This is a genomic window from Streptomyces sp. NPDC058576 (assembly GCF_042718715.1).
Classification (GTDB): Bacteria; Actinomycetota; Actinomycetes; order Streptomycetales; family Streptomycetaceae; genus Streptomyces.
This window is the reverse complement of record NZ_JBHXPF010000009.1, coordinates 115,222-170,045: the sequence shown is the minus strand read 5'-3', so window position 1 is coordinate 170,045 and position 54,824 is coordinate 115,222. Positions and strand designations below refer to the sequence as shown.

General features: G+C 73.0%; 51 protein-coding genes and 1 pseudogene. 21 read left to right on the top strand and 31 right to left on the bottom strand.

The window, feature by feature from the left end:
* Positions 1-79 precede the first annotated feature (79 nt).
* The 3 genes from ACFWRV_RS10595 to ACFWRV_RS10585 form a co-directional block, all read right to left on the bottom strand.
* The gene (locus ACFWRV_RS10595; protein WP_384331336.1) at positions 80-853 is read right to left on the bottom strand and encodes a YqjF family protein; all 774 of its coding nucleotides are present in this window, start codon (positions 851-853) and stop codon (positions 80-82) included.
* A 74-nt stretch (positions 854-927) separates the two neighbouring features.
* Complete coding sequence (locus ACFWRV_RS10590) at positions 928-1,053, bottom strand: hypothetical protein (RefSeq protein WP_384331333.1); 126 nt, start codon at positions 1,051-1,053, stop codon at positions 928-930.
* A gap of 128 nt (positions 1,054-1,181) precedes the next feature.
* Positions 1,182-3,662 carry a helicase C-terminal domain-containing protein gene (locus ACFWRV_RS10585; RefSeq protein ID WP_384331330.1) on the bottom strand — a complete coding sequence of 827 codons (2,481 nt, stop codon included), beginning with the start codon at positions 3,660-3,662 and terminating at the stop codon, positions 1,182-1,184.
* A gap of 54 nt (positions 3,663-3,716) precedes the next feature.
* On the opposite strand from ACFWRV_RS10585, the gene ACFWRV_RS10580 reads away from it, so the two are divergent.
* Positions 3,717-5,024 carry a hypothetical protein gene (locus ACFWRV_RS10580; protein ID WP_384331327.1) on the top strand — a complete coding sequence of 436 codons (1,308 nt, stop codon included), beginning with the start codon at positions 3,717-3,719 and terminating at the stop codon, positions 5,022-5,024.
* Positions 5,025-5,040: 16 nt separating this feature from the next.
* Here ACFWRV_RS10580 and ACFWRV_RS10575 read toward each other — a convergent pair whose 3' ends face one another.
* The 4 genes from ACFWRV_RS10575 to ACFWRV_RS10560 are packed head-to-tail and all read right to left on the bottom strand — an operon-like array spanning position 5,041 to position 9,117.
* Positions 5,041-6,018 (bottom strand): ABC transporter substrate-binding protein, encoded by a 978-nt coding sequence (locus tag ACFWRV_RS10575; protein ID WP_384331324.1) that lies wholly within the window; start codon positions 6,016-6,018, stop codon positions 5,041-5,043.
* A 2-nt stretch (positions 6,019-6,020) separates the two neighbouring features.
* Complete coding sequence (locus tag ACFWRV_RS10570; protein WP_384331321.1) at positions 6,021-6,983, bottom strand: ABC transporter ATP-binding protein; 963 nt, start codon at positions 6,981-6,983, stop codon at positions 6,021-6,023.
* Complete coding sequence (locus ACFWRV_RS10565; protein ID WP_384331318.1) at positions 6,980-8,071, bottom strand: FecCD family ABC transporter permease; 1,092 nt, start codon at positions 8,069-8,071, stop codon at positions 6,980-6,982. Before ACFWRV_RS10565 ends, ACFWRV_RS10570 begins: the two co-directional genes overlap by 4 nt.
* Positions 8,068-9,117, bottom strand: coding sequence for a FecCD family ABC transporter permease (locus ACFWRV_RS10560; RefSeq protein ID WP_384331315.1), 1,050 nt, complete (start codon positions 9,115-9,117; stop codon positions 8,068-8,070). The genes ACFWRV_RS10565 and ACFWRV_RS10560 overlap by 4 nt, the downstream gene beginning before the upstream one ends.
* Positions 9,118-9,297: 180 nt before the next feature.
* Between ACFWRV_RS10560 and ACFWRV_RS10555 the strand changes: the two genes are divergently transcribed.
* Positions 9,298-9,957, top strand: coding sequence for an HAD family hydrolase (locus ACFWRV_RS10555; protein ID WP_384331312.1), 660 nt, complete (start codon positions 9,298-9,300; stop codon positions 9,955-9,957).
* A 132-nt stretch (positions 9,958-10,089) separates the two neighbouring features.
* Here ACFWRV_RS10555 and ACFWRV_RS10550 read toward each other — a convergent pair whose 3' ends face one another.
* Positions 10,090-10,407 carry a hypothetical protein gene (locus ACFWRV_RS10550; RefSeq protein WP_384331309.1) on the bottom strand — a complete coding sequence of 106 codons (318 nt, stop codon included), beginning with the start codon at positions 10,405-10,407 and terminating at the stop codon, positions 10,090-10,092.
* 23 nt (positions 10,408-10,430) lie between these two features.
* A complete protein-coding gene (locus ACFWRV_RS10545) occupies positions 10,431-10,667 on the bottom strand; it encodes a hypothetical protein (RefSeq protein WP_384331306.1) in 237 nt (78 codons plus the stop codon).
* Between the two features lie 185 nt (positions 10,668-10,852).
* Here ACFWRV_RS10545 and ACFWRV_RS10540 point away from each other — a divergent pair.
* Positions 10,853-11,224: pseudogene (locus ACFWRV_RS10540) on the top strand (cold-shock protein); the annotation flags it as partial.
* Here ACFWRV_RS10540 and ACFWRV_RS10535 read toward each other — a convergent pair.
* Genes ACFWRV_RS10535 through ACFWRV_RS10520 form a run of 4 tightly spaced genes read right to left on the bottom strand, consistent with a single transcriptional unit; the run spans position 11,195 to position 14,763 of the window.
* A complete protein-coding gene (locus tag ACFWRV_RS10535; RefSeq protein ID WP_384331303.1) occupies positions 11,195-12,073 on the bottom strand; it encodes a 1,4-dihydroxy-6-naphthoate synthase in 879 nt (292 codons plus the stop codon). The pseudogene ACFWRV_RS10540 and the gene ACFWRV_RS10535 sit on opposite strands and share 30 nt — an antisense overlap.
* Positions 12,051-12,752 carry a futalosine hydrolase gene (locus ACFWRV_RS10530; RefSeq protein WP_384331300.1) on the bottom strand — a complete coding sequence of 234 codons (702 nt, stop codon included), beginning with the start codon at positions 12,750-12,752 and terminating at the stop codon, positions 12,051-12,053. The genes ACFWRV_RS10535 and ACFWRV_RS10530 overlap by 23 nt, the downstream gene beginning before the upstream one ends.
* A 52-nt stretch (positions 12,753-12,804) precedes the next feature.
* On the bottom strand, positions 12,805-13,284 hold the full coding sequence (locus ACFWRV_RS10525; protein WP_384331298.1) for a DUF2771 domain-containing protein: 480 nt from the start codon (positions 13,282-13,284) through the stop codon (positions 12,805-12,807).
* 27 nt (positions 13,285-13,311) lie between these two features.
* Complete coding sequence (locus tag ACFWRV_RS10520; protein ID WP_384331296.1) at positions 13,312-14,763, bottom strand: MFS transporter; 1,452 nt, start codon at positions 14,761-14,763, stop codon at positions 13,312-13,314.
* A gap of 473 nt (positions 14,764-15,236) precedes the next feature.
* Here ACFWRV_RS10520 and ACFWRV_RS10515 point away from each other — a divergent pair, with 473 nt between their 5' ends.
* The 4 genes from ACFWRV_RS10515 to ACFWRV_RS10500 all read left to right on the top strand — a co-directional run bounded on the left by ACFWRV_RS10515 (position 15,237) and on the right by ACFWRV_RS10500 (position 21,918).
* Complete coding sequence (locus ACFWRV_RS10515) at positions 15,237-16,169, top strand: DUF3027 domain-containing protein (protein WP_384331293.1); 933 nt, start codon at positions 15,237-15,239, stop codon at positions 16,167-16,169.
* A 568-nt stretch (positions 16,170-16,737) separates the two neighbouring features.
* Complete coding sequence (locus tag ACFWRV_RS10510; RefSeq protein ID WP_384331290.1) at positions 16,738-19,944, top strand: sacsin N-terminal ATP-binding-like domain-containing protein; 3,207 nt, start codon at positions 16,738-16,740, stop codon at positions 19,942-19,944.
* Between the two features lie 154 nt (positions 19,945-20,098).
* Positions 20,099-20,848 carry a calcium-binding protein gene (locus tag ACFWRV_RS10505; RefSeq protein ID WP_384331287.1) on the top strand — a complete coding sequence of 250 codons (750 nt, stop codon included), beginning with the start codon at positions 20,099-20,101 and terminating at the stop codon, positions 20,846-20,848.
* Between the two features lie 191 nt (positions 20,849-21,039).
* The gene (locus ACFWRV_RS10500) at positions 21,040-21,918 is read left to right on the top strand and encodes a calcium-binding protein (protein ID WP_384331284.1); all 879 of its coding nucleotides are present in this window, start codon (positions 21,040-21,042) and stop codon (positions 21,916-21,918) included.
* A 61-nt stretch (positions 21,919-21,979) separates the two neighbouring features.
* On the opposite strand, the gene ACFWRV_RS10495 is transcribed toward ACFWRV_RS10500, so the two are convergent.
* Together ACFWRV_RS10495 and ACFWRV_RS10490 are read right to left on the bottom strand one after the other, a co-directional pair.
* On the bottom strand, positions 21,980-24,472 hold the full coding sequence (locus ACFWRV_RS10495; RefSeq protein WP_384331281.1) for an HAD-IC family P-type ATPase: 2,493 nt from the start codon (positions 24,470-24,472) through the stop codon (positions 21,980-21,982).
* A gap of 178 nt (positions 24,473-24,650) precedes the next feature.
* Positions 24,651-24,986, bottom strand: coding sequence for a DUF2530 domain-containing protein (locus ACFWRV_RS10490; protein WP_384331278.1), 336 nt, complete (start codon positions 24,984-24,986; stop codon positions 24,651-24,653).
* Positions 24,987-25,197: 211 nt separating this feature from the next.
* On the opposite strand from ACFWRV_RS10490, the gene ACFWRV_RS10485 reads away from it, so the two are divergent.
* Positions 25,198-26,652, top strand: a complete 1,455-nt coding sequence (locus ACFWRV_RS10485; protein WP_384331275.1) for an NCS2 family permease — start codon at positions 25,198-25,200, stop codon at positions 26,650-26,652.
* On the opposite strand, the gene ACFWRV_RS10480 is transcribed toward ACFWRV_RS10485, so the two are convergent.
* A complete protein-coding gene (locus tag ACFWRV_RS10480) occupies positions 26,645-26,884 on the bottom strand; it encodes a hypothetical protein (protein ID WP_384331272.1) in 240 nt (79 codons plus the stop codon). The two genes, ACFWRV_RS10485 and ACFWRV_RS10480, sit on opposite strands and share 8 nt — an antisense overlap.
* A 134-nt stretch (positions 26,885-27,018) precedes the next feature.
* Here ACFWRV_RS10480 and ACFWRV_RS10475 point away from each other — a divergent pair, with 134 nt between their 5' ends.
* The 4 genes from ACFWRV_RS10475 (at position 27,019) to ACFWRV_RS10460 (ending at position 30,917) form a co-directional block, all read left to right on the top strand.
* Positions 27,019-27,459: a MarR family winged helix-turn-helix transcriptional regulator gene (locus tag ACFWRV_RS10475; RefSeq protein WP_006126571.1), complete on the top strand. Its 441-nt coding sequence runs from the start codon at positions 27,019-27,021 to the stop codon at positions 27,457-27,459.
* A gap of 136 nt (positions 27,460-27,595) precedes the next feature.
* The gene (locus ACFWRV_RS10470) at positions 27,596-28,930 is read left to right on the top strand and encodes an MFS transporter (RefSeq protein ID WP_384331269.1); all 1,335 of its coding nucleotides are present in this window, start codon (positions 27,596-27,598) and stop codon (positions 28,928-28,930) included.
* A 141-nt stretch (positions 28,931-29,071) separates the two neighbouring features.
* A complete protein-coding gene (gene thpR / locus ACFWRV_RS10465; RefSeq protein ID WP_384331266.1) occupies positions 29,072-29,668 on the top strand; it encodes an RNA 2',3'-cyclic phosphodiesterase in 597 nt (198 codons plus the stop codon).
* Positions 29,669-29,927: 259 nt separating this feature from the next.
* Positions 29,928-30,917: an aldo/keto reductase gene (locus ACFWRV_RS10460; protein ID WP_384331263.1), complete on the top strand. Its 990-nt coding sequence runs from the start codon at positions 29,928-29,930 to the stop codon at positions 30,915-30,917.
* 87 nt (positions 30,918-31,004) lie between these two features.
* Here ACFWRV_RS10460 and ACFWRV_RS10455 read toward each other — a convergent pair whose 3' ends face one another.
* A complete protein-coding gene (locus ACFWRV_RS10455) occupies positions 31,005-31,247 on the bottom strand; it encodes a DUF6411 family protein (RefSeq protein WP_384331260.1) in 243 nt (80 codons plus the stop codon).
* Between the two features lie 265 nt (positions 31,248-31,512).
* Between ACFWRV_RS10455 and ACFWRV_RS10450 the strand changes: the two genes are divergently transcribed.
* The gene (locus ACFWRV_RS10450; RefSeq protein ID WP_384331258.1) at positions 31,513-32,031 is read left to right on the top strand and encodes a hypothetical protein; all 519 of its coding nucleotides are present in this window, start codon (positions 31,513-31,515) and stop codon (positions 32,029-32,031) included.
* On the opposite strand, the gene ACFWRV_RS10445 is transcribed toward ACFWRV_RS10450, so the two are convergent.
* From ACFWRV_RS10445 to ACFWRV_RS10435, 3 genes are read right to left on the bottom strand one after another with little or no spacing between them, the layout of a single operon-like run.
* A complete protein-coding gene (locus tag ACFWRV_RS10445) occupies positions 32,025-32,861 on the bottom strand; it encodes a phosphatase PAP2 family protein (protein ID WP_384331255.1) in 837 nt (278 codons plus the stop codon). The two genes, ACFWRV_RS10450 and ACFWRV_RS10445, sit on opposite strands and share 7 nt — an antisense overlap.
* 1 nt (position 32,862) lies before the next feature.
* The gene (locus ACFWRV_RS10440) at positions 32,863-33,816 is read right to left on the bottom strand and encodes a YihY/virulence factor BrkB family protein (protein ID WP_384331252.1); all 954 of its coding nucleotides are present in this window, start codon (positions 33,814-33,816) and stop codon (positions 32,863-32,865) included.
* Entirely contained in the window at positions 33,816-35,555 is a 1,740-nt protein-coding gene (locus ACFWRV_RS10435) for a diacylglycerol kinase family protein (RefSeq protein ID WP_384331249.1), read from the bottom strand. The genes ACFWRV_RS10440 and ACFWRV_RS10435 overlap by 1 nt, the downstream gene beginning before the upstream one ends.
* 207 nt (positions 35,556-35,762) lie before the next feature.
* On the opposite strand from ACFWRV_RS10435, the gene ACFWRV_RS10430 reads away from it, so the two are divergent.
* Positions 35,763-35,936 carry a CsbD family protein gene (locus tag ACFWRV_RS10430; protein ID WP_384331246.1) on the top strand — a complete coding sequence of 58 codons (174 nt, stop codon included), beginning with the start codon at positions 35,763-35,765 and terminating at the stop codon, positions 35,934-35,936.
* Between the two features lie 137 nt (positions 35,937-36,073).
* On the opposite strand, the gene pip is transcribed toward ACFWRV_RS10430, so the two are convergent.
* The 3 genes from pip to ACFWRV_RS10415 all read right to left on the bottom strand — a co-directional run bounded on the left by pip (position 36,074) and on the right by ACFWRV_RS10415 (position 40,189).
* Positions 36,074-37,051, bottom strand: coding sequence for a prolyl aminopeptidase (gene pip / locus ACFWRV_RS10425; protein WP_384331243.1), 978 nt, complete (start codon positions 37,049-37,051; stop codon positions 36,074-36,076).
* A gap of 209 nt (positions 37,052-37,260) precedes the next feature.
* A complete protein-coding gene (locus ACFWRV_RS10420) occupies positions 37,261-39,264 on the bottom strand; it encodes a serine/threonine-protein kinase (RefSeq protein WP_384331240.1) in 2,004 nt (667 codons plus the stop codon).
* A 124-nt stretch (positions 39,265-39,388) separates the two neighbouring features.
* A complete protein-coding gene (locus ACFWRV_RS10415) occupies positions 39,389-40,189 on the bottom strand; it encodes an SDR family oxidoreductase (RefSeq protein ID WP_384331237.1) in 801 nt (266 codons plus the stop codon).
* Positions 40,190-40,473: 284 nt separating this feature from the next.
* On the opposite strand from ACFWRV_RS10415, the gene ACFWRV_RS10410 reads away from it, so the two are divergent.
* On the top strand, positions 40,474-40,803 hold the full coding sequence (locus tag ACFWRV_RS10410) for a nuclear transport factor 2 family protein (protein WP_384331234.1): 330 nt from the start codon (positions 40,474-40,476) through the stop codon (positions 40,801-40,803).
* 25 nt (positions 40,804-40,828) lie between these two features.
* On the opposite strand, the gene ACFWRV_RS10405 is transcribed toward ACFWRV_RS10410, so the two are convergent.
* The 3 genes from ACFWRV_RS10405 to ACFWRV_RS10395 form a co-directional block, all read right to left on the bottom strand.
* Positions 40,829-42,319, bottom strand: coding sequence for a helix-turn-helix domain-containing protein (locus tag ACFWRV_RS10405; RefSeq protein WP_384331231.1), 1,491 nt, complete (start codon positions 42,317-42,319; stop codon positions 40,829-40,831).
* Positions 42,320-42,569: 250 nt separating this feature from the next.
* A complete protein-coding gene (locus ACFWRV_RS10400) occupies positions 42,570-43,376 on the bottom strand; it encodes an SAM-dependent methyltransferase (RefSeq protein ID WP_384331228.1) in 807 nt (268 codons plus the stop codon).
* The gene (locus tag ACFWRV_RS10395; protein WP_384331225.1) at positions 43,351-44,220 is read right to left on the bottom strand and encodes a helix-turn-helix domain-containing protein; all 870 of its coding nucleotides are present in this window, start codon (positions 44,218-44,220) and stop codon (positions 43,351-43,353) included. Before ACFWRV_RS10395 ends, ACFWRV_RS10400 begins: the two co-directional genes overlap by 26 nt.
* Positions 44,221-44,472: 252 nt before the next feature.
* Here ACFWRV_RS10395 and ACFWRV_RS10390 point away from each other — a divergent pair, with 252 nt between their 5' ends.
* The 3 genes from ACFWRV_RS10390 (at position 44,473) to ACFWRV_RS10380 (ending at position 46,587) form a co-directional block, all read left to right on the top strand.
* The gene (locus ACFWRV_RS10390; RefSeq protein ID WP_384331222.1) at positions 44,473-44,907 is read left to right on the top strand and encodes a hypothetical protein; all 435 of its coding nucleotides are present in this window, start codon (positions 44,473-44,475) and stop codon (positions 44,905-44,907) included.
* Positions 44,908-44,956: 49 nt separating this feature from the next.
* Complete coding sequence (locus ACFWRV_RS10385) at positions 44,957-45,796, top strand: class I SAM-dependent methyltransferase (protein ID WP_384331219.1); 840 nt, start codon at positions 44,957-44,959, stop codon at positions 45,794-45,796.
* Between the two features lie 173 nt (positions 45,797-45,969).
* Positions 45,970-46,587 carry a DUF1707 domain-containing protein gene (locus ACFWRV_RS10380; protein WP_384331216.1) on the top strand — a complete coding sequence of 206 codons (618 nt, stop codon included), beginning with the start codon at positions 45,970-45,972 and terminating at the stop codon, positions 46,585-46,587.
* Positions 46,588-46,632: 45 nt separating this feature from the next.
* Here ACFWRV_RS10380 and ACFWRV_RS10375 read toward each other — a convergent pair whose 3' ends face one another.
* The gene (locus ACFWRV_RS10375; protein ID WP_384331213.1) at positions 46,633-46,872 is read right to left on the bottom strand and encodes a DUF397 domain-containing protein; all 240 of its coding nucleotides are present in this window, start codon (positions 46,870-46,872) and stop codon (positions 46,633-46,635) included.
* Positions 46,869-47,696, bottom strand: a complete 828-nt coding sequence (locus tag ACFWRV_RS10370) for a helix-turn-helix domain-containing protein (protein ID WP_384331210.1) — start codon at positions 47,694-47,696, stop codon at positions 46,869-46,871. Before ACFWRV_RS10370 ends, ACFWRV_RS10375 begins: the two co-directional genes overlap by 4 nt.
* 82 nt (positions 47,697-47,778) lie before the next feature.
* Here ACFWRV_RS10370 and ACFWRV_RS10365 point away from each other — a divergent pair, with 82 nt between their 5' ends.
* The 3 genes from ACFWRV_RS10365 (at position 47,779) to ACFWRV_RS10355 (ending at position 50,237) form a co-directional block, all read left to right on the top strand.
* Complete coding sequence (locus ACFWRV_RS10365) at positions 47,779-48,213, top strand: hypothetical protein (protein WP_384331207.1); 435 nt, start codon at positions 47,779-47,781, stop codon at positions 48,211-48,213.
* A 46-nt stretch (positions 48,214-48,259) separates the two neighbouring features.
* Positions 48,260-48,919, top strand: coding sequence for an MSMEG_1061 family FMN-dependent PPOX-type flavoprotein (locus ACFWRV_RS10360; RefSeq protein WP_384331205.1), 660 nt, complete (start codon positions 48,260-48,262; stop codon positions 48,917-48,919).
* Between the two features lie 175 nt (positions 48,920-49,094).
* The gene (locus tag ACFWRV_RS10355) at positions 49,095-50,237 is read left to right on the top strand and encodes a hypothetical protein (protein ID WP_384331202.1); all 1,143 of its coding nucleotides are present in this window, start codon (positions 49,095-49,097) and stop codon (positions 50,235-50,237) included.
* Here the strand turns inward: ACFWRV_RS10355 and ACFWRV_RS10350 are convergent.
* The 3 genes from ACFWRV_RS10350 to ACFWRV_RS10340 are packed head-to-tail and all read right to left on the bottom strand — an operon-like array spanning position 50,192 to position 54,628.
* A complete protein-coding gene (locus ACFWRV_RS10350) occupies positions 50,192-50,977 on the bottom strand; it encodes an SAM-dependent methyltransferase (RefSeq protein WP_384331199.1) in 786 nt (261 codons plus the stop codon). The two genes, ACFWRV_RS10355 and ACFWRV_RS10350, sit on opposite strands and share 46 nt — an antisense overlap.
* A gap of 58 nt (positions 50,978-51,035) precedes the next feature.
* Positions 51,036-52,841 (bottom strand): ATP-binding cassette domain-containing protein, encoded by a 1,806-nt coding sequence (locus ACFWRV_RS10345; protein WP_384331195.1) that lies wholly within the window; start codon positions 52,839-52,841, stop codon positions 51,036-51,038.
* Positions 52,838-54,628: an ABC transporter ATP-binding protein gene (locus ACFWRV_RS10340; RefSeq protein WP_384331191.1), complete on the bottom strand. Its 1,791-nt coding sequence runs from the start codon at positions 54,626-54,628 to the stop codon at positions 52,838-52,840. Before ACFWRV_RS10340 ends, ACFWRV_RS10345 begins: the two co-directional genes overlap by 4 nt.
* Positions 54,629-54,824 lie beyond the last annotated feature (196 nt).

The following is a 54,824-nucleotide window of genomic DNA, read 5'->3' as shown; positions in this document are numbered from 1 at the left end:
CTTTCTGCGGGGTGCGGCCACGGATGCGGCCAAACGTCCAGTGTGCCGCATCGGGCGGCGAGGTGGGGTGGGCGTGCGTTCACCCTCCGGGGCGGCGCCTCCGCTGCGGCCCGAAGCGGACCCGGACGCCGGGGGAGTAGAGCACGCTCACCGGCTCCCCGACCGGCGCGGGCAGCCCGGCCGCCGCCACCAGGTCCTCGTCGCACTCGACCAGCTCCGCGCGGTGCAGCGGCCAGCGCGGATGGGCGTTGGGCAGATACAGGGTCCGCCCGAGGAACGACGTGTGCAGGGCCCACCGGGCGGTCAGGAAGTGCTCCAGAGGCGTCGGCTCCTCGACCGCCTCCCCGGCCCGCAGCACGATCCTGCTCCGCGCACCGCGCGGTCCGGGCCGGCGGCGGCTCGTGTACGTGAGGAGGTCGCCGGACCGTTCGACGCCCATCCGGGACCACACGTACGGCAACCGGAACGAGGCCCGTGCCACGAGGACCGGGATGAGCCGCGAGGCGTCGAGCGAGCGGAAGACGACCGCGCGCCGACCGTGTTCGTCCACGGAGTACAGCCGGACGTTGGTCTCGGGGAAGCTCCCGAGATACGGGAATCCCGGCAGCCCGAGCACCCCCACCCGGTACATCCGGAACGCCACCAGACCCACGTACGTCGTCGTCCCGTCGAAGGTGTCCGGCACGGTTCCCGGCGGCAGCAGCGGAGCGACGTCCGCCGGGTCGACGGCCCAGTGCAGGAACGCCAGGTCCAGCCAGGACTGCGTGAGCAGCGGCGGCATCGGCGCGGCGGGCGGGTCGGGCGACACGGGCTCGGGGGACACCGGACCGGGGGCGGGGTGGGCTGATGCCATGTCCGCAGCATCGCAGACCGCGCGACGCGGCCACCGCCCGACGGCGGAACCGACAGGGGGAAGCCGCGGTGGGCCTACTCGCCCTCGCCCGGCCGGCCGGTGCGCCTGGCCCGCTTGACGCCGAACACGGCGAGGCCGAGGACAGCCACCGCCACGAACGCCATCAGGATCTGCTCACCGGCGGTCAGGGTTCCGATCATCTGCATCTCCTCGGGCGAATCCGCTGCGTGTGCACGGCGAACGTGTCACGCGGGGTGGCCCGCGACAAGCCTGAACGTGATCTTCAGAGCTTCCCTTGAGAGTCCGCGCATGGCGGTCCGCACAGCCCCTACCCCTTCCCGTCCTCCGCCAGCTCCGCCACCCCCGTGATCCGGTGCAGCGGGTACGTGCGGACCTCGTCGGCCGTGTGGTCGAAGGCCGTGACGAAGCCGCCCTCCACGCGGACCGGGGCGATCACGCGCTGGCTGGCAGCGCCGTCCGCGTTGACGTAGCCGATCCAGACCGCGGAGCCCGTCATCGCGGCCGCCTGGACCGTGGCCAGGGTCTCGGCGGGGGTGGTGCGGGGGAGGGAGTCGGCGGGGGTGGGGGCCGTGGTGCCCGCTCCCTCCGAGGGCTCCTTGCGGACGACCGTGGCGGCCGTGTCACCGGCGCGGATGGCCCGTACCGCCGCGCCGAGCAAGGTGTCGTCCGGGGTCGGAGGGCCTTCGGGGACCGGGACGGGAGGCGTGCGGGGCGGGGTGCGGCGGGCGCCGGCCCGGGTGATCAGGACGTCGCCCTCGGCGGATTCCGCTGCCGGTGCGTAGCCCATGTCGCGCAGGGCTTCGAGGAGTGAGCCGGGGTCCGACTGGGAGGCCAGGACCGTGGGGGCCAGGCGGCGGAGCCGGAGCCCGGTGGAGCGGCGGTCGGCCAGGATCTCGTTGAGGACCGCCTCGTCGTCGCAGCGTACGTACGCGGACGCCGCCCCGATCCGCAGATGGCCGTGGCGGCGGGCCACGTCGTCGATGAGGTAGCTCAGCGGCTGCGGTACCGGCGTACGGCTGTGCGCGGCCAGGAACGCGTGCAGGTCGGCCGCCGCCTGCCCGGCGTCCAGGGCGCGGCGCACCGAGCCGGGCGTGAAGCGGTACACCGTCGCCCCGCCCTTGGACTCCACGTCGGCCAGGACGGAGAGTGTCGCCGCCAGCGGGCGTTCCAACGGACCCGGCGCCACCGCCGTCAGGTCGGCCTGGAGCAGGACGTGGTCCAGGGGGTCGGGGATCAGCGGGGCGAGCAGGGCCGCCGCCGCGTCCTCGCCCTCCGCCAGCAGCGCGCGGGCCTGTGCGGAGAGCGCGCCCCGGCCCGTGATGCCCAGCAGCTCCGCCTCGTTGAGCGTCCACAGGGCGAGGCGGGAGCGGAGGTCCGTCCCCTCGGTCGGGCCGGTGGACGTGGACGTTCCGCCGCGCAACGGGCGTTCCCAGCGCAGCCGTCGCAGCAGCGTCTCGGCATCCGGCGCGGTGCCCGGGGGGAGTTCGGCGAACAGGGCCAGCACCCGGAGGCGTACGTCGGGGGCGGCCGAGCGGTCCAGCTCCGGGCCGAGCGCGGACAGGGCCCGGCCCTTGGCGTCCTGACCGCCGACCAGACCCGGGGTCCGGGTGCCGGCGAGCCAGGCGGTGGCCAGGTGCGTCCAGCGTTCCCCGGCGGATAGGTCGAGCCACTCGTCGGACGCGGGCGTCGGCGCGTACCGCTCGTCGGGCTCCCCGTCGGAGGCCAACAGGCCAGCACCGTAGGCCAGTTCGATCCAGAACGCGGCGATCGGCTCGGTCACGTCCAGCGCCGTCGCGGCGCGCTTCAGCTCCCGTACGCTCAGGCCGCCCGCGCGCAGGATCGCCGGCCCGCCGCCGTTCCAGAGCTTCAGCAGCTCCTCGACGGTCGACAGCGCGGTGAACGCCTGGCCCGCCGCCGCCCTGTCCACAGCCTGTGGATCGCGTTCGGCGGCCGCCGCGACGGCCGGGGGGACCGGTTCCGGCACGCGGTGCGCCCGCCCGGCGCGCAGATGGAGCGCCGCCTCGCGCGGCAGCACCACGGTGCGGGTGGACACCGGCAGCAGCAGGCCCCGGTCGCGCAGCCACTTCACGGGGGGAGTGGGGTTGGGCGTCACCTCCCCGTACGGCGGCCCCCACACCAGCCGGTCCAGCACCGACAGCGCCTCCACCGGGGCGGTGTCCAGCAGTTCCGCCATCCGCGTCCGGTCCGTGAACAGGGCCGAGAGCGCCGCCACCGCAGAGACCGGGTCGTGCGTGGCGGACAGGCCCGTCGCCGTCAGGATCTCCTGGAGGCGGCCCGGCGACATCCCGGCCGTCGCCTCGGTGACCGTGGGGCCCAGGCCCGTGGGGGAGTGGTGCTGCGGGGAGGGGGCGAGCAGTTCGCGGGCGGTGCGCACCAGCCTCAGCCGGTCGTCCTCGCCCCAGATCAGGGCCTGTTCGCGCAGGGTCGCCAGGGCCGTCGGCAGTGCGGCGGTGATCGCCGCGCCCGCGTCGTCGCGCTGTTCGCCGTCGTCGAGCCCGTCGCCGGTCAGGAGGGAGAGGAGCGTGTCGTACGGGGCCGGGTCCGGGGCCACCGCCAGCGCCTCGGCGGTCTGCAGCGCGAACCGGTCCAGGTGCTCCAGCGCGCGGACGACGGACGCCCGGGTGCCGGCCCGCGTGGCGAGCTGGGTGATGTCGTTCGGCACCGGGTTGAGGAGGTCGGGGCGGGCACGCAGCAGCCCGGCCAGCGATTCGTCGCCCCGGGCGCGCAGGGCTTCGGCGAGCGTGCGCGGTGGTGTGGTCGTCCCCATCCGTCCCACGGTAGCCGCTGAAACGCTACCGTCGGGGCAGGGCCGGTAGAGGGGATGCACCGCGTGGGGATCGAGAGCGACCAGCTCGTCTACGACTACCTGAGCCGGGTCGGCGACCTGGCCCAGCAGCAACAGCTGTCGTCGGGCGCCCGGATGCGGCTCGTCTCGACGCTGCGGGGCGAGATCGACCGGCGCCGGGCCACGGAGGGCGCGGACTCCCCGGCGACCGTGCGACGCATCATCGGCAGGCTGGGCAGCCCGGACGAACTGGTCGCCGCGGCGGCGCGGTCCGCCGACGGCACGGTCCCGCTGCCGTCCGCCCCGGCCGGCGCGGGGAGCGGCGAGCCGCAGCGGCGTTCCCTGCCCCGGCCCCGGAGCGGGCTGCTGCGCAAGGAGCCGAGAGAGCCCGGGGAGTCCGCGTCCCGGGCGGGCGAGGGCCGGGCGGCCAAGGCTCTCAGGAAGCCGAAAGCCGGTTTCGGGCGGGGCGCGTCGCGCCGCGGCCCCGAGGACGCGCCGGAGAGCGGTACGGACGCGGCCGGTTCCGCCGGTGCGGCTGGTGCGGGCGGTGCCGCTGGTGCCGCCGCGGTGCCCCGCCCCGGGCCCGCCCCCGATGACCGCGCCCCCGGCCCCGACGACGTTCCCGTCCACTCCTGGCCCGATCCCTCCGCCCCGCACATGCTCGGCCAGGACCAGCAGGGCGACGCGGACGGCGCGGCCGACTGGTGGCGCCTGGAGCCGGGCCCCTTCGACGAGGGGACCGCCGTCCCCGGGTTCTTCGGCGGCATCGAGGCCCCGGAGCTGCTCGGGAGGCGGCCGAGGCCTGTCGGGAAGGGCGAAGGGGAGGAGCGGGACGCGGAGGGCGCCAAGGGCGCGAAGGCAGTCGAGGCGGCGGAGGACGAGGCGGGAGAGGGGGCCGCCGGGAGCGCCCGGCGCCGCCGCGCCCTGCGCCTCGTGAAGCTCCGGCGCCGCAAGGCGCTCCCCGTCGTCGCCGAGCCCGCCGTCGCCGCCCCCGGCCGCCGCGGCGGCTTCGCCCACCCGCTGCTGCTCCTGGCCGCCGTCTTGCTCGTCGCCGGTGTGGTCACCGGTTCCTGGCTGCCGCTGGCGGGCGGCTGGCTGATCGCGTACAGCTCGCGCACCCTCTCCCGTACGGAGGCGAAGTGGGCGGCCCTCGGCCTGCCGGGCGTGGTGGCGGCCGGGGCTCTCGTGTGGGTGTGGGGGCGGATGGAGGGGCGCTGGGGCGAGCCGATCCGCGAGGGCGCGATGCGGGACGTCCTGGTGGAGGCCTGGCCGGTGGTCGTCCGGGTCGCCGCCGTCGCCTCCGCGCTCTACCTGGTGTGGCGGGCGCGGAGGCGTACGGGGTGAGGGCCGGGCGCGCCGGCTACTTGCTCAGGCTCTTGTGGAGCTCGCCGAGGATCTTGTCGGCCGCCGTGTAGCCGATGCCCTGGATCCACAGCTGGTCGTCGACCGGGAAGACCTTGTCGTTCTTCACCGCGGCCATGTTCTTCCACAGGCCGCTGCCGGTGGTCTGCGTCTCCTTGGCCTTCTTCGGGTCGCCGTACGTCGAGTGGAAGACCACGTCCGCGTCCGCGAGGTCGATCTTCTCGGGGCTGACGTCGTAGGAGAAGCCGTCCTTGGCCTTGTCGGTGATCGCGGGGCGGCCCAGACCCACGTCGGCCAGGATCGTGGCGATGTAGTTCTGCTTGCCGTAGATGCGGATGTCCGCGCCCTCGACGAAGCGGACCATGTTGACCTCGGTCGCGGCGACCTTCTCCTTGCCGCCGAGGGCCTTCGTCACGTCCGCGACGTGGTTCGCGTAGTCGTCGGCGACCATCCTCGCCTCGCTCTGCTTGCCGAGGGCCTCCGCGTGGACCTGGAAGTTCTCCTTCCAGGGGTAGCCGGTGTTCTCCGTCATCACGGTCGGCGCGATCTTGGACAGCTCGGCGTACTTGTCGCCGTGCCGGATCTTGCTGGTGAGGATGAGGTCGGGCTTCAGGGCGGCGATGGCCTCCAGGTTCGGGGTCATCATCTGGCCGACGTCCTCGATGCCCGCGACCTGGTCCTTCGGCAGGTAGTTCAGGAAGCCCGACGTCACGTCCGCGTGGGTCGCGCCGACCGGCTTCACGCCGAGGGTGAGGGCCGAGTCCAGTTCGGCGGTGTCCAGGACGACGACCCGCTCGGGAGCCTCCTTGACCTTCACGTCGCCCATCGCCGTCTTCACCGTGCGGGCGGAGCCGGAAGGGGGAGCGGAGTCGGAGCCGGAGTCGTCGGACGAGCCGCAGGCGGCCAGGGTCAGGGCGGCGACCGTGGACAGGGACACGGCGGCCAGGGCGCGGGGGCGGAGGCTGCGCAGGGTCATGGTCAGAGGACCTTTCCGGGAATCGGGTCGGACGCGGAATCAGAAACGGACGCGTCATCAGAAACGGGAGCGGAAGCGGAGGTCGGGGCGGTCGTGGGGGTCGTGGCGGCCCACGGCGCGCCCGGGACGACGAGCGGTGAACCCGTCACCGGGTCCGGGACGATCACCGCCTCCAGGCCGAACACCTCACGCACCAGCCCGGCGGTGACGACGTCCCCCGGCCGGCCCTCGGCGACGATCCGGCCCTCCTTCATGGCGACCAGGTGGTCCGCGTACCGGGCGGCCTGGTTGAGGTCGTGCAGCACCGTGACGACCGTACGGCCCCGGCTGCCGTCCGCAGCCGGCGACGCCAACTGGCGTACCAGGTCGAGGACTTCCACCTGGTGCGCGATGTCCAGATACGTCGTCGGCTCGTCGAGCAGCAGCAGATCCGTCTCCTGGGCGAGCGCCATCGCGATCCACACCCGCTGGCGCTGACCGCCCGAAAGCTCGTCCACCGGCCGGTCGGCCAGCGCCGTCACATCCGTACGGGACATGGCGTCGGTCACCGCCCGCTCGTCCGCGTCCGACCACTGCTGCCACCAGCTCTGGTGCGGCTGGCGGCCGCGCGCGACCAGGTCGGAGACGGTGATCGCCTCGGGCGCCACCGGGGTCTGCGGGAGCAGCCCGATGGACCGGGCGATCTGCTTCGTCGGTATCCGCGCCAGCTCCGTGCCGTCCAGCAGGACCGCCCCGCCGCGCGGCTTCAGCAGCCGGCCGAGGGCCCGCAGGGTGGTGGACTTGCCGCAGGCGTTCGGGCCGACGATGACGGTGACCTGCCCGTCGGGCACCGTGAGGTCCAGCTCGTGGACCACGGTGCGGTCCTCGTAGGCGAGGGTCAGGGAGCGGGCGGCCAGCCGGGAGGCCGCCCGCGGCGCGTCGGTCGTGGTGCTGGTGCTGGTGCTGGGCCTTTGGCTCGGGCTCATGCGGTCCCTCCACTGCGGCCGCGGTGACCGCGGATGATCAGCCAGATCAGGTACGGGGCGCCGACCGCCGCGGTGAGGACGCCCACCGGCAGTTCGGTGGGCGAGAACAGCCTGCGGGCGAGCAGGTCGCCGAGGACGACGATCACCGCGCCCAGCAGCGCCGAGGACAGCAGGGGGATCTGCGCGGTCCGGGTCATCCGGCGGGCGATCTGCGGGGCGAGCAGCGCCACGAAGTCCACCGGGCCCGCCGTGCCCGTCGCCACGGACGCCAGGACCACGCCGAGCGCCACGAGTCCGAGCCGTACGCGCCCCAGGCGTACGCCCAGCGCGGTCGCCGTGTCGTCGTCCATCGTCACGGTGCGCTGCGCGCGGGCCGCCCAGGCGATGGCGGGCAGCAGGATCAGCAGCGTCCAGCCGATCGGGGCGGCCTCCGACCAGCCGCGCCCGTTCAGCGAACCGGTCATCCAGATCTGCGCCTGCTGGGCGACCAGGTAGTCGCCCTTGGTCAGGAACAGCGTGGTCACCGACCGCAGCGCGACGGCGAAGCCGATGCCGATGAGGACGAAGCGGGTGGCGTGCAGCCCGCCGCGCCAGGCGAAGACGTAGACCAGGGCGGCCGCCGCGATGCCGCCGACGACGGAGAGGTAGGGCAGGACGGTGTACGAGGTGATGCCGAAGGTCATCGCCCCGACCGTGAGCGCGCTCGCGCCCTGGCTGATGCCGATGATGTCGGGGCTGGCCAGCGGGTTGCGGGCCACCGTCTGGATCAGCGCCCCGGCGATCCCGAAGGCCGCGCCCACCAGCAGTCCGACGACCATGCGCGGCAGCCGCAGCGTGCCCACGACCAGTTCGGCCGACGACGGCTGCCCGAAGACCACCTTCACGACCTCGCCGGGCGCGACGAAGCTCTCCCCGACGCAGAGGTAGGCGACGCAGACGGCGGCGAGCAGCACGACGAGGGCGGCAGCGACGACGGAGGCCCGCCGGTGCAGCAGGAACCGGCCACGGGGGCCGGCCTTCACGACGGAGTACCCGGCGGGCCGGACCCGTACCGTCACGCCCTTCTCCGGTGCACGGGTGACGCTCACGCGGGCACCGCCTTCCGGCGTACGAGGGCGACCAGGAACGGCACCCCGATCAGGGCCGTCATCACGCCCGCCGGGACCTCGCTCGGCGGGAACACGATCCGGCCGACGACGTCCGAGACGAGCAGCATCACGGGCCCGATCAGCGCGGCCATGGGCAGCACCCAGCGGTGGTCGTTGCCGACGACCGCGCGGGCGATGTGCGGGACGGCGAGCCCGATGAACGCGATCGGCCCGGCCGCGGCGACCCCGACCCCGGTCAGCACGGTGGCCCCGATACCGCCGGTGATCCGGACCGCCGCGACGTTCTGCCCGAGCCCCTTCGCCACGTCCTCGCCGAGCGCGAGGGCGTCCAGGCCGCGGGCGACACAGAGCACGAGGACGACGCCGATCAGGAGGAACGGCCACACCTGCTGCACGACGTCCGTCTCCCGCCCGGCGATCGAGCCGACCTGCCAGAAGCGGAACTCGTCCAGCGCGGACGCCTTCGTCGTGAGGATCCCCATCGTCACCGACACCAGCAGCGCGTTGATCGCCGCACCGCCGAGCGCGAGCTTCACCGGGGTCGCCCCGCCGCGCCCCCGGGAGGCGATGGCGTACACCGCGACCGAGGCGACGGCCGCGCCCGCGAAGGCGAACCACACGTACCCGGTCAGCGTGTGGATCCCCGCGAACGCGATGGCCATCACCACCGCCACCGACGCGCCCTGGCTGATGCCGAGGATGCCGGGGTCGGCGATGGGGTTACGGGTGATGCCCTGGAGGACCGTGCCCGCGAGGGCCAGCGCGGCGCCGACCATCAGACCGATGAGCGTGCGCGGCACCCGCATCGTGCGGATCACCTCGGCGGCGTCCGAGTTCCCGCCGTGCAGCAGGGCGTCGAACACCTCGCCCGGCGGGAGGGAACGCGCCCCGACGGCGAGGCTCAGCAGGACCGCCAGCAGCAGGGCGACGACGGCCGAGGCCGTCGCGGCCGCGCGTCGGGAGAGGCGGGGTGCGCGGGGCGCACCGGGTGGCGCGGCGGCCCGCACGGGCGCTGACGCTGACATGGGAACCAATCGGGCCGGACACGGAACCTGGGGAACGCTGGGCACGGTGCCGGGCCGGTAAGGCTTGGCTAAGTGCGCGCATCAGTCTAGGCGGCGGGTTTTCGGCCCCGACGGTGGTCCCGACGGTGGTCCCGACGGGGGCTTCAGGGCCGCCTCCGGCCGGTCGGCACAATGGCAGTCATGGCTTCCACCGCTCAGCACACCGTCCAGCACCCGCACCAGCACCCCCTGACGGTCGGCTTCGACCTCGACCTGACGCTCGTCGACTCCCGCCCCGGCATCGCCGCCGCCTACCGGGCCCTCGCCGCCGAGACCGGGGCGTTCATCGACGTCGACCTGGTCGTGAGCCGGATCGGCCCGCCGCTGGAGACGGAACTGGCGCACTGGTTCCCGGCCGAGGAGGTCCCGGCCGTCGCCGACCGCTACCGGGAGATCTACCCGGACCACGCGATAGCCCCGAGCCCGGCGCTCGTCGGGGCGCGGGACGCGGTCGCGGCGGTCCGGGCGCTCGGCGGCCGGGCGATCGTCGTCACGGCGAAGCACGAGCCCAACGCGAAGCTGCACCTGGCCCACCTCGGCATCGAGCCGGACGCGGTGATCGGCTGGCTGTGGGCGGAGGCCAAGGGCGAGGCCCTGCGTGAGCACGGTGCGCAGGTGTATGTCGGCGACCACACCGGCGACGTGCGCGGGGCGCGGGCGGCCGGAGCGCTGTCGGTCGCGGTGACGACGGGCCCGTGCGACGCGGCGGAGCTGCGGGCTGCGGGCGCGGACGTGGTCCTGGCGGACCTGACGGGCTTCCCGGCCTGGCTGACGGCCTTCGAGGCGGACCGGGCGGCGTAGCGGCCGAGCCGGGCTCAGGGCGCGTCCGGCGGAACGTGGCCGGGTCCGCGCCCGGCCCGCCGGACCCCCCTGGGGCCTCTCGTTTGGATCATGTCGGGCTCGCGGGGTCCGACCTGATCCAACCGAAAGGCCCTAGACCGCGGCCCGTTCCCGGGTCCGGTCGAGGACCCACTCCAGGCCGTTCGGTCCCGGGGCGTAGGCGGGGGCCTCGCGCCAGATCCCGGTGAAGACCTCGACCAGTGCCGCGGGCGCGTCGTCGGCGGTGGCCGGCCGGGTGCGCAGCAGCGCCAGCAGTATCGGGGCGAGCAGGTCGTAGAGCCGGCCGAGGGCGTCCTCGCTGCCGTACGCGACCTGCACCAGGAGATCGTCGATGTGCTCCGCGGTCCTGCCGGGGACGGCGCAGCCGGGGCCCGGGGGCGGGGTGCGCGGGGTGCGTCCTGCGTGGTTCACGGGACCGAGCCTAGGCACGCCGGCTACAGGTTCGCGGCGCGTTTCGGCGAGTTCACCCAAGCCGAGCGGACGACGCCCGCCCCGGCGATCAGGAACCCGACGCCCATCAGCATGCAGACGGCGTAAGCGACCGGCGGGAACGGATCCGTACCGAGGAACAGGGGGGCGACGGTGACCAGTGTGGCCAGTGCGCCGACGAAAAAGACGATCGCGCCGACCTGAACGAGCCGGTCGCCTGCGCCTGAAGGAGTAGTACTCACGCCACCAGGGTAGTTCCCAGCCCGGGGGAACTCTCCGGCGACGTCTTGTCACCGGCCGTAGGGCCATTAGCCTGGGACCCGGCGGGTCACGGTGACCCGCTGTACTGCTATCCGGAGCCGTTGTCCTCGTCCTTCCCGAGGACCGGCTCTCCCGCACACCGACGAGTACGAGGACGAGGACAGACGTGCCCACCGGCAAGGTCAAGTGGTTCAACAGCGAGAAGGGCTTCGGCTTTCTCTCCCGCGACGACGGCGGCGACGTCTTCGTCCACTCGTCGGTACTCCCTGCCGGAGTCGACGCACTCAAGCCCGGCCAGCGCGTGGAATTCGGCGTGGTCGCGGGCCAGCGCGGCGACCAGGCCCTCTCCGTGGTGGTCCTCGACCCCACCCCGTCCGTCGCGGCCGCCACGCGCCGCAAGCCGGACGAGCTGGCGTCGATCGTGCAGGACCTGACGACGGTCCTGGAGAACATCACGCCGCAGCTGGAGCGGGGCCGCTACCCGGACAAGGCCGCCGGCGCTCGTCGCTCAGGGAAACGCCAGCGCGTCCGGGCCCAGCGGCGGGACCAGTCCCTCGGCCGCCGCGCGGGTCAGCAGGCCGCGGATCGCCGCGTAGCCGTCCTCGCCGAGGTCGGCGGTGAACTCGTTCACGTACAGCCCGATGTGCTGGTCCGCGACGGCCGGGTCCATCTCCTGGGCGTGCTCCTGGACGTAGGGCCGGGAGACCTCCGGGTGGTCCCAGGCCAGCCGGACCGAGCTGCGGATCGTGTCGGCCAGGTGGCGCAGGGTCTGCGCGCCGAGTGAACGCTTGGCGATGATCGCGCCGAGGGGGATCGGGAGGCCGGTGGTGTCCTCCCAATGCCGGCCCATGTCGGCGAGGTTGTGCAGGCCGAAGTTCCGGTACGTGAAGCGGGCCTCGTGGATGACCAGGCCGGCGTCCACCTTGCCGTCCCGTACGGCGGGCATGATCTCGTCGAACGGCATCACGACGACCTCGCCGACGCCGCCCGGGACCATCTCCGCCGCCCAGAGCCGGAACAGCAGGTACGCCGTCGAGCGCTCGCTCGGCACGGCGACGGTCCGGCCGGTCAGGTCGAGGCCCAGCTCCTTGGTGAGGACCAGCGGACCGCAGCCCCGGCCCAGCGCCCCGCCGCACGGCAGCAGCGCGTACTCGTCCAGGACCCACGGCAGGACCGCGTACGACACCTTCAGGACGTCCAGCTCGCCGCGTTCGGCCATGCCGTTGGTGATGTCGATGTCGGCGAAGGTCACCTCCGGCGCGGGCGCGCCGGGGATACGGCCGTGCGCCCAGGCGTCGAAGACGAAGGTGTCGTTGGGGCAGGGCGAGAACGCGATCCGGATCGCGTCCCCGGCCGGGCTTCCGCTAGCCGCGGTGTCGGTCGTCATGCCGGTTCCAACCTTCCAGTACGGGTGCCGTCTTCCCGAACGCGTCCCCGAGCGCCGCCAGCGCGTCGCCGATGCGCCAGGCGTCCCGGTCCCGGGGGCCGACGGCGTTCGAGACGGCCCGCAGCTCCAGTACGGGCACCTCGGACCGGGCGGCGGCCTCCGCGACCCCGAAGCCCTCCATCGCCTCGGCCAGCGCCCCCGGGTGCGCGGCGAGCAGGGCGGCGGCGCGTTCGGCGGTGCCGGTCACTGTGGAGACGGTGAGCACGGGGCCGGCGGTCGCGCCGGTGGCGGCCGCCACCTCCCGTACCAGGGCGGGCGGCGGGGCGAAGCGGTCCCGGCCGAAGCCGAGCGCGGTGACGGGAAGGAAGCCGTCGGGGGTGTCGGCGCCCAGGTCGGCGGCGACGATGTCGCTCGCCACGACCAGCGAGCCGAGCGGGGTGAGGGGGGTGAACGCCCCGCCGATCCCGGCGGAGACGACGAGTCCGTACGGAGCCGACGCCAGGGCGAACGCGGTGGCCGCCGCCGCGGCGGCCGGTCCCGCACCGCCCGCCAGGACGTCGAACGCACCGCTGCGGTGCAGCTCGCCGCCCGGCAGTGCCACGGACTCCGGCGCACCCCCGAACGCACGCGTGACCGCGTCCCGTTCCACCGGGACAGCGGTCACGACCAGCACACGCACGGAAACAGCCTCAGGGTCGAGGACGGGGGAGAGCGTTCTTGGTGTCGCGGGGTCAGCTCTTGTTCTTGAACTCGAACTGCCAGACGCCCGTGAGCTTCTTGCCCTTGGTCTCCACGATGGAGACGTTCGTCTTCTCGGCGGTCTGGCCCGTCTGGCTGGCGAGGAACGCGCTGCCGGGGATCGTCCGGTAGGTGTTCTTGTTCGGCTCCTGCTCGGCCTGCTGGCCGTTGATGAAGAGCGTCCAGCCGTTGTCGGCGATCTCGGGGTCGACGCCGAAGCGGACCTTGTCGTCCATGGAGATCTCGACCGTCTTGTCGGCCTTCTTGTTCAGGCAGCCCTGGATCAGGGACTCCTTGATCGCATCGCCGTCGTTGTAGCAGGCCGCCTCGGAGTTCACCGAGGTCGTGCCGACCGTCACGGTGGCGAGCGGCGTCGGCTTGTCGCAGGCGGACAGGACAAGGAGTCCCGCGGACACGGCACCAAGAGCGACGCCGATTCGACGGCCCTTACCGGAGAAGAACGCAACGGTCATGGGCCGAAGGCTATCGGTCGCCTCGGCTCACGCCACGCGGGGGTGCGGCGTGCCGCGCCGCGCGGCCCCCAGGAGGCCCCGTACGGACGTGGCCGCGCCGAGCGCGAGGATGCCCGCGGCGACGGACATGCCGAGGACCGCGTTGAGCGGCAGGGCGATGCCGATACCGCCGCCGACGACCCACGCCATCTGGAGCAACGTCTCGGACCGGGCGAACGCGGACGTGCGGACCTCCTCGGGCACGTCCCGCTGGATCATCGCGTCGAGCGACAGTTTGGACAGGGCCTGGGTGAAGCCGGCGACCGCGCCGAGCGCGGCGACCAGCAGGGTGGAGAAGAACACCGCGGCGAGGACCGCCACGCTCAGGGCCAGGCCCAGCACGGTGGCGATGATCACCTCGGGGCCGCGTGCCCGCAGCCAGGAGCCCACCGCCGTACCGCAGGCGTTGCCGACCCCCGCCGCCACGCCGACGATGCCGAGCGAGACCGCCGCGCTCTGCCCGGCCAGCGGGTGCTCGCGCAGCAGGAACGCCAGGAAGAAGATGAGGAAGCCGGAGAGGGCCCGGTGCGCGGCGTTGGCCTGGAGCCCGTGCAGGACGGACCCGCCGACGGACCGCAGGCCCGGCGGCCGCTCCCTGGCCGGTTTCTCCCCGTTGCCGCGCCTGCGCAGCCCGGCCCGGGTGCTGCCCGTCCGCCCCGACGCCTTGCCGGGGGCGGGCCGCGGCACGGTCTCCTCGTGGTGCGGGACGATCAGCCGCGCCCGGCGCTCGCCCTTCGCGGAGTCGACCTTGTGCGGCAGGGTGAAGGCGAGGAAGGTGCCCGCGACGAAGATCGCGCAGGCGCCGTAGAGCGGCCAGGCGGAGCCGATGGCCTGGAGGCCGGCCCCGATCGGGGCCGCCACCCCGGTGGCCAGCAGCCCGGCCAGGGTGACCCGGGAGTTGGCCTTCACCAGGGAGAACTTCGGTGGCAGCAGCCGTGGCACCACCGCGCTGCGCACCACGCCGTACGCCTTCGACGAGACCAGGACGCCCAGCGCGGCCGGATACAGCTCCAGACCGCCCGTGGCGACCGCCCCCGACATGGTGATCGCGAGCAGCGCACGGGCCAGCATCGCCCCCGCCATCGCGGCGCGGCGGCCGTGCGGCAGCCGGTCCAGCAGTGGTCCGATCACCGGGGCGAGGAGGGTGAAGGGGGCCATGGTGATGGCGAGGTAGAGCGCCACCCGGCCGCGCGCCTCGTCCGTGGGCACGGAGAAGAAGACCGTGGAGGCGAGCGCGACCGTGATCATGACGTCGCCCGCGCCGTTCACCGCGTGCAGCTCGATCAGCTTGCCGAGACCGGATTCCCCCGCGCCGTGGGCGTGCGTCGCCTTGCGGATGGAGCGCGCCGTGCCGGTGAACGGGGCACGCAGGGCATGGCCGGTCGCCCGTCCCGCCCTGCGGAGCGGGCCGGGACCGTCGTGCGACCTGGCGGCAGTCACCCCGTCATAGTGCCCCAACCCTGGCCGGTATGAACGGTGATCGGCCGCGGACTCGCGTGGCACACCGTGGGTGACGCCCTGTCGGACGAGCGGCGTCGCGCCGTCCGCGGAGGCGCCCGGCGTCGTCCGTGGAGGCGTCCTGCGCTGTTCGTGGCCGTGCCCGGCGCCATGCCCTCACCGGCGTCTGCGGGAACCCGTCGGGAACGGATACGGCACGTTTGGGACGGGCAGGTGGGCGCAGAGCGGCGGAGAGGGTAGCGTGCGTAACGCGCCACCGGCGGTTGTTCTTGGCCGCGCGCCTCTCGGCGATCCCGCAGAATGGGTGGCAGAAGGCGCGCCCGAGGCAGGCACAACGGGTGTGGACGTCGACGCGGCCCCCAGGTCCGCTCCGCCCGCACTTGTCTGGCCGAAACGGCAATCGTGCAGCAGCTGGCGCGCTCGTGAGACTGGCGTATGGAGAGAAGCGAAGACCTGTGAGTGCTGCGACGACGACGCGAAGCCGTACGGCCCGTACCCCCGTTCCCGACCGCCTGTGCGCCGAGGCGGTGGACCTCGCGCGCGCGGCCGCCGAGGAGGCCGCCGCGCCCGGTGTGGTCGGTGAGCATGTCGGCGTGGTCTCCGAGGGGGACCGGGTCGTCACGCACTACTTCGAGGCGAAGGAGCCCGGCTACCGGGGCTGGCGCTGGGCGGTGACGGTGGCGCGGGCCTCCCGCGCGAAGAACGTCACCCTGGACGAAACGGTGCTGCTGCCGGGGACGGACGCGCTCCTGGCGCCGGAGTGGGTGCCGTGGAGCGAGCGGCTGCGCCCCGGCGACATGGGCCCGGGCGACCTGCTGCCCACCGAGGCGGAGGACCTGCGCCTGGAGCCCGGCTGGACCGGCGAGGACGAGCCGCCGCCGAACTCCGTGGTCTCCGACGAGCTGGCGGAGCTGGTCGACTCCGAGGACGCCGAGCTGACGGACCGGCCGGTGGCCGCCACCAGCCGTGGGTCCATCGCCGCGGTCGCGGACGAGCTGGGTACGCGCCGGGCGCGGGTGCTGTCCCGGTACGGGCTGTACGCGGCGGCCGACCGGTGGGACGAGGCGTTCGGCCCGAAGACTCCGATGGCCCAGGCGGCCCCGGCGACCTGCGTCAGCTGCGCGTTCCTGATCCCGATGGCGGGTTCGCTGAAGCAGGCCTTCGGCGTGTGCGCGAACGAGTTCGGCCCGGCGGACGGCCATGTGGTGTCGCTGGCGTACGGGTGCGGTGGGCACTCGGAGGCCGCCGTGATGCCGACGCCGCCGAAGCCGGCGCCGCATGCGCTGGACACGGTGCGGGTGGATGCGTATTCGCTGCGGGCGGAGCGGGGCGAGGGCTCGGTCCCGGCCGAGGCGGACGGTGCGTCGGAGGACCTGGGCCACTCCTGACGCTCCCGCCCGCTGAGGGGCCCGGGCTTGCGGTGCCCGGGAATCGCGGCACACCTCCGGCCGGTCCGGCCCCACCCCAGCCTGTCCGGCCCCACTCCAGCCTGTCCGGCGTTTGAGGACGGAATCCTTGTCCGGGTGGGCGGTCATTGGAACTGGTGCCTGGTGTGCAGGGTCTTGTGGCGGCATCCGGCACCATGTCGACGGTTCCGTCCTCAAGCGCCGGACGGGCTGGTTTTGGGTCCGGTGTTCCTTGCAGCCGGTCCGGCATCACCCCAGCCGGCCCGGCCCCACTCCAGCCTGTCCGGCGTTTGAGGACGGAACCCTTGTCCGGGTGGGCGGTCATCGGAGCTGGTGCCTGGTGTGCAGGGTCCTGTGGTGGTACCCGGCACCATGTCGACGGTTCCGTCCTCAAGCGCCGGACGGGCCTGGAAAGGCGCCGGATCGGGCGGGAGGGGCCCCGGGCGTCCCCAGGGTTGGGGGCGTGCCCCGCGCGCGCGGTACCTTCGGGCGCACACTGGGCGGCAGGCAGAGGCACGCCACCCCCACCACGGCGGACGGAGTCGACAGCGTGAGCATCAAGGCGACCGAGGGGGCCGATCCGTTCGGGACGGCACGGCTGAGGCGCGGCGTGCTTGACGCGTGGGGCGCCGGGCCCGCCCGGTTCCGGGAGGACGCCAACGCCGAGGAGGACCTCGCGCTCGGCGGCTACCGCGACCGCCTCGTCGTCGAGCTGGCCCAGAACGCCGCCGACGCCGCCGCCCGCGCGGGCACGCCCGGCCGGCTCCGCCTCACGCTGCACCCCGCCGCCTCCGGCGACCCGGACGCCCGCTGCGTGCTGGCCGCCGCCAACACCGGCGCGCCGCTCGACGCCACCGGCGTGGAGTCCCTGAGCACCCTGCGGGCCTCCGCCAAGCGCGAGGGCCACGAGTCCGCGGTGGGCCGCTTCGGCGTCGGGTTCGCCGCCGTCCTCGCGGTCAGCGACGAACCCGCGGTGCTCGGCCGGCACGGCGGGGTGCGCTGGTCGCTGGCCGAGGCCCGCGAGATGGCCCGCCAGGCGGCCGTCGGCTCCCCCGGCCTCGGGGACGAGCTGCGCCGCCGCGACGGACACGTACCGCTGCTGCGCCTGCCGCTCCCCGCCGAGGGCTCCGCGCCCGAGGCGTACGACACCGTCGTCGTGCTGCCACTGCGCGACGGCACCGCCGAGGACCTGGTGGCCCGGCTGCTGGCCGCCGTGGACGACGCCCTGCTCCTCACCCTGCCGGGCCTGGCCGAGGTCGTCATCGAGACCCCGGACGGGACCCGGACCCTGAGCCGCTCGGTGCACGGCCCGTACACGCACATCGACGACTCGGCGCACGGCCCGGGTCGCTGGCGCACCGTGTCCCACCACGGGCCCGTCGAGCCCGGCCTGCTCGCCGACCGGCCGGTCGAGGAGCGGCTGCGCCCGCACTGGTCGGTGACCTGGGCGGTGCCGGTCGACGAGTCCGGGGCCCCGCTCCACCCCCGCACGGCATCGGTCGTGCACGCCCCGACCCCCACCGACGAGCCCCTGGGCGTCCCCGCGCTGCTCATCGCCTCGCTCCCGCTCGACACCGCCCGCAGGCACCCCGCGCCGGGGCCGCTGACCGACTTCCTGGTGGAGCGGGCGGCCGACGCGTACGCGGAGCTGCTGGGCGACTGGCGGCCCGTGTCGACCGGGACCATCGACCTGGTGCCCGGCCAGCTCGGCAAGGGCGCGCTCGACGGCGCCCTGCGCGGTGCGATCCTCGCCCGGCTGCCCCGGGTCGCGTTCCTGGAGCCCGCCGCCCCCCGCGACCCGGAGGCGGAGCAGGGCTGGGCGGACGACTGGGACCGTACGGAGACCGCCCCCGACACCTCCGCCCTGCGGCCCGTCGAGGCCGAGGTCGTCGAGGGCGTCGGCGCGGAGACCGTGAAGGTGCTCGCCGAGGTGCTGCCCTGTCTGCTGCCCGCCGGCCTTGAGCGCCGCCCCGAGCTGCGCACGCTCGGCGTCGCCCGGGTCCCCCTCACGGAGGCCATCGACCGCCTCGCCGGTCTGGAGCGCGACCCCGCCTGGTGGCACCGGCTCTACGACAGCCTCGCGGGCATCGACCCCGACCGGCTCACCGGTCTCCCGGTCCCGCTCGCGGGCGACCCGGAGGACGAGTCGGCGGGCCGTCCGCCGCGCACCACGATCGGGCCGCGCCAGATCCTGCTGCCTCTCCCGGACGCGCTGACCGGTCCCGTCCTCGCCCGCCTCTCCCGGCTCGGGCTGAAGGTCGCCCACCCGGACGCCGCCCACCCGCTGCTGGAGAAGCTCGGAGCCCTGCCCGCCACGCCCCGCGCTGTGCTGACGACCCCTCAGGTGCGGGCCGCCGTCGCCGGATCGCTGGACGCGGGGGAGATCTGGGACGAGGACGCACTCGACGGCGACGAGCTGGCCGAGACGGTCCTCACGCTCGTGCGCGACGCCGAGCTGGCCCCCGGCGACGAGCCGTGGCTCGGTGCGCTCGCCCTCCCCGACGAGGAGGGTGAGCCCGCCCCCGCCGGCGAACTGGTCCTTCCCGGGAGCGCGTTCGCGCAGATCATGCGCGAGGGGGAACTCGCACTCACCGATCAGGAGTTGGCCGAGCGCTGGGGCGAGGGGCCGCTCACCGCCTGCGGGGTGCTCGCCACCTTCGCCCTCGTACGGGCCACCGACGTCGTCCTGGACCCCGACGAACTGGAGCCCCGCGACAGCGACTTCGCCGAGCCCGACGACGCCGGGCTGCTGGATGCCGTGGACGTGTGGTGCGAGGACCTGCTCGACCAGCTGCCCGAGACCCCGGTGCCGCCGGTCGCCACCGAGATCGTCGCCGTACGGGATCTGGACCTGGTGGACGACGACGCCTGGCCGCAGGCGCTCGCGCTGCTGGCGCAGCCGCCGTTGCGCGACGCGCTGACACAGCCGGTGCGGGTGCTGCTCCCGGACGGTACGACGCAGTCCGTGCGCCCGTACACCGCCTGGTGGCTGCGCGACCACCCCGTACTGGACGGCCGCCGTCCCGCCGGACTCCGCGCGGCCGGTGGTGACCCGCGCCTGGCCGGGCTGTACGACGCGGTGGACGCGACCGGCTTCGACGACGCCGAGGTGCTGCGGGCCCTCGGCGTGCGGACCTCGGTCGCCGCGCTCCTGGACGAGCCGGGCGGTGCGGCCGAGCTGCTGGGCCGGCTCGCCGACGAGGACCGCCCCGTCACCCCCGTACAGCTGCACGCGCTCTACACGGCCCTCGCCGAACTCGACCCGGACCAGGTGACGTTGCCGGACGAGCTGCGGGCGGTGGTCGACGGGGAGGTGGCGGTGGTCGACGCGGCGGACGCCGTGATCGCGGACGCCCCGGACGTGCTGCCCCTGACGGCGGGCCTGCCCCTGCTCCCCGTAGCCCCGTCGCGCGCGGCCGAGCTGGCCGATCTCCTCCAGGTGCGACGCCTGGGCGAGGCGATCGAGGCGGACGTCACCAGCGCGGGCGAGGAGCACCGGGTACCGGAGTCGGTGCGCACGCTGCTCGGTGCCGCCACCCCCGACACGTACATCGAGTACCCCGAACTGCGGGCGGGCGGCGTCGAACTGGACTGGCGCCGCACCCCGGACGGGGCCGTGCACGCCTCGACCCTGGAGGGCGTCGCGGCGGGGCTGGCGTGGGCGGCCGGGCAGTGGCCCCGCCGCTTCGAGGTCGCGGCCCTGCTGGAGGACCCGTCGCGTACGGATGAGCTGGCGCGGGACCGCTGGTTCGACTGAGCAGGCACGGGGGAGCGGATGCGTCTCCATCATTTCTCCGCAAGCGTGTACAACCCTTCACATCGGTCACGTGTCTGTTCTGTCGGATCGCCAATCGGCCGACCGGCCCGGCTCGTTGAGCACGGGGACCGGTCCCGTACTTCTCGGGGAACACATGCGCATACGCACCACCGCCGCGACGGCCGCTGTCGTCGGCGCCCTGGCCCTGTCCGCCGTCGCCGTGCCCTCGGCCCAGGCCGACGGCCGCTACGGGGACATCGCCATCACCAAGGTGACGGTCAACGGCGGCGAGAACGTGATTGTCGGCACCTCCGCCGTGGAGAAGTTCTCCGTCACCGTCAAGGCCGCGGACGACTCGGGCATCGAGGCCGCCGACATCAATCTCCGTGGCCCCGCCTTCGGATACCTGTCGACGAGCGACACCCAGTGCTCGGGCAGCACCTGCACGGCGAAGTTCGTCGTCGACCCGAAGGTCGACCTCCTCTACAGCAACGACACCGCCGGGACCTGGTACGTCGACGCGTGGGTGGACGCCTACGACGGGGACTTCGTCTGGACCGAGAAGGCCAAGTCGTTCAAGCTCCAGCGCGCGTCCAAGATCACGGCGAATGCGTCGCCGGAGCCGGTGAAGAAGGGCAAGACCATCACCGTCACGGGCAAGCTGACCCGCGCCAACTGGGACACGTTCAAGTACCACGGCTACTCCAACCAGTCGGTGAAGCTCCAGTTCAAGAAGAAGGGGGCCAAGAGCTACACGACGGTGAAGACCGTCAAGACCAGCTCCACCGGTGCCCTGAAGACCACCGTCAAGGCCTCGGCCGACGGTCACTGGCGCTACAGCTTCGCGGGTACCTCCACCACCCCGGCCGTCTCGGCCGGCGGCGACTATCTCGACGTGAAGTAGCGGTTTTCGCCGTGAAGTAGTGGTCGCGCGGCCACCTCGCGGGGTCTTCACGAAAAAGTCACAGACCGTACAACCGTCCGAGTGATTCGCATGTCTGTTCCTGTGAGCCAAACAGGTTCACAGGAACAGACGGGTCCCGCCGGGCCGGTGACGCAAGCGCGCCCCGGGGCCCCTTCTCCACTTGGGGACACATGCGTATCCGTGCCACCGTGGCCGCCGTTTCCGGCGCCCTGGCCCTTTCCGCTCTTGCCGTACCGGCCGTTCAGGCCGACGAGAGGCCCGACGCGGGCCTGAGCCTGCCGTCCGGCGCCGATGTCTTCGCCGCCGAGTCCGGCGCGTCCACCGCCAAGGCCCGCGCCCCCCGTGCCGCGGAAGTGCCCGTCATCAAGAAGGTCGTCGTCAACGGCGGCAAGGACATCGTGGTGGGCACGAAGTCCAAGCAGAAGTTCACCATCGCGATCACGGCCTCGTCGCCGTCCGGCATCGACGACGCGTTCGCCTACCTGTGGCACGGTCACATCGACGAGGTCGACGGCCTCCTCGCTCCCACCCAGCAGGTCGGCAGCTGCAAGGTCTCGGCCGACCCGACCACCTCCACCTGCACCGTCTCGATCACGGTCGACCCGCGGTCCGACGACCTCTACACGAGCAGCCTCGCCGGCACCTGGAACGTCGCCGCCGGAGCGCTCGCGGGCAGCCGCGGCAAGGAGGACTTCGTCTGGAACGACTTCCACGCCAAGTCCCGCGTCCAGCGGTTCTCCAAGCTGACCGTGAACGCCTCCCCGGAGCCGGTGAAGAAGGGCAAGACCCTCACCGTGACCGGCAAGCTCACGCGCGCCAACTGGGACACCCTCACGTACAAGGGCTACACCGGCCAGCCCGTGAAGCTCCAGTTCAAGAAGAAGGGGGCCAAGAGCTACACGACGGTGAAGACCGTCAAGACCAGCTCCACCGGCACCCTGAAGACCACCGTCAAGGCCTCGGCCGACGGTCACTGGCGCTACAGCTTCGCCGGTACGTCCACCACCCCGGCCGTCTCGGCCGGCGGTGACTTCGTCGACGTGAAGTAACACCCGGTACGCAAAAGCCCCCGGGAGGACGGTGATCCTCCCGGGGGCTTCCGCGTCCCTCTCACATCCCGAAGCGCCGCCCCACAAGGCGCCAGACGAACTCCAGCAGGGCGGACGCCGCCACCGCGATGCCCACCGCCGTCCACGGCAGCGTCGTGCCGACCAGCTTCAGCGCGAAGAAGTCCTGGAGCCACGGCACCACGAGCACGATCAGGAAGCCGAGCCCCATCGCCGCCACCAGGCCGATGCGCCACCAGGTGTACGGGCGGGCGATGATCGCCAGGACCCACATCGCGACCAGGAACAGCGTCAGCGTCGCCGCGCTCGTCTCGGCCGCCAGCGCGCCCTCGCCGCTGTAGTGGTGGCGTGCCACCAGGTACGTGGTGAAGGTGGCCGCCGCCGCGATGACGCCCGAGGGCATCGCGTACCGCATGACCCGGCGTACGAAGTGGGGCTGGGCCCGCTCCTTGTTGGGCGCGAGCGCCAGGAAGAACGCGGGGACGCCGATGGTCAGCGTGGCCAGCAGCGTCAGGTGCCTCGGCAGGAACGGGTACTCCACCTGGGTGCAGACCACCAGGATCGCCAGCAGCACCGAGTAGACCGTCTTGGTCAGGAAGAGCGTCGCGACCCGGGTGATGTTGCCGATCACCCGGCGGCCCTCGGCGACGACGGACGGCAGCGTCGCGAAGCTGTTGTTCAGCAGCACGATCTGCGCCACCGCACGGGTGGCCTCGGAGCCCGAGCCCATCGAGACGCCGATGTCGGCGTCCTTGAGGGCGAGGACGTCGTTGACGCCGTCGCCGGTCATCGCGACCGTGTGGCCGCGCGACTGGAGGGCGGCCACCATGTCCCGCTTCTGCTGCGGGGTGACCCGGCCGAACACCGCGTTCTGCTCCATGGCGGTGGCCATCTCGTCCGGGTCGCTGGGCAGCCGGCGGGCGTCCAGGGTGTTCTCGGCGCCCGCGAGGCCCAGCTTCCCGGCGACCGCGCCGACCGAGACCGCGTTGTCGCCGGAGATGACCTTGGTGGCCACGTTCTGGTCGGCGAAGTAGGCCAGCGTGTCGCCCGCGTCCGGCCGCAGCCGCTGCTCCAGGACGACCAGGGCGGTGGGGGCGGCTCCGGCGGCCGCGCCGGGCGCGTCCAGGTCGTCGCCCCGCACCCGGGCCAGCAGCAGCACCCGCAGGCCCTGCTGGTTGAGCTGCTCGATCTCGGTGAGGGTCGCGTCGCCCTCGGGCAGCAGGACGTCGGGCGCGCCGAGCAGCCAGGCGGAGGCCGTCCCGTCGGCCTCGGCGAACGCCGCGCCGCTGTACTTGCGGGCGGAGGAGAACGGCATCGCGTCGGTGACCGCCCAGGCGGTTTCGTCCTCCTGCGGGTACGCGTCGATGATGGCCTGGAGGCTGGCGTTGGGCCGGGGGTCCGACGCGCCGAACGTCCGCAGCACCTGCTGGACGTGGGCCTGGTCGCCCCCGTTCAGCGGCCGGACCTCCGTGACGTCCATGCCGCCCTCGGTCAGCGTGCCCGTCTTGTCCAGGCAGACCACGTCGACCCGGGCGAGCCCCTCGATGGCGGGCAGCTCCTGCACCAGGCACTGCTTGCGGCCGAGGCGTACGACACCGATCGCGAAGGCCACCGAGGTGAGGAGCACCAGCCCTTCGGGGATCATCGGGACGATGCCGCCGACGGTCCGGGCGACGGAGTCCTTGAAGTTGTTGTCCTTCACGACGAGCTGGCTGATGATCAGCCCGATCGCCGTCGGCACCATCATCCACGTGACGTACTTCAGGATCGTGCTGATGCCGCTGCGCAGCTCCGAGTGGACGAGGGTGAAGCGCGACGCCTCCTCGGCCAGCTGGGCCGCGTACGCCTCGCGGCCCACCTTGGTCGCGGTGAAGGCCCCGCCGCCCGCGACGACGAAGCTGCCCGACATCACCGGGTCACCCGCCCGCTTGAGCACCGGGTCGGCCTCCCCGGTCAGCAGCGACTCGTCGATCTCCAGGCTGTCGGCCTCGGCGACCGCGCCGTCCACGACCACCTTGTCTCCGGGCCCCAGCTCGATCACGTCCCCGAGGACGATCTCGGAGGTGGAGATCTCGGCGGCGACCCCGTCGCGCCGCACGGTCGGCTTCGCCTCGCCGATCACCGCGAGGCTGTCCAGGGTCTTCTTGGCCCGCCACTCCTGGATGATGCCGATGCCGGTGTTGGCGACGATCACGAAGCCGAAGAGGCTGTCCTGGATCGGCGCGACGAACAGCATGATCACCCAGAGCACGCCGATGATCAGGTTGAACCGGGTGAGGACGTTGGCCCGGACGATCTCGGTGACCGAGCGCGAGGAGCGTACGGGTACGTCGTTGACCTCGCCGCGCGCGACCCGTTCGGCGACCTCGGCGGTGCTCAGACCGCCCGGCCGGGGGGCCGGCGGCGGTGGCTCCATGGGGTGCACGGGATCGAGTTCCGCCCCCGCGTCGATCATGGGCGGCCGGGAGCTTCCGGGGTTGTGCCTGCCGGGTCCGGGGGTCTGCTCCCCGGAGGAATCGAGTGCCCGCTGCGTCATGGTTCCGACGGTACGGGCGTGCGCGGCGAATCACCCACCGGAGGGTCGAAGATCCGACCAGGGGTGGATGAAGTCGGTCCCGAGGTCGTACGGAAGTCCGTCGTAACGGAGGTCTCTCGGGGAGTGGCCGGCAGGCGGTCGCTCGGAGGCGTCCCGCGGAGACCGCGGGGAGTCGCCGTCAGGCGGTCCGGTCCGCGCGGCCGGCCTGGGCGCCACCGCCGAGCGCCCTGTCCGCCGCCTCGGCCCCGGCGGCGTCCTTGACCTCGGCCCGGGCCGCGTGGCGCTTGAGGGCGGCGTCGCGCCCGCGGACGTACCAGATCCCGATCAGGCCGAGTCCGGCGCCGGCCAGCGGGGTCCACACCCACCAGGTGTGGCCGCGGTCGGCGAACCAGCCGTAGAAGGGGAGCTGGGCGAGGAAGAGGACGAACCAGAGGATCGTGCCGCCGATGACGGTGGCGACGACGGGGCCCTCCAGGGGTTCGGGCGCCTCGTGCTTCGGTGTCCACTTCTCCATGCGTTCAGTGTATGGGGCCACCCGATCAGGGGTGAACGGGCCGGACGGCCCCGGGAGCCACGCGGGTCTACGCGCGGAGATAGCGATCTTCGCTTGATGTATTCATACTGAATCTGCTTTGGGTTGGCTCGATTTGTTCGTCCGAACATCCAATTTCGATCACCTTTCGCTCATCGCACCCACCCCTCTCTACGTACGACTGAGGTCATCCATGCCCCCCTCGGCCACCGCTCCGGTCGACTCCCCGCCCCCCTCGGCTCCACAGCCCCAGGGCAGCCTGGACCGGTTCTTCAAGATCTCCGAGCGGGGGTCGACCGTCGCCCGCGAGTTCCGCGGCGGGTTCGCCACGTTCTTCGCGATGGCGTACATCATCGTGCTCAACCCGATCATCCTGGGCAGCGCGAAGGACATGTACGGCAACCAGCTCGACAACGGTCAGCTGGTCACCGCCACCGTGCTCTCCGCCGCCTTCTCCACGCTGCTGATGGGCGTCATCGGCAATGTGCCGATCGCGCTCGCCGCCGGCCTCGGCGTCAACACCGTCGTCGCGCTCCAGCTCGCCCCCCGGATGAGCTGGCCGGACGCGATGGGCATGGTCGTCCTCGCGGGCGTCGTGGTGATGCTGCTGGTCGCCACCGGGCTGCGGGAACGCGTCATGAACGCCGTGCCGAGGTCGCTCCGCAAGGGCATCGCGATCGGCATCGGCCTGTTCATCCTGCTGATCGGCCTGGTCGACTCCGGCTTCGTCTCGCGCATCCCGGACGCGGCCATGACCACCGTGCCGCTCCAGCTCGGCGGCGACGGCCACCTCGACGGCTGGCCGGTGCTCGTCTTCGTCCTCGGCGCCCTGCTCACGCTCGCGCTGATCGTGCGCAAGGTGCCCGGCGCGATCCTGATCTCGATCGTCGCCATGACCGTCGTGGCCGTGGTCATCGACGCGGTGGCGGGCCTGCCCGACGGGGCGTGGGGTCTGACGACGCCCGCGTGGCCGGGCAACCCGGTCTCCGCGCCGGACTTCGGGCTGCTCGGCGAGGTCAGCCTGTTCGGCGGCTTCGAGAAGGTCGGCTATCTGACCGGCGTCCTGTTCGTCTTCACGGTGCTGCTTTCCTGCTTCTTCGACGCGATGGGCACCATCCTGGGCGTCGGCGACGAGGCGAAGCTGATGGACCGGGACGGCAACTTCCCCGGCATCAACAAGGTGCTGCTGGTGGACGGCGTCGCGGTCGCCGCGGGCGGTGCGAGCTCCTCCTCCGCCACCACGTGCTTCGTGGAGTCCACCGCGGGCGTCGGCGAGGGCGCCCGCACCGGACTGGCGAGCGTGGTGACCGGTCTGCTCTTCTCGGTGGCGCTGTTCCTCACACCGCTGGCGACCATGGTCCCGTCGCAGGCGGCCACTCCCGCGCTGCTGGCGGTCGGCTTCCTGATCATCGCGGGCTCGGTGCGGGACATCGACTGGAGCGACTACACGCTCGCGGTCCCGGCGTTCCTCGCGATGGTGATGATGCCGTTCACGTACTCGATCACCAACGGCATCGGCATCGGCTTCGTCGCCTTCTCCGTGCTGCGCCTGGCGGCCGGCCGCGGCCGTGAGGTGCCGGTGGCCATGTACGTGGTGTCGGCGGTGTTCGTCTTCTACTACGCGATGCCGGCGCTCGGCCTCACGTGATCGGTGGCGTCACGCTCCCTCTGGAGACGATCGGAGGCGTCACGCTTCCTCCGGCGTCGCCGTAGAACTTCTCCGTCTCCTCGACGGCCGTCTTGAAACGTTCGTCGAAGTCGTCGCGAATGAGCGTCCGGACCACATAGTCCTGGACGCTCATTCCGCGTTTCGCGGCGTGCTGCCGAAGCCGGTCGAGCAGCTCACCGTCTATCCGCAGGCTGAGCACTGTCGATCCCATGTCCAGCAGGGTCGCCGCCCCGGAGCGCTCTGTGCGTCACTTTCCGCCGCCAACTCACTCGTTCGGGTGATCAGTTTTCCGCGCGTGTACCATCGGGTGGTATTTAGGTTGGGTAATGAGTTACGCTAACAAACATGCCTGACCTGATCCACGACGGCGACAGTGCCGCCGCCGTGAGCTCCCTCCGCTCCGCCGTGATGCTGCTGGGCCGTCGACTGAAGCACCAGCGGGTCGACGAGTCGCTGAGCCCCACCGAGATGTCGGTGCTCGGCACCCTCGCCCGCTGCGGCTCGGCCACCCCCGGTGAGCTGGCCCGCAAGGAGCACGTGCAGCCGCCGTCGATGACCCGCATCGTCGCGTTGCTGGAGGCGAAGGGGCTGGTCAGGCTGGAACCGCACCCCGATGACCGTCGGCAGAAGAGAGTCAGCCAGACCGAGCAGGCCGAGGCCATGCTCGCGGAGAGCCGCACCAAGCGGAACGCCTGGCTGGCCCACCTCGCCGAGGGCCTGGACGAGGACGAGTGGGAGACGCTTCGGGCCGCCGCGCCCGTGTTGGAGAAGCTCGCCCACCTGTGACCCCACGGGCGCGCCGACGGTGACCCGCCGCCGGGCCGGACGCATGACGTCCGGTCCGCCCCGGTCCGCCGCCGGAGCGCCCGTCGTCACGTCCTCGTCGGACCGAACGCCGCGACGCCCGAGGAGGCGAACCCTTTTGAGTACGGGATCCGGAGCAGACTCCGCCCCCGCACCGACTTCCACCCACGAGAGCAAGACCGGCGGGACCTTCTCGTCGCTGAAGATCCGTAACTACCGCCTGTTCGCCACGGGCGCCGTGATCTCCAACACCGGTACCTGGATGTCCCGCATCACGCAGGACTGGCTCGTGCTGAGCCTGACGGGTTCCGCGACGGCCGTCGGCATCACCACGGCCCTCCAGTTCCTTCCCATGCTGCTTTTCGGCCTCTACGGCGGCGTCATAGCCGACCGCCTCCCGAAGCGGCAGATCCTGCTCGTCAGCCAGGCCATGCTCGGCCTGTGCGGCATCGCCCTGGCCGTCCTGACCCTCTCCGGGGTCGTCGAGGTCTGGCATGTCTACCTGGTCGCGTTCCTGCTCGGCATGGTGACCGTCGTCGACAACCCGGCCCGCCAGTCGTTCGTCTCCGAGATGGTCGGCCCGGCGCAACTGCGCAACGCGGTCAGCCTGAACTCGGCGAACTTCCAGTCCGCCCGGCTCATCGGCCCCGCGGTTGCGGGCGTCCTGATCACCACGGTCGGCAGCGGCTGGGCGTTCCTGCTCAACGGTCTGTCCTTCCTCGCCCCGCTCGTCGGCCTGCTGATGATGCGGACGAACGAGCTGCACGCCTCGGTGACCGTGCCCCGCGCCAAGGGCCAGCTCCGCGAGGGCCTGCGCTACGTTCGCGGCCGCCCCGAGCTGGTCTGGCCGATCGTCCTGGTCGGCTTCGTCGGCACGTTCGGCTTCAACTTCCCGATCTGGCTGACCGCCTTCGCCGACGAGATCTTCGACGGCGGCGCGGGCATGTACTCCTTCTTCAACATCCTGATGGCGGCCGGTTCGCTGGCCGGCGCCCTGCTCTCGGCCCGCCGCCGCTCCACCCGGCTGCGGATGCTGGTGGCGGCCGGCACGGCCTTCGGGCTGCTGGAGATCGCCGCCTCGCTGTCCCCGTCGGTCTGGCTCTTCTCGATCCTGCTGGTCCCGATCGGCATGCTCGGCCTGACGACGAACATCACCGCGAACACGAGCGTCCAGATGGCCGCCGACCCGGAGATGCGGGGCCGGGTGATGAGCCTGTACATGATGGTCTTCGCCGGGGGTACGCCGGTGGGCGCCCCGATCGTCGGCTGGATCAGCGACACGTACGGCGCCCGCGTCGGCTTCGCGGCCGGTGGCGCGATCTCGGTGGTCGCCGCCCTGGCGGTCGGCTTCGCCCTCGCCCGCGTCGGCGGCCTCCGCCTGAAGGTCGACCTCCGCCCGGGCCGCCCGCACGTCCGCTTCGTCCCGCGCGAGCAGCTGGCGACGGCGGCGTGAGCCATGGGAAAGGCGCCCTTCCCCGGAGCGGGGGAGGGCGCCTTTCGCGCGCTTGCCGGGGTACGGGGTCAGTCGCGGGGGAAGGCGTCGGTCGCGAGGCCCGGCCTCACCGACACGCCCGGACCTGCCACACTCGCGCGCATGAGCAGCCGCGATCCCGGTCGTCCGCCCGCACAGCGCCTCTTCGCCGCCGTCCTGCCGCCCGCCGGAGCCGTCGCCGGACTCCGTACGGCTCTCGCACCGCTCCGCACCCTGCCGGGCGCGCGGGACCTGCGCTGGACGGGCCCCGAGGTCTGGCACTTCACGCTGGCGTTCTACGGGGAGGTGCCCGAGGACGTACGGCCGGAGCTGGAGACACGCCTGGAGCGGGCCGCGCACCGCACCGGGCCCTTTCCCCTCCGGGTGCACGGCGCGGGGCATTTCGGCGGGCGGGCGCTGTGGGCCGGGGCGGCGGGCGGGCTCGACACGCTGCGGCTGCTCGCCGCGCGCGCCGACGCCGCCGCGCGCAGGGCCGGGCTGCCGATGGAGGAGCACCGCCGCCACACCCCGCACCTCACGCTGGCCCGGAGCCGGGGGGAGGCCGATCTGAGGCCCTTCGCGGCGGCGCTCGCGGGGTTCGAGGGGGAGCGCTGGGAGGCCGGGGAGCTGACTCTCGTACGGAGCTGCCTGCCGGTGTCCGGGGTGCCGGGGGAGCGGCCGCGCTACGAAGTGGTCCGGGCCTGGCCGCTGGGCGGGTGAGCGGGGCCGTGATGACCGTCCGGGCGGCCTGGCCGCCGGGCCGGTGACTCGTGCGGTTACGCTCGACGGGTGGACCCGAAGACCAGAAACCGCATCATGGCGGCCGTGCTCGTGCTGATATTCGTCGTCGTCGCCGTGGGGGCCGCCCTCGGCGCCTGAGACCGGCGGGCCGCCGGGTGGCGTCGCGCCTCCCGGAAGCCCGGCGCGTACGGGGTGCGTGCTTGCCTGGAGTGGACTCGAAGGAGTTGGCTTGGGGTCCATGAAGTACACACAGCTCGGACGTACAGGACTCAAGGTCAGCCGGCTCGTCCTCGGGACGATGAACTTCGGCCCGCAGACCAACGAGTCGGACAGTCACGCGATCATGGACTCCGCGCTCGGCGCGGGCCTGAACTTCTTCGACACGGCCAACGTCTACGGCTGGGGTGAGAACAAGGGGCGCACCGAGGAGATCCTCGGCACCTGGTTCGCCCAGGGCGGCGGCCGGCGCGACAAGGTGGTCCTGGCCACCAAGATGTACGGGAACATGGCCGCCGACGGCGAGGCCTGGCCGAACCACGACAAGCTCTCCGCCGTGAACATCCGGCGGGCGGTCGACGCCTCGCTCAAGCGCCTCCAGACCGACCACATCGATCTGTACCAGTTCCACCACGTCGACCGGAACACGCCCTTCGACGAGATCTGGCAGGCGATCGACGTCCTGGTCCAGCAGGGCAAGATCCTCTACGCCGGTTCCTCGAACTTCTCCGGCTACAAGATCGCCCAGGCCAACGAGCAGGCCGCCCGGCGCGGTTCGCTCGGCCTGGTCAGCGAGCAGTGCATCTACAACCTCGTCGAGCGCCGCGCCGAGATGGAGGTCATCCCGGCCGCGCAGGAGTACGGCCTCGGGGTCATCCCCTGGTCGCCGCTGCACGGCGGCCTGCTGGGCGGCGTGATCAAGAAGACGACCGAGGGCGGCCGCCGCGCCGCGGGGCGCGCGGCCGACGCGCTGGCGGACCCCGCCACCCGCGCTCAGCTCCAGGCGTACGAGGACCTGCTCGACAAGCACGGCCTGGAGCCCGGCGAGGCGGCCCTGGCCTGGCTGCTGACCCGCCCCGGCGTCACGGGCCCGATCGTCGGCCCGCGCACCGCCGAGCAGCTGGACAGCGCGCTGAGGGCACTTGAGCTGGACCTCCCGGAGGCCGTGCTCACGGGCCTGGACGAGATCTTCCCGGGTCCGGGTCCTTCGCCGGAGGCCTTCGCCTGGTAGAGCGGGGAGCGTCAGGCAAGAAGAAAGGGCCTCCCGGCACTGTCGCGGGAGGCCCTTCCACCGTGGCCGTGCGCCTGCGCGCCACGGTCAGAACGGCATGCGGCCGCGGGTGCGGCGACCGGCCGAGCCGCTCTTGCCGACAGCCTTGGAGCTGCTGCGGAACGGCTTGCTGAAGATGCGGCCCAGGACGCCGGGCGCCTTGCCGCCCGCGCGGGAGCCCAGGCCGAGCGTGCGCTGCGTACCGCGCTCCGGGTGGCGGGAGAGCCGCGGGACGAAGAAGGCGAGTACGGCGAGAACGACACAGACTGCGACGATTCCTACGACGAGCATGGCAACTCCTCTTCACGTGCTGTTGTTCGCGGGTGGTGTCTGCGCCGTGTGCCCTGTCGACGGCGTTCGAATCACGCGCCCGCCACGGGGCGCCCGGGGCGGTGCCGACCCAGGCCCTTCCGCGCTCGGGCGGAAAGCGGTCTGACAAGGCGATACCCGGGCAGGAGTTGCTGGGTCGCCGGGAGCTGAGATTCTCTGCCCGGGGGCCGACCAGCGCCGAGGCCGTCACGACGGTCCGGCGGAAAGCCGACGAAAGGACGCACCGATGTCTCCGGTGACCGAACAGTGGGGCGAAGTTCTCCGTACGCATCTGGCGCTGGGCGAGGAGAGATCGCCCGTACGGGCTGCCGCGGCGTTCTCCGCCGAGGCGGGGTTCTTCGCCGTCGCAGGGCGTGGCGACGAGGACGGGTGGCCGTACTTCCGGTCGATGGCGCGGGTCGCCGGGGCGGGAGCGGCCGCCGGTGACACGGGTCCGGAGCGCGGGGGGCCGGACGACGTCGAGGCCCTGTGCACGGTGTGCGAGGAGGTCGTCCATTCCCGGGGCCTGTGGATCGCGGGCATGCCCTGGCAGCGCGAGAGCCGGGAACTGGTCTCCGACGCCGTCACCGGGCGCGACCTGGAGCTGGCGCTGCTGCGGGAAGGCGACCGCTTCATGTGGGTCGTCCGGACGGAACAGGGCGTCTGCGCGTTCGTGCTGGTCGACGGGGACAGCGAGGCGCACCTCTCCGAGGCCCGGTCACTGACGCTGGAATTCGACTCCTTCCTGGTCGGCCAGGGCTACTGATCCCGCGCCGCACGCCGCGTGCCGTACGTCTCCGGCTCCGGGTGCTCGTGGGCCAGCTCGGGTTCGAGGCCTTCCGACACGTCCGCGTGGCGGCGGCCCGCATCGCTCCGCCAGGCCTCGAAGGCCCAGCCGGTCAGGACGACGACCGCGCCGCCCAGCAGCCACCCGCCGATCACGTCGCTGAACCAGTGGACGCCGAGCGCGATCCTGGTGAACCCGACGCCCAGGACGGAGATCCCCGCAGCCGCCCAGCACAGCCCGCGCCACCTGCGCGGCACCAGAGGCAGCAGCACCAGGAGGAGGACGGCGCACGACGTGGCGGCCGTCATGGCGTGGCCGGAGGGGAACGAGTAGCCGGGCGCGCGGGCCACCGGGTCCTGGAGCGAGGGCCTTGCCCGCTCCACGACGACCTTGGCGAGCACCCCGATCAGCGCGCCGCCGATCGCGGTGGTCGCGGCCCACGCGGCGAGCCGCCACGCCCGCCGGTACAGCAGCCACCCGGTGAGCAGGGCGACGGCCGTACGCAGCGTCGCGGGGTCCCAGACCCAGTCCGACAGGACGCGCAGCGTGGTCGTCCACCCCGGGTGCTCCACGGCCACCTCGTGCAGCCGGCGGGCCGCACCGGCGTCCAGGCGCCGGAGAGGCGGCCACGCTCCCTCGACGAGGATCACGAGCAGCGCGAACGGCACCGCCGCGGCCGCACCGGCCCCGACCGCCGCCACCAGCCGTACGCCGAGGCGGCGGTCCGCGCGACGGGTCCGGTCCTGCTCGGTCCGGGGCCCCGCGCCGTGCGGCTGCGGGGCGGGCGGTTCGGAGAGGGGTGATGGCACGTCATGCTCCCGGGTCGGCGGTGACCGGTCCGGGCCTGCGGGCCCGGACGGCCTCCAGTTGGGCGGCGAAGGACAGCCCGACGAAGAGGGCTATGGAGGTGAGATAGGCCCACAGGAGCAGCGACATGAACGCGCTGAGGGGCCCGTAGACGGTGTCGAACGAGCCGCTGATGCCGAGGTAGAGGCTCAGGAGCCACGTCAGCACCGTCCACAGGACGAGGTAGACGGCGGCCCCGAAGGCCAGCCAGGTGTAGCCGGGCTGCGCCCGGCGCGGGGAGCGGCGGAAGATCGCGCTCGCCGAGATCAGCGCCAGCAGGAAACCGAGCGGCCAGCGCAGCACGGTCAACGTCTCCCGGGCCGTGTCGCCCAGCCCGTACACGGAGGCGGCCGCCGCGACGAGGTCTGCGCCGGCCACCATCATGATCGAGCCGATGCCGAGCGGGATGCCGGCGCTCACGGCCATGACCAGACCGCGCAGGTACTTGCGGTGGAACACCCGGTCCCGCTCCACTCCGTAGATCCGGTTGGCCCCCCGCTCGATCTGGCACATCGCGGTGGTGACGTTGGCCAGCGAGAAGGCGAGCCCCAGCCAGAGGGCGACCTCCGCTCCGTCGCCGTCGCCCCGCTGGTGGCGGCTGAGGGCGTCGTCGACCACTCCGGCGCTGGGTCCCTCGCTGACGCCGCGGATCGTGAGCTCGGCGAGCCTGCCCACGCTCTCGGTGTTCAGTTCGGCCGAAAGACCGACGAAGGCGATCACCAGCGGAACGACCGCCAGGATCGTCTGGAGGGCCAGCGCGCGGGCGTGGCTGAAGCCGTCGGCGTAGCGGAAACGCGCGAAGGCGTCCCGCAGCAACGGCCAGCGGCCGTATCGGCGCAGGGCCACGAGCGCCTCGTCGCCGGAGAGTTCGTCGCCGCTCATGTCGCGGGTCACCGGGACCCGGGTCGCCGTTCCCATCACCGCTCCCGGGCGGGCAGCAGGACGGTCAGGGCGCCGGGCCGGGCCTCGGCGGTGAGACGGAGGCCGGGCCCCACCGGATCCCCGTCGACCTCGCGCGGCTGCGGCCGGGTGAAGGACAGCTCGGCGCGGCGGAAGGTGTGGAACTCGACGGGGCCCCGGACGGAGTCCGTCGCGGTGCGGGGGCTTCCGCTTCCGCTGCCCCTTCCGTTTCCGCGCAGGAGTACCCCGGCCGCGCGCAGCCAGCCGCCCGCGCCCCGGGGGTCGAAGACCGCCAGGTCCAGCAGTCCGTCGTCCGGCCTGGCGGCGGGCACGGGCGCCGCGCCCGCCTGGACCGTGCCGATGTTGGCGAGGAGGACCATGCGGGCGGTGCGGTGCAGCTCCGGGCCGCCGTCCAGGCTGACGGTCAGCCGCATCCGGGGAGCGCGCAGCCCCTTGGCCCCGGCCAGCACGTACGCGGGCCAGCCCAGGGCCGACTTGGCGCGGTCGGAGGTCTCCTCCAGCATGGCCGCGTCCAGCCCGGCCCCGGCCATCGCCGTGAAGTGGACGGCGGGGAACCCGTCGCCCTCGATCCGGCCGAGGTCCAGGGCGCGCGGCTCGCCGGTCAGGCCGGCCGCCAGCGCGTCGGCGGGGCCGAGCGGCAGTTCGAGGTTGCGGGCCAGCAGGTTGCCGGTGCCGCACGGTACGAGGACCAGCGGCACGCCGGTGCCGGCCAGCGCGTCCGCGACCGCGCGGACCGTGCCGTCGCCACCGCAGACGACGATCAGCTCGGCCCCCGCGCGCAGGGCCCCGGCCGTCTGGCCGCCGCCGGGGTCCTGGGCGGTGGTGTCGATGAACGGGGTGTCGCGGTAACCGTGCTGGGCCAGCACCAGCCGCAGCCGGTCCCGGGTCGCGGCGTCGGTCACCGTCGGATTGACGATGACGGTGGCCTGCTTCCGCACGGGGGCGGGCCGGCGTTCGGCGGCGGCCACGGCGATGTCCACCGCGTCGGCCGGGGGCCGTGCCGCCCAGGAGTGCCCGGCGAGCGCGGCCCGGCCCACGACGACCAGGGACAGCGCGCCGTTCGCCAGTCCTCCCACCACGTCGGTGGGGTGGTGCATGCCCCGGTAGAGCCGCGCCACCCCGACGAGGAGCGGGACGAGCAGCAGGAGCGCGGCCAGGGGCCCCCGCCACGGGGCGCGGACCCGGGTCAGGACCAGGACCGCAAGCCCGGCGTAGAGGGCGGTGGCGGCCCCGGTGTGGCCCGAGGTGTAGCTGGAGGTCGGCGGTGAGTCGTCCAGGCGCTCCACGTCCGGGCGCGTCCGGTCCACGGAGGCGGTGATCAGCATGAAGACCGCCGACTGGAGGGACACCGCGGCGGCGAGGAAGACCGTCTCGCGCCACAGGGGCAGCCGGGGCGCCAGGACCAGGGCGAGGCAGGCCAGCAGGGTGAGGCCTGCCACCGTGCCGGTGTCCCCCAGGGCGGAGACGAGTGCGGAGGCCGTGGTGAGCGTGGCGGTGCGCGCGCCCACGAGCGCCTCGACGACGGTGTCCTCCGCGGTCATCGGCCACAGCTCACGGGCCGGCCCGGTGATCAGCAGACCGGCCCCTGCCACGAGGGCCGCCTGGCAGACCGCGAAGGCGGCGACCCGGGCCGCCGCCCGGGCGGTTCCGCTGGAGAGGGCGGGGGAACGGCCGGGGCGCCGGGGAGCGGGCGCCCCTCGCCCGCCGGTCCCTCTCTCCGGAACGGTGGTCTCCATCTGGTCCCCCCACGTCTGCTCCGCCGTGCGGCGGTTCCGCTGGAGTCTGTCTCCCCGGCGCTACGCCGTATGCCCTGCTGTGCGCAGGTCAGGCCTCTGGCCCCGGTGGCCGCCCGTGGGGCCGGCACCGGACGACATGTTTGAAGCGGGCCGCGGGGGTCAGGCGGTGGGGGACCGCAACGCCGAGCTCAGCGAGAGGTGAGTGACATGGCCGCCGACGAGAAGAGCCGGGCCAAGACCGAGCAGGCCAAGGGCAAGATGAAGCAAGTCGCCGGGCGCACCGTCGGCAACGAGCGTCTGACGGCCGAAGGCAGGGCGGAGCAGGCCAAGGGCGATGCCCGCCAGGCCAAGGAGAAGACCAAGGACGCCTTGACCGACTGACGCCGTCACCGTGCGACGACACCGGGCCCCGCGGAGTTCCCCCTCCAGCGGGGCCCTGTCATGTCGTATGTCGTCCCGGGGCCGTCCCGGCGCTCCCCCCATGGGTCCTTCGGGCCGGGCGTGCGCGGAGGCGTCCGTCAGCCCCTCCCGGCGAACCCGTCCAGCGCCCGCAGCACCGCCCGACGGGTCTCCGCGCCGCCCATGTGGCCCGCGTTGTCGATGATCGTCAGCTCGGCGTCCGGCCAGGCGCGGTTCAGTTCCCAGGCGGTGACCAGGGGGCCGGCGAGGTCGAAGCGGCCGTGGATCAGGGCGGCCGGGATGCCGGTCAGGCGGTGGGCGCGGGCGAGGAGCCGGCCTTCCTCCAGCCAGGCCCCGTGGGCGAAGTAGTGGGAGCAGATCCGCACGAGCGCCTGCTGGTCACGGTCCGGTCGGCCGCTGTACGGGGCCGGGCCCGGGATCGTCTCCATCGAGAGGACCGCGTCCTCCCAGGCGCACCAGTCGGCCGTCGCCCTCTCCCGTACGGCGGCGTCCTCGCTCTCCATGCGGCGGGCGTACGCCGCGACCAGTCCGGCCGGGTCGCTCGTCTCGGGGACGCCCGCGCGGAAGGCGTCCCAGGCCTCGGGGAAGAGCTGTCCCGCGCCCCGGTAGAGCCAGTCGATCTCGCTGCGGCGGGTCGTCGTCACCGCGGCGATCACCGCCTCCGTGACCCGCTCCGGGTGCTCCTCGGCGTAGGCCAGGATCAGCGTCGAGCCCCACGAGCCGCCGTACAGCAGCCACGTGTCGATGTTCAGGTGCTCCCGCAGGCGTTCCATGTCGGCGATCAGGTGGTCCGTGGTGTTGTGCCGCATGTCCGTCGCCGGGTCGCTCGCGTGCGGCGTGGAGCGGCCGCAGCCCCGCTGGTCGAAGAGGACCACCCGGTAGCGGTCCGGGTCGAAGTACCGGCGGGAGCGGGGATTGCGGCCCGAGCCGGGGCCGCCGTGCACCACCAGGGCCGGCTTGCCGTCCGGGTTGCCGCACACCTCCCAGGACACGAGGTTGCCGTCCCCGACGTCCAGCATGCCGGTCTCGTACGGCTCGATCGGTGGGTACAGCGTGTCGTCCGGTGTCCGGTCCATCCCCGGGCCTCCCTCGCGTGAGCCGGACAGCCTACGGCAGCGGCGCAGCCTGGGCGCCGTGAACGCTGCTCCCCGGGTCTGCCCGGAGTGCGGGCGGCTCTCGCAGAACCCCGCGCGGTCTTCTGCATCCGGTGCGGGGAGCAGCGGTTCCCGGAGCCGTGAGCCGGGCCGGGAGCCGTGACGGGGGGACGGGAGCCGTGAGCCGGGCCTCAGTGCCCCTCGCACTCCGTCAGGTCCGGGCGGCCCGGCGGGTTCTTGTCGCCCACCAGGCCCGACAGGTTCTCCGTGTACATGTCCTCCCAGATCCGGCCGTCCAGGATCGTCCGGAGCGCCGAGCACACCTCGCCCTTGAGGATCGGGGTCCCCGGCCGCATCGCCACGCCGTAGCCCTCCGCCCCCTGGATGTTCTCCAGCCGCCGCACCTTGCCCGGGTTGGCCTCGACGTACCCGGCGAGAATGATGTCGTCCGAGGCCACCGCGTACACGTCGGACTCCGGGTCCAGCAGTTTGTCCAGGCAGTCCTGGTAGGTGTTGGGCTGCGACTTCGCCATGGTGAAACCCTGCTCCGGCAGCGCCTTCTCGTACGTTGACTCCCGCGCCGTGCACACCTCGACGCCCAGGTCCCGCAGATCGCTGGAGTCGTCGATGGTGTACCTGGCCGACTTCTCGCGGACCAGGAAGCCCCGGCTCGCCTCGTAGTAGGGGCCCGCGAAGTCGACGCTGTAGCCGCCGGGCGAGGCGGTCTTGCGGTCGTCGGTGATGCTGTACGACGCGATGACCAGGTCCACCTGCTTGGTCTTCAGCGCGGTGCTCCGGTAGTCGGTGGCGACCGTGCTGAAGGCGACCTCGCCCTTGCCGTAACCCATGCTCTCGGCGATCGCGTAGGCCAGGTCGATGTCGTAACCCCGGTACGTACGCGTCTTCCTGTCGAACTTGCTCAGCCCGGGCTGGTCGTCCTTGACGCCGATCTCCAGTGTGGGGTGCGTGTCCTTCCACCGCTCCTGCGAGCCGCTGCCGGCCGGGCCCTCGCCCTGGCCGCGCGCCGAGCCCGCCCGGTCGCCCGTCCCGCCGCCCTCGCCGCCGCCCTGCGAGACCAGCCAGCCCGCGCCGGCGGCCAGCGCCACGCACAGCACGGCCGCCGCCGCCTTCCAGCCCCCGTAGCGGCTGCGGGGGCCGGAAGGCGGCGGCGGGGCGGTCGTGGGAACGGCAGGCGCCGGGGGTGGAACGGCCGCGCCCAGAAAGGGTGTCGAGGGGTCCTGCGTCGGCACGGCCGTCGGCGGGTGCGTCGCCGACGCGGCCCCGCCGCCGTTCGGCGCGGCGGGATCCGCGAGCACCTCGCGGAGCATCGCCTCCGCCGTCGCCGCGTCCAGGCGCTCCCGGGGGTCGGTGATCAACAGCCCCTGGACGACCGGGGCGAGAGGCCCGGCGTACCGGAGGACGGGGTCGGGGGAGTGCCGGATGTTCTCCTGGACCTCCCAGACCTCGTGCCCGGCGAACGGCACGCGGCCCTCGACCATCTCGTACAGCGTGACCCCCAGCGCCCACAGGTCGGAGGCCGGTGCGGGGCCCGGGGATGCGGGGGCGAAGAGTTCGGGCGCCAGGTAGGAGGGGGTGCCGATGACGCTTCCGGTCCGGGTCACCCGGTCCGCGCCCTCGAAGGTGGCGATGCCGAAGTCCACCAGGATCGCGAGGCCGTCGTCCCGGACGAGGACGTTGCCGGGCTTCACGTCGCGGTGGACGACCGAGGCCGCGTGGACCGCCCGCAGGCCCTGGAGGACCTGGAGGCCGATGGTGGCGGCCCTCGGCACGGCGAGGACCCCCTCGCGGCTCAACAGGTCGCCGACGGAACGCGCGTCGAGCAGCTTCATCACGATCCAGACCTGGTTGTCGGTCTCGACCTGGTCGTGGACCGTCCCCACGTTCTGGTGCTCGATCTTGGCGATGGCCTCCGCCTCGCGCCGTGCGCGCTGCATCGCCGCCGACTGTGTGCCCGCGGTCATGGCGTTCCGGTCGAGCAGGCCCTTCACGGCGACGAACCGGCGCAGCCGCAGGTCGTGGGCCTTCCAGACCTCGCCCATCCCGCCGCTGCCGATCGGTTCCAGCAGCTCGTAGCGGCCGTCGATCACGGTCCGGGGGGCGTCGTCCGCCCAGCGGCCCCCGGGACCCCCGGGGGTCCCGTCGTCCGCTCTGCCGGCCCTGTCTTCGTTGTGCATACGACCCCCTGTGCACTACATGGACCACGCCAGATTAGACGTTCCGTCATGGCCGGGCGGGGTGATGCGACGTGCTGACGTGGCGTGCTGGTCCGGGCCCCGGCGGGCGGTTCTCGCGTACGGGCTAGGCGGCCGCTCCGCCGTTGCTCTTCAGCAACTGGCCGTTGACCCACTGGCCTTCGGGGGAGCACAGGAAGTCCACCAGGTGGGCGGTGTCGCGCGGGGTGCCGATCCGGCCGAGCGGGGTGCCCCGGGTCACGGCCTCGCGCAGGTCGTCGGTCATCCAGCCGGTGTCCACGGGGCCCGGGTTGACGACGTTCGCCGTCACTCCGAGGTGGGCCAGCTCGTGCGCGGCGGCCAGGGTGATGCGGTCCAGGGCCCCCTTGCTCGCGCCGTAGGGAAGGTTGCCCACGGTGTGGTCGCTGGTGAGCGCGACGATCCGGCCCGTGGCGGTGCCGGGTGCGCTGCCAAAGCGCAGCCCGTACTCGCGGATCAGCAGCCAACTGGCCCGGGAGTTCACCGCGAAGTGCCGGTCGAACGCCTCCACGGTGGTGTCCAGCAGCCCCGAGTCCACCGACTCCGCGTGCGAGAGGACGAGCGCGGTCACCGGGCCGCCGAGGCGCTGCTCGGCCTCGTCGAAGATGCGCGTCGGCGCGTCGGGGTCGGAGAGGTCCGCCTCGATCGCCGCCGTGCCGGCCCCGGCCTCCGCCAGCTCCGCCGCGATGGACGCGGCGGCCCCCGGTTCGGCGCCCCAGTCCATGCGGCGGTCGTACGGCGTCCAGTAGGTGAAGGCCACGTCCCAGCCGGAGGCCGCCAGCCGGCGCGCGATGCCCGCGCCGATGCCGATGCTGCGGCCGACGCCGGTGATCAGGGCGATGGGGCGGGTCTGGTCGGGGGCGGGCGAAGGCTGTTCGATGCTCGTCACGCGGTGATCCTTCGTGACCCGCACGGTCGCGTCAATGACCTTTCCGGGCACCCGGGCCGGGCCCGCGCTCCGAGCGTGCCGACAGGCCGTGTCGGGTGACGGGAACACGGGCTTCGGCGAGGTCGTCGCCGGCTGGGGCGCGCCCTGGGGGCCGGGTCCCACCGGGGCCCGGCCCTGCGCCTCCCGGCCCGCCGCCTCGACATGCGGCGGCGGTCCGACCGGCAGAGACTCGGTACGGATCTCCGGGGCCCCGCCCCGGGCTACCCGTACCGAGGAGGACCACGATGACCGCATCGATCAGCGACCCGGTGGTGGAGAAGTTCATCGCCACGGTGAACGCGGGCGACAAGGACGCCTTCTTCGCCGACGTTCTCACCGAGGACGCGACGATGTCCGACGACGGCAGCGAACGGGACCTGGCGGCCTGGACGGAGAAGGAGATCTTCTCCCCGAAGGCCAATGGCCGTATGCAGGTCGTGGACGCCTCCGACGACGGCCGGGTCCTCGTCGTCGACTACACGAACGACACCTGGGGCACGATGCGGACCCGCTGGCTCTTCACGATCACCGGCGACCGCGTCAGCCGCTTCGAGACGGGCCAGGCGCCGTCCTGAAGCCTGCCACTCCCTTCCGCGCCGGTCACGGACGGCGGTAGGTGCGGCCGCCGCGCCGGGGCAGGGCCGCCGGGTCGTCGGGACCGGTCCGGGTGGCCCTCAGCGCAAGGTGGATCTCGGCCCGCACGGTGGCGTCGGCGAGGTTTCGCGCGAGGTGTTCGGCGCACTGGGTGAGCCAGGTGGCCAGGGTGGTGCGGTGGACGTGCAGCTCGGCAGCGGCGGGGGCGGTCCGGGCGTGCTGGCGCAGCCAGCAGGCCAGGGCGATCCGCAGGTGCGGCTCCAGACCGCCGAGCAGGCCCCAGGCCCAGGCCCGGACCGCCTCGGTGTCCAGGAGACCGGACGGCGGAGTCTCCAGGCGGTCCGGGCCGCCTCCGCCCCGGACCTCATCGCCTGCGCCTTCGCCGCCGTTGGCATCGGTGTCGTCGTCGGCGTCGGCGGGGGTGGGCGCGCGGAGGGCGAGCAGCAGATGCGCCCGTACGGTGGCGTCCTCCAGGTCCGCGCCGAGCAGCCGGGAGAGGTCGCGTATCCGGGCCCGGACCGTGCCGGCGGACAGGCCGAGCGCGGTGGCGGCGCGGGGCTTGCTGCCGGTGCGGAGCCAGACGAGCAGCAGGCGCTGGTGGGCCGGGGTCAGCGGGCGCAGCACGGATCCCGCCCACCGGGCGTACGGGCCGGGGGGTAGGAGGGGCGCGAGCCGGGAGGTGCCGACGGCGTCGGCGGGGACGATACGGCGGGTGGGGGTGGCGCTGTGCCGGGCGGCGGCGGCGTCGCTGTGGGCGGTGGACATCTCGGCCAGGGGCAGCGGTCCGGCCATGCCCGCGAGCAGGTGGTGCCGCTCGCTCACCCGGGAGACCAGCCGCAGGATCCGCCCGTCGTCGCCGCCGTGGTGGAGCTCGGCGACGACGAGTTCGCCGTCCAGCCGGCCCAGCAGGGTGCAGGCGTCGGCGTGCGGGGCGAGTGAGGGGCGGACCGCCCGCCAGAGCACCTGGTGGGCGGTGGGGATGTCGGCGCCGGTGAGCCGGTAGACCGTGACATGCGAGAGCCCGCTTCCGCCCAGGGTGTCGGCGACGGCGGTGGTGTGGCCGGCCAGCAACAGCCGGACGAGGGTGGTGTGCAGCCGCATCTGCTCGCCCCGCAGCTCCGCCGCGCGCTGCCCGCGCACCTCCAGGAGGGCCGCGGTGGTCGTGGCCACGTGGGAGGCGCGCTCCGAGGGGACGGCGGGCCCCGGAGCCAGCACGAGAACGGCTCCGGCCGCCGGGCGCTGGACGCAGTACGGGTGCTCCTGCGGGGCGGCCGCCGCGTGTACGCCGTCGGCGGCCGCGGCGGCGGGGGTGCTGTAGACGGCTCCGGCGATCGGGTCGGCCAGCACCGCCCACCCCTGGACCAGCAACGCGGCCTCGGCGATCAGATGCGCCCCGGACCGGGTCGCCGCCCGCAGCAGCCGGTCCGCCGTCTCCTGCCCGTGCCGGGGGCCGCCCGGGCAGGCGGCCTCGCGACCGGTCGTGCCTGTGGTGCTCATCGGCGAGCCTCTGCGGGCCGTGCGTGCCGCGCACGAGGAGATCCCGCACGCGGCACGGCAGTTGTGGACATGGTCCGGATGAGGGCTAGGGGATGTCCGGCGAATCTTGCCCGGGGCCGCGACGCCTGGCACGGCACCTCGCGGCGTTGCCGAAACGTCCGAATCGCTCCGCGATGAGGACGTTCCAGCGCCTTGCGATGCACCGCACCAGACGCCGCGGCCTGTCCGGCCCTGATCCGCCGGACACCCCCTAGGGGATGCGGGCGACCGCGCCCCACCCGGCCCGGGCCGTGGTCGTGCCGGTGTTCGCGTCGGGCCGCCAGTTCGGCCAGGACACCATCCCCGGCTCCACCATCTCCAGCTTGTCGAAGAACGCGATCGTGGTCTCCGGCTCCCGGAAGATGTACGGGATCGCGCCGCTCGCGTTGTATTCGTCCTGGACGGCCCGGTGGGCTTCGTCGGAGGCGGTGGAGTGGCTGAGCGAGAGGTAGCTGCCGGAGGGGAGGCGGTCCGTCAGCCGGCGTACCAGGGACAGCGCGTCGTCCCAGTCGACGATGTGGCCCAGGACGTCGCTGATGACGAGGGCGACCGGCTGCGTCAGGTCCAGGGTTTCCGCCGCCCCGGCGAGCACGGCCTCGGTGTCGCGCATGTCCGCCTCGACGTAGGCGGTCGCACCCTCGGGTGCGCTGGTCAGCAGCGCGTGGACGTGCAGGAGCACCAGGGGGTCGTGGTCGACGTAGACGATCCGGGACTCCGGGGCTATGCGCTGGGCGACCTCGTGCGTGTTGTTCGCGGTCGGCAGCCCCGCACCGACGTCGAGGAACTGCCGGATCCCGGCGTCCCGGGCGAGGTAGGTGACGGTTCGGCGCAGGAAGTCCCGGGACTCCTTCGCGAACGTCTCGATCAGCGGGTACTTCTCCCGGTAGGCGTCGCCCGCCGCCCGGTCCGCCGGGAAGTTGTCCTTGCCGCCGAGCCAGTAGTTCCAGACGCGTGCGGAGTGCGCGACGCTCGTGTCGATCTGCGCGGGCAGTTCAGGCCCATTTCCGGTCGTACTCATCCTGTAGTACCTCTCTGGTTCGGGCCGGCCGTATCGCCATCACGCACGACACGTCCAGCATTCCCTGATACGTCTGCACGGGATGCGGGCTGTCCCACACCTCCGCCGTGCCGGGCAGCCCGCCCTCCCGCACCACATGGTCCGCGATCTCCCGGATCTCCACCCGGTACAGGGAGAGCGCCGGGACACCGGTGAGCGGGTGCGGCGGGGCGTACTCGGGGTGCAGCTGCATGGTCACATCACCGCGCTCCGCGGTCTGTTGGAGCGTCCTGAGCTGCTCGCGCATCACCTCGTCGCCGCCCACGCGGCAGCGCAGCGCGGTGACGGGGAGTACCGCCCAGAGCCGGGTCTGCTGTTCCTGGAGCCGCTTCTGACGCTCGACCAGGAAGTCCGCCCGCCGCTGCCGCGCGGCCGGGTCCCTCTCCGGAAACATGATCTCGTCCACGGCCATCGCGTACGCCGGGGTCCGCAGCAGCAGCGGGACCAGCGCCGGATGCCAGGTGCGGACGACGCTGGCCGCGGACTCCACGCTCATCAGGTCCATCAGCCAGGGGGCCATCGCGTCCCGCCACGGATGCCACCAGCCGGGCATGTTGGCGGCGTTCAGCCGTCCCATGATGTCGTCGGTCTCGGCCGCGCCCGCCCCGTAGAGGCCGAGCAGGGCGGACACCTGGCCCACGTCGAGGGAGGTCTGCGCCTGTTCCAGCCGTCGCAGCGTCGAGGGATGCCATCCCAACTGCGTGGCGGCCTGCGGGACGGACAGGCCGGCGCCCTCCCGCAGACGCCGCAGGCGGGCCACCAGGACCAGGTGACGTGCCGTACGGCCCGACCGCTCGCGCGCCACGGCTTCCCCTCCCCGCTCCGGCTCGATCTGTCCGACATTCCGCGCAGCCTGCGCACAGTGCACACAGCGCACCTTGCGACACCCGCACACCGCTCCCAAGGTAAGCATGTCCGACTCGATCGCACGCCAACTCGGAGAGACCGGGCCGATCTTGCCCCCTGCCCCCGTCGCCTCAGCCACCGCCCCAGCCGTTACGTGTACTGCCGTTCCGCGCACCGTCGTTCCGGCGGCCCGTTCTCTGGAGCCCACCGTATGAACCACCTGTCCGACGTGACTCCCCTGACCCCCCTGGACCACTTGGCCGACGTGACCCCGCTGACCCACCCGCGACTCCGGTCCGTCGTCGCGGCCCCGAGGTCCGCCCAGCCCCGCCCGCTAGATCTGCGCGTCCGCGCCCAGCGCATTCAGATCGACGAACTCGTCGTCGACGACCCCCGCCTGGTGCTCGCCCACGCCAGGCAGGCTGCCCTCGACGACCCCGACACGGCCGAGCAGCTCGGGTACAGCCCCACCGCCCCGCTGCCGCTCCCGGCCGCGGCCGCGCTCCTGTGCGCGCTCTACGAGACCGACGCCCTCACCGCCATGGGCCTGCGCCTCACCCGGCACACCACCCGCGTCTCCGCCTCCAACCAGCAGACGGAGCCCGTGTCCCTGGTGCGGTCGGCCACACCGGACCAGGAGGACTGATCGTCCCGCCCGCCCATGCGCGGGCGGAGCTTCGCCTAGCCTGCTTTCCATGCCCGACACCACCGCGCATCCGCGACGCGACGACAGTCCCGAGGAGACCCGGCGGGCGCTGCTGAGGCGCACCTTCGACGAGGACGCGGAACTGTACGACCGGGCCAGGCCCGGATATCCGCCGGAGCTGTACGACGACCTCACGGACCTCGCGGGTGCCGGCCCCGGCAGCCGCGTACTGGAGATCGGCTGCGGGACCGGCCAGGCCACGGTGCCCCTGGCCGGGCTGGGCTGCCGGGTCACGGCCGTGGAAGCGGGACCGCACATGTCCGCGATCGCCCGCCGCAATCTGGCCGGGTGCCCGGCGGCGGAGGTGGTGACGGCGGAGTTCGAGAGCTGGCCGCTGCCGGCGGAGCCGTTCGACGTGGTCCTCGCGGCGACCGCGTTCCACTGGATCGACCCGGCGGTGCGCGTGCCCAGAGCCGCCGATGCCCTGCGCCCCGGCGGGGCGCTCGCCGTGGTGCGCAGCCAGCATGTGATGGGCGGCACCGAGGAGTTCTTCGTCGAGGTCCAGCGCTGCTACGAGCGCTTCGACCCGGCGACACCGCCCGGCATGCGGCCTCCCGCGGCCGACGATGTCGACAACACGGACCACGCGGAGGAGGTGGCCCGGAGCGGCCGGTTCGGCCGCACGGTCTTCCGCCGCTACGAGCGGGACCTCACGTACACCACGGCGGAGTATCTGGACGTGCTGCGGACCTACTCCGGCCACCGGGCGCTTCCGGAGGCCGCCAGGAGCGGGCTGTTGGCGTGCGTCGCGGGCCTGATCGACGGGCGGTACGGCGGCCGGGTGAGCAAGCGCTACCTCATCGAGCTGGGCGTCTCACACAGGCGCTGAACATGCGGCGGCCCGCCGGAACGGGGCCGTGGCGCAGATTCACGAAGCCCCCGGCCGTCGCCGGCCGCCGCATGAACGATGGCGAGATCCCCACCTCCGGCGCCCGCTCCCCTTCTGCTCGGGCGGACGGATATCTCTGAGCGATCGCCGCCCCGGCTGCCTATTCTTGCGGCATGACCGCCCAGCCTCCGGAGCCCTCTCCGCGCCCTGTCCCATCAGGAAAGCTCCGTGCCTCGCACGACGACCGGGAAGCTGTGGTGGAACAGCTGCGGGACGCGGCAGCCGAGGGACGCATCGATTTCGACGAGCTGGATGCGCGCCTGGAGCAGGCGCTGACGTCCAAGACGCACGCCGAGTTGGCCGCCGTGACCGCTGACCTGCCGAGTCCCCCTTCCTCGGAGAGCCTGCCGCCGCTGCTGCTCAAGGGCGGCATGTACGGCGCGTCCCGAGGGCCCGGGCGCTGGGAGGTTCCCGGACACGTGACCGCGCACGGCGGCGTGGGTGGCGTGCGCATGGACTTCACCCGGGTCGAGTGCCGCCTCACGGAGGTCGTGGTGGAGGCGTACGGGGAGACGTCCGGCGTCACGATCGTCATCCCGGATGGCTGGTCCGCGGACACCAGCGGCATGGATCCCGGCCTCGGCGGCCTGACGGACGAGACCACGTCCGACCGGCTCCCGGGGACTCCGCTGATCCGGCTCATCGGGGCCGGCGGCATGGGCGGAGTGGTCATCCGCCACCCCAACGACCGGGAACGACGCAAGCTGGACAGAAACCCGGTGCAGGGGTAGGGCGGAGAGCCGCGCCGCAGAGGGGATCCGCTTGGCTGCCGGGTGCTACGAGGCGGCGAACTCCACGAAGGACGTCCAAGTGTCGGGGGAGACGGCGAGGGCGGGGACGGCGAGGTCTTTGGAGTCGCGGATGTGGACGGTGTGGGGGCAGGTGGCGACCTCGATGCAGTCGCCGCCCTCGCTGCCGCTGTAGGTGGATTTGGACCAGGTGAGTGCCACCTCGACGCAGTCGCCGCCCTGGCTGCCGCTGTAGCTGGACTTGAACCAGTGGAGGTCGGTGCTCATAGTTCCTCTGCCATCTTCTCGATCTTCTCCAGCGTCCTCTCCGGAGTGTATGCCTGGGCCCTGGTGACGCCATACTGACCGAACAGGTTCCCCAGCTCCGGTTGTTCGGTGACGAAAAAGCTGCCGCCCTGCCCTTCGATATAGGCGAGCTGCTGTCGCTTGTCGGTCTCCAGCAGGACGAACGGGCCGTCCAGCGCGGCGTGGTCCTCCCGGTCAGGGTCCATCAGCTGGATGCGTACGTGGCGGAGCCGCGCCACCTCGGCGAGGTGGTGGAGCTGGGCCTTCATCACGCGGCGACCGCCGATCGGCCGAGCCAGCACGATCATCTCCAGCACGAAGCTGATATCGGGAAGTGGCCTGCGGGACAGCAGCTTCTGCCGTTCGAGGCGAGCGGCGACCTTCGCCTCGATCTCGTCGTCGTCATAGGTCGGATAGTGGCTCGCAAAGACCGCCTGTGCGTACGCCTCCGTCTGGAGCAGCCCAGGAATGACCTGGTTCTCGTACGAGTGCCTCGCCCACGCCTTCTCCTCCTCGTCCGCGAACGGCGTGAACCAGCCCGGCAGCGGGTTCCGCCGCTCCGTCTGCTTCGGCGGCTTCGGTGCGGCGACGATCAACGCACCCTGTGCGTGCAGCACCTCGTCCGCCCGCTGCACGAAGACGTCCGTCGGCGGTCGGGCGCCCCGTTCCACCATCGCGACCTGGGACTTGGAGTAGCCGATCCGCTTGCCCAGCTGCTCCTGGGAAAGCCCGGCCAGCACGCGAAAGTGCCGCAGCAGCAGACCGAACATCTCTGCGGTGCTTTCCGGCGGATCACTGGAGTGCACGGGCTCACCTCACATGTACACCACTGTTCACAAAGCGCTTGTGACCCTGGTCACCGTACGTGTCTGCCGCAACGCTGAGCGCATGGAACTGAAGAATTCACCGGATCCGGTCCCCTTCCATCCCTCCTGGATTCCCGCCTCCGGCCACGCCCTCCGCCATGTCGGGATCCACTTCGACGCCGTCCGCGCCATCGGGCTGCTCGGCGAGGAAATCGCCTACGAGGTCATGCAGTTCACCGACTTCCAGGCCGGTCCCATCGTCCGTTCCGGCATCGGCGAGCGCAGCATGTACTTCCTGCTCGCACCCGGGACCGCCGCCGAGCACCGGTGGCCTCCCGGGGTGGAGGCGATGAGCAGGAGTGCGCGGGGGGACGCGTTCGTCGGGGTGCCCGCGCTGGGCGGCGGCACGTGGCCGTTGGACTGGCGGTCGCTGCCGACGGCGCAGGATCCGTTCGTGGATGCCGCGCTGCTGCACGAGATGGCCTGGCTGCGCGCGGGATGCCGGGTGAGGGACTGACCCGAGGTCGGTTGCCCCCGGACCGGGGGCGCTTAGGGTCGGTGCCATGACGCCATTTCCTGCCGGTAGCGCCTTCGAATCGCTCCGCCTCGACGCCTTGTCCGACCCGGAGGCTCTGTGGGAGGCGTACGAGCGCCCCGGACCTGCGGCCGTGCGCAAGCAGATGACCGAACTCACCGAGCAAACCACGCGGTTGATCGGCTGCTCGTCGCTGGTCATGATCGCCAGCACGGACGCCGACGGCAACTGCGACGTCTCCCCGCGCGGCGGCCCCGCCGGGTTCGTCGCCGTGCTGGATTCACGGACGGTGGTGATACCCGACGCGACCGGCAACAAGCGTCTGGATTCCTGGCAGAACGTCATCGCCACCGGGCGGGCCGGGCTGCTGTTCGTCATTCCGGGGCGCACCACGACGCTCAGGGTGAACGGGCGGGCCTGCGTCTCCACCCGTCCGGAGCTGCTGTCCCAGCTGACTGCCGTGGGCAAGCCGCCGGCCAGTGCGCTGGTGGTGGGGATCGAGGAGGTCTACCCGCACTGCCCCAAGTCGTTTCTGCGCAGCGGGGCCTGGAGGCCGGAGCAGTGGCTGCCGGTGGACGCCCAGCCGGCCTCGGCCGAGGTCACGTTGGCCCAGTTGCGGATGCCGGAGCTGACGATCGCCGACATCGAGCAGGTGGAGGCGGATTCGCTGAAGTACCGGTACGAGTGACCGGGCCGCCTGCCGTAGACAGAGCGTGATGCGGAGGTCACCTCCTGCGGTAACGTAATCGCGTCATCACGTTCCGTGCGCTCGGCTGAGGCGGCGCATGGGGCGGCCCCCGGAGGTGTTTGGCGCACCAACCCGAGGGCCTTCACCACTAGTGGATCATGGAGTTCCACCCGCGATGCTTTCGCATGTTATCCCGCCCCCTCGGGGCTACACGAAGGCCCCCAACGGGCTTGTGCGCCACCGGCGTATGGGCAGCGACGCGAAGATTCTCGTCCTCTACGTCCAGGGGCTGCCCGAAGAGCACCGGGACAAGGCGCTGGGCGAGCACGCCCGTGCCCTGAGCATGACCGGTCGCGCCTACCAGAAGGCCAAGGCCGATCTCGTGACGTACGGATACGTGCACGAGAAGCGGGAGGCCGTCGCCGGAGGGCGCTGGCGGACCGTGCAGGTGTTCAGCAACGAGCCGTTGACGGATGACCAGGCCGCGCGACTCCGGGCCGGTGTGCCCGTCGACGGGCACGACGCCGTGGGCGTTTCCGCGATGCCGGACGAGCCGCCCGCTCCGAGTACGCACTTTCCGACGGTCGGTGAGCCGACCGGTCGGATGGCCGGTGGTCAATTACCCGCAGACGAAGAACAGGGCGAAGACTCTTCCCGCCCACCCACCGAAGCGGCTGAAACAACCGGAGGGGCCGAGGACGCCGAAGCGGCCGAAGCGGGCGAAGCCGCCCAAGAGTCGCCGCCTCCCGCGCAGGATGACGTGCTGCTCGCCGAGCGCGTGCTGCTTTCTCTGCGGCACCGGACGCGTGAGCTCTCGCTCGGGGTGTGCGAGGCCCGCAAGCTCGCCGCGCTCGCCGCCGAATGGCTGCGGCGGGGCGTCAGCGCCGGGGATCTGCGGTTGGCGCTGAGCAGTTCCCTGCCGGTGGAGGGAGTGCGGACGGCCTTCGGGTTCCTGGAGCACCGGCTGCGGGAGAAACTGCCCGCGCCTTCGGCGGAGACGGCGGACCTGGTGGTGGCGGCGGGGTCCGCGCCGCCGCCGCCCCTGCCCCTGATCGCCTGCGACGGGCCAGGCGAGGAGCATGTGTTCCGGCCTCACGCGTCGTGGGTCACCACCTGCGGGCCCTGCCACCGTGAGGAGCAACGCGCCTACTGGGCCGACGTACAGGCCCGTGCCGAGGCCGATCCCCAGCCTCCGCCGCCGCCTTGGCGGGAGCGTGTCGCGGCGGAGGCCCGGACGGGCGGAGGCGGCGGGGAGGCGAGTGGGGCTTCCGGTTACGGGACCCGGGCCACCGCCACGTACATGCCGCTGTGCTCCTGATCGGGGGCGGGGGTGCCGTTGAACCACTCCGGGGCCTTCACCAGGCCGGGTTCGACGATCTCCAGGCCCTCGAAGAACCTGGCGAACTCCTCGCGGGTCCGCAGGGCCAGCTGGATGCCGCCCTTCTTGTACTCGTCGGCGCTCTGCTCCCCCTTCTCCTCGTTCACGTCGGACGCGCCGTGGGACAGCACGACGTAACTGCCGGGCGCCATCTGGTCGGTGAACGTACGGATGATGCCGATCGGGTTCTCGGCGTCGGGGAGGAAGTGGAGGAGGCCGAGGAGCGACAGGGCGATCGGGCGGTCGAAGTCCAGGGACTCGCGGGCCGCGTCGAGGATGAGCGCGGGCTCGCGGACGTCGGCGTGGACGTAGTCCGTCACGCCCTCCGGCCGGCTGATCAGCAGTGCTTCGGCGTGGCGCAGGACGATGGGGTCGTTGTCGCAGTAGACGACCCGGGCGGAGGGGCGGATCTCCTGGGCTATCTGGTGCAGGTTCGGCTCGGTGGGGATGCCCGTCCCGATGTCCAGGAACTGCGTCACGCCCTCGCCCGCCAGCCACGCGGTCGCACGGTTCATGAAGGCACGCTGCTGGTGCGCCCCGATCTTCGCCTCGATGGGCAGGAGGTCGGCCACCTGCTGGTCCACCGGGTAGTTGTCCTTGCCGCCGAGCAGCGCGTCATAGACCCGGGCCGAGTGGGGCTTGCTCGTGTCGATCGGGGGGTGAGGAGCCTGTGCCGTCATACCGAACTCCAGATACACGTGGTGTGGACCAGTCAGTCGACGCAGTCTGCCACAACGCCTACGAGGTTCCGGCGGCTACCCAGTGCCCCACCAAGTCCGCGTAGAGCGGGCTCTCGTCGAGGAGTTGGCCGTGTGTGCCGACGGCCGTACGGTCGCCGTCGAGCACCAGGACGCGCGGGGCGCGCAGCGCGGAGCTGATGCGGTGCGCCACCACGACAAGGGTGGTGCCCCGCTCCGCGAACGCCCGCTCGGCCCGCTCCTCGGCCGCCGGGTCGAGGTGGCAGCACGCCTCGTCCAGCAGCACGATCGACGCCTGGGACGCATGCGCGCGGGTCAGGGCCACGAGTTGCCGTTCACCGGAGGACAGCGGCGGCCCGTCCAGCCCGATGGGCGCGTCCAGGCCGCCGAGCCGGTCCACGAGGGCCCGCGCGCCGACGGCCGTCGCCGACGCGAGCAGATCGGCGTCCCGCGCCTCCGGGTGCAGATAGCGCAGGTTGTCCCGCACGGTCCCGGTGAACACGTACGCCTCCTGCGGGATCAGCGTCACCGCCCGGTGGAGCCAGGCGCGGTCGACGGCCGCCGCCGGTACGCCGCCCAGGGTCAGCCGTCCGCTGTCCGGCCGGGCCATCCCCGCCAGCAGCGTCGTGAGGGTCGACTTCCCCGCACCGCTGGGCCCGACGACCGTCAGATGCGATCCGGCCGGGATGTCGAGCGAGAGCCCGTCGATCACGGGCACCGCCCCCGGCCCGTACGCGTACCCGACGTCGACCAGGGACAGGTCCGGCGAGCGCGGGGTCCGCGCGGGACGATCCGGGCCGGACGTTCCGGACCTCCCGGACCTCCCGGGCGTCCCGTGCGCCGTGGTGGGCGTCGACCGGCTCAACCGGCGCAGGACGGTCGCCAACTGCACGCCCCACGAGCTGAGTACGGCGACGAGCGAGCGCAGGGCCGGGGCCACCCCGCTCACCAGGTAGCTGGTCGCGCCCAGCAGCTCGCCCACCGACAGCGCGCCTCGGTCCAGGAGTCGCGGGGCCGCCAACAGCAGGACCAGCAGGGGGAGATGGCTGCCCAGCGAGACCAGCAAGGTGTTGGCCGACGCGGTCCGGGAGACCGCCCTGCACGCGTCCCGGTGCTCGGTGATCCGGGCGGACAGATCGCCGGCCACCCGGTCCCGGGCGCCGCACGCGACGATGTCCCGGATGCCCTCGAACGCCTCGCCCGCCGCCGCCGTCAGGGCCTCCTCCGCCCGCAGTTGGCGGCGTTGGCGGCGGGCGAGGACGCGGAGCCGGGGGGCGCAGAGCAGCAGGGTGAGCAGGACCGGGGGCAGGGTGAGGGCCGCCACCGGGGCGGACAGGGCGGCCAGGCCCACGAACGCCATCACCAAGGAGACGCCCAACTGGCGGGCCGAGCGCAGCAGAGCGGACACCAGCGCCCGTACGGTCTCGACCTGGACCGTCAGCCGGGCCACTCCCGCGCCCGCCGTACCCCGCGCCCCCGCCGCCGCCCGGTGTACGGCTCCGGCGGCCACGGCCGTCACCAGGTCGTCCCGCAGCGGCTCCACGAGCCGCCCCAGCCACGGCGTCAGCGTGCGCGTCATCAGGGCGCGGAAGACCATCGCGGCCCCGAGCAGACCGATCCAGAAGAAGCCCTCGGCGGGCCGTCCCGCGAGGAAACCCCGGTCCAGGGCGGCGGCCACCAGCAGCCCGGAGGCGAGCGCCGGAACCGCCTCCAGCAGCGACCAGCCCGTCACCGCCACCGCCGCCGCGCGGTGCTGCCGCAGGAACCCGGCGAACATGTGGCGGTCGATGGGGCGCGGGGCCGCCTCGCCCTTCCGGTCGATGGGGCGCGGGGCTGCCTTGCTCATACCGGCTCCTGGGCGTGCGGGTTCGCATGTTCGTGCGTGCCGTGGTCCGCCCCGGGATCGGTCGTGGCCCGGGCTTCGTGGTCCGCCTCGGCCTCCGGGACGGTGCTGCTCGCCGCGAACAGCGCCCGGTAGTCGGCGAGTTGCCACAGCTCGGTGTGCGGGCCCAGGGCGCGGATCGTGCCGTCCGCCAGCCAGGCCACCAGGTCGGCCCGGGCGGCGGTCGACACCCGGTGGGCGATCAGCACCCGGGTCCGGTCCGACCAGGCCGCGGCGAGCGCGGAGTCGACCCGCGCCTCCGTGGCGGTGTCCAGGCTCGACAGCGCGTCATCGAGCACGATGACCGCCGGATCATGAACCAACGCCCGAGCGAGGCCCAGTCGTTGGACCTCACCGCCGGAGAGCGGGGCGTCCGTCAGCGGGGTGTCGTAGCCGCGCGGCAGGCGGGTGACGAAGTCGTCCGCCCGGGCGGCCCCGGCGGCCGCCACCACATCCTCGTGCGAGGCGTCCGGGCGGGCGAAGGCGATCATCCCGGCCACCGTCGTCCCCAGCAGCGCGGGCCGCTCGAAGGCGTAGCCGACGGCGACGCGCAGGGCCTGGGGAGTCAGCTCCCGCAGCGGTACGCCGTCGATGGCGACCGTGCCCGTATCGGGCTCCCGCAACCGCCCGATCAGCGCCGCCAGGGTGCTCTTGCCCGCCCCGGACCGGCCGACGACCGCGAGCGCCGTGCCCGCAGGGACGGTGAGGTCCACGGCGTCCAGGACGAGCCGGGAGCCCGAGCGTACGGTCACCCCCGACAGGGTCACCGTTCCGTGACCGCCCGCCGGGCGGGGCCGCGTTCCGGGGGCCGGGGCCGGCTGGTCGACGACCTCGGCGACCCGACGTGCGCCGGCGGCCGACATGCCGAGCGCGAAGAGGGCGTCGAGCTGGTCCAGCGCGGCCATCGCGAGCGCCGTGTACCCGACGACCGCGGCGAGCTGGCCCGCGCTGATGTCACCGTGGAGCAGGGCGAGACCTCCGGCGCAGAGCACCAGCACCTCCACGGCCGGGATCAGCAGGCCCACCTGCCAACCGGTGTCCCGTTGCAGCGCCCAGACGCGGTGACCGGTGCGGGACAGTTCCGGGAGGGGTTCCAGGACCCGGCGCGTCTCGGCCGCCGCCGTGCCGCTCGCGCCGATGGTCCGGGCCCCGCCGACCGCTTCCAGCAACAGGGCGGAGATCCTGCCCTGGGTCTCCTGGTACTGGAGGAAGAGCCCCGAACCGCGGTTCATGAACATCCGCGCGATGACCACCAACGGCGGCACGCCCAGCGAGAAGCAGAGCCCGATCCGCCAGTCCAGCAGCCACAGCGCGACCACGCCGCCGAGCGAGGTCAGCACCGCCGCCGAGGCCGTGACCAGGGTGACCCCGGCCGCGCCCGCCTGCGCGCACCCCGCGGAGAGACGCCCCGCGAGGTCCCCGGCGGGGAAGTCCGCCGTACCCGGTACCCCCGCGTCCAAGGCGCGTCGGGCCAGGGACCTGCGGAGGGCGGCCACCGTGCCGGAGCCGTAACCCCCGTTGGCCAGGGTCTGGAGCGCCCCGGTGGTCACGACGAGGGCGAGGAGCGCGGCGCAGACGAGGACAGGACCGGTGGCGGGCCGCCGGGCGACGACCGCGTCCAGGGCCTGCGCCATGGCCCAGGGGAACGCCAGCGTGCCGGCCGACCCCAGGACTGAGGTCGCGGAGGCGAGGACGAACCAGCCACGTGTCCGGGCGGTCGCGTCCCACACCAGTCGCTGCGGAGACGTCATCGCGCTCCTTCCGGCCCTCCGTGGCATCCGCCGGGTCGGACGGGCACGGATTGCGGTGAGTGGGGCGTACGGGGAGTGGGTGGTGGACGTACGGGGAGTGGGGGAGTGCGTACGGGAAGTGGTGTTGTGCGTACGGGAAGTGGGGGCGCGTGCGGGAGGCGCGGCGTGCGCCGGGCAGGCCCGGAAGGGCCCGCCC

Excerpts from the sequence above, each read along its gene's own strand:
- ACFWRV_RS10390 (WP_384331222.1), top strand. The coding sequence starts at position 44,473 with ATGAACCACCTGTCCGACGTGACTCCCCTGACCCCCCTGGACCACTTG.
- ACFWRV_RS10585 (WP_384331330.1), bottom strand. The coding sequence starts at position 3,662 with ATGGGGACGACCACACCACCGCGCACGCTCGCCGAAGCCCTGCGCGCC.
- ACFWRV_RS10500 (WP_384331284.1), top strand. The coding sequence starts at position 21,040 with ATGCGTATCCGTGCCACCGTGGCCGCCGTTTCCGGCGCCCTGGCCCTT.
- ACFWRV_RS10440 (WP_384331252.1), bottom strand. The coding sequence starts at position 33,816 with ATGGGAACGGCGACCCGGGTCCCGGTGACCCGCGACATGAGCGGCGAC.
- ACFWRV_RS10405 (WP_384331231.1), bottom strand. The coding sequence starts at position 42,319 with ATGAGCACCACAGGCACGACCGGTCGCGAGGCCGCCTGCCCGGGCGGC.
- ACFWRV_RS10340 (WP_384331191.1), bottom strand. The coding sequence starts at position 54,628 with ATGACGTCTCCGCAGCGACTGGTGTGGGACGCGACCGCCCGGACACGT.
- ACFWRV_RS10590 (WP_384331333.1), bottom strand. The coding sequence starts at position 1,053 with ATGATCGGAACCCTGACCGCCGGTGAGCAGATCCTGATGGCGTTCGTG.
- ACFWRV_RS10420 (WP_384331240.1), bottom strand. The coding sequence starts at position 39,264 with ATGCACAACGAAGACAGGGCCGGCAGAGCGGACGACGGGACCCCCGGG.
- ACFWRV_RS10560 (WP_384331315.1), bottom strand. The coding sequence starts at position 9,117 with ATGTCAGCGTCAGCGCCCGTGCGGGCCGCCGCGCCACCCGGTGCGCCC.
- ACFWRV_RS10380 (WP_384331216.1), top strand. The coding sequence starts at position 45,970 with ATGACCGCCCAGCCTCCGGAGCCCTCTCCGCGCCCTGTCCCATCAGGA.
- ACFWRV_RS10360 (WP_384331205.1), top strand. The coding sequence starts at position 48,260 with ATGACGCCATTTCCTGCCGGTAGCGCCTTCGAATCGCTCCGCCTCGAC.
- ACFWRV_RS10350 (WP_384331199.1), bottom strand. The coding sequence starts at position 50,977 with ATGACGGCACAGGCTCCTCACCCCCCGATCGACACGAGCAAGCCCCAC.
- ACFWRV_RS10555 (WP_384331312.1), top strand. The coding sequence starts at position 9,298 with ATGGCTTCCACCGCTCAGCACACCGTCCAGCACCCGCACCAGCACCCC.
- ACFWRV_RS10490 (WP_384331278.1), bottom strand. The coding sequence starts at position 24,986 with ATGGAGAAGTGGACACCGAAGCACGAGGCGCCCGAACCCCTGGAGGGC.
- ACFWRV_RS10575 (WP_384331324.1), bottom strand. The coding sequence starts at position 6,018 with ATGACCCTGCGCAGCCTCCGCCCCCGCGCCCTGGCCGCCGTGTCCCTG.
- ACFWRV_RS10525 (WP_384331298.1), bottom strand. The coding sequence starts at position 13,284 with ATGACCGTTGCGTTCTTCTCCGGTAAGGGCCGTCGAATCGGCGTCGCT.
- ACFWRV_RS10535 (WP_384331303.1), bottom strand. The coding sequence starts at position 12,073 with ATGACGACCGACACCGCGGCTAGCGGAAGCCCGGCCGGGGACGCGATC.
- ACFWRV_RS10595 (WP_384331336.1), bottom strand. The coding sequence starts at position 853 with ATGGCATCAGCCCACCCCGCCCCCGGTCCGGTGTCCCCCGAGCCCGTG.
- ACFWRV_RS10410 (WP_384331234.1), top strand. The coding sequence starts at position 40,474 with ATGACCGCATCGATCAGCGACCCGGTGGTGGAGAAGTTCATCGCCACG.
- ACFWRV_RS10495 (WP_384331281.1), bottom strand. The coding sequence starts at position 24,472 with ATGACGCAGCGGGCACTCGATTCCTCCGGGGAGCAGACCCCCGGACCC.
- ACFWRV_RS10430 (WP_384331246.1), top strand. The coding sequence starts at position 35,763 with ATGGCCGCCGACGAGAAGAGCCGGGCCAAGACCGAGCAGGCCAAGGGC.
- ACFWRV_RS10400 (WP_384331228.1), bottom strand. The coding sequence starts at position 43,376 with ATGAGTACGACCGGAAATGGGCCTGAACTGCCCGCGCAGATCGACACG.
- ACFWRV_RS10505 (WP_384331287.1), top strand. The coding sequence starts at position 20,099 with ATGCGCATACGCACCACCGCCGCGACGGCCGCTGTCGTCGGCGCCCTG.
- ACFWRV_RS10375 (WP_384331213.1), bottom strand. The coding sequence starts at position 46,872 with ATGAGCACCGACCTCCACTGGTTCAAGTCCAGCTACAGCGGCAGCCAG.
- ACFWRV_RS10485 (WP_384331275.1), top strand. The coding sequence starts at position 25,198 with ATGCCCCCCTCGGCCACCGCTCCGGTCGACTCCCCGCCCCCCTCGGCT.
- ACFWRV_RS10455 (WP_384331260.1), bottom strand. The coding sequence starts at position 31,247 with ATGCTCGTCGTAGGAATCGTCGCAGTCTGTGTCGTTCTCGCCGTACTC.
- ACFWRV_RS10580 (WP_384331327.1), top strand. The coding sequence starts at position 3,717 with ATGCACCGCGTGGGGATCGAGAGCGACCAGCTCGTCTACGACTACCTG.
- ACFWRV_RS10355 (WP_384331202.1), top strand. The coding sequence starts at position 49,095 with ATGCTTTCGCATGTTATCCCGCCCCCTCGGGGCTACACGAAGGCCCCC.
- ACFWRV_RS10345 (WP_384331195.1), bottom strand. The coding sequence starts at position 52,841 with ATGAGCAAGGCAGCCCCGCGCCCCATCGACCGGAAGGGCGAGGCGGCC.
- ACFWRV_RS10475 (WP_006126571.1), top strand. The coding sequence starts at position 27,019 with ATGCCTGACCTGATCCACGACGGCGACAGTGCCGCCGCCGTGAGCTCC.
- pip (WP_384331243.1), bottom strand. The coding sequence starts at position 37,051 with ATGGACCGGACACCGGACGACACGCTGTACCCACCGATCGAGCCGTAC.
- ACFWRV_RS10480 (WP_384331272.1), bottom strand. The coding sequence starts at position 26,884 with ATGGGATCGACAGTGCTCAGCCTGCGGATAGACGGTGAGCTGCTCGAC.
- ACFWRV_RS10365 (WP_384331207.1), top strand. The coding sequence starts at position 47,779 with ATGGAACTGAAGAATTCACCGGATCCGGTCCCCTTCCATCCCTCCTGG.
- ACFWRV_RS10450 (WP_384331258.1), top strand. The coding sequence starts at position 31,513 with ATGTCTCCGGTGACCGAACAGTGGGGCGAAGTTCTCCGTACGCATCTG.
- ACFWRV_RS10460 (WP_384331263.1), top strand. The coding sequence starts at position 29,928 with ATGAAGTACACACAGCTCGGACGTACAGGACTCAAGGTCAGCCGGCTC.
- ACFWRV_RS10385 (WP_384331219.1), top strand. The coding sequence starts at position 44,957 with ATGCCCGACACCACCGCGCATCCGCGACGCGACGACAGTCCCGAGGAG.
- thpR (WP_384331266.1), top strand. The coding sequence starts at position 29,072 with ATGAGCAGCCGCGATCCCGGTCGTCCGCCCGCACAGCGCCTCTTCGCC.
- ACFWRV_RS10570 (WP_384331321.1), bottom strand. The coding sequence starts at position 6,983 with ATGAGCCCGAGCCAAAGGCCCAGCACCAGCACCAGCACCACGACCGAC.
- ACFWRV_RS10435 (WP_384331249.1), bottom strand. The coding sequence starts at position 35,555 with ATGGAGACCACCGTTCCGGAGAGAGGGACCGGCGGGCGAGGGGCGCCC.